57 protein-coding genes (2 of these 57 only partly in view) are annotated in these 55094 nt (G+C 63.9%); 19 read left to right on the top strand and 38 right to left on the bottom strand.

Annotated elements, in window-relative coordinates; translation table 11 throughout:
• Positions 1-496: the final stretch of a DNA polymerase IV gene (gene dinB / locus ABMA59_RS18835; RefSeq protein ID WP_349006921.1), read on the top strand. 752 nt of this gene lie to the left of the window's left edge; the window shows 496 of its 1248 coding nt (coding positions 753-1248); the start codon falls outside the window, past its left edge; its stop codon occupies positions 494-496.
• Positions 497-546: 50 nt separating this feature from the next.
• Here dinB and ABMA59_RS18840 read toward each other — a convergent pair whose 3' ends face one another.
• The 5 genes from ABMA59_RS18840 to ABMA59_RS18860 all read right to left on the bottom strand — a co-directional run bounded on the left by ABMA59_RS18840 (position 547) and on the right by ABMA59_RS18860 (position 5036).
• Positions 547-1281, bottom strand: a complete 735-nt coding sequence (locus ABMA59_RS18840) for a proteasome-type protease (protein ID WP_349006922.1) — start codon at positions 1279-1281, stop codon at positions 547-549.
• Between the two features lie 86 nt (positions 1282-1367).
• On the bottom strand, positions 1368-2162 hold the full coding sequence (locus ABMA59_RS18845; protein ID WP_349006923.1) for a transglutaminase family protein: 795 nt from the start codon (positions 2160-2162) through the stop codon (positions 1368-1370).
• Between the two features lie 32 nt (positions 2163-2194).
• Positions 2195-3136, bottom strand: coding sequence for an alpha-E domain-containing protein (locus tag ABMA59_RS18850; RefSeq protein WP_349006924.1), 942 nt, complete (start codon positions 3134-3136; stop codon positions 2195-2197).
• Positions 3137-3203: 67 nt separating this feature from the next.
• Positions 3204-3563 (bottom strand): four helix bundle protein, encoded by a 360-nt coding sequence (locus ABMA59_RS18855; protein ID WP_349007105.1) that lies wholly within the window; start codon positions 3561-3563, stop codon positions 3204-3206.
• Positions 3564-3623: 60 nt separating this feature from the next.
• Complete coding sequence (locus ABMA59_RS18860; protein ID WP_349006925.1) at positions 3624-5036, bottom strand: circularly permuted type 2 ATP-grasp protein; 1413 nt, start codon at positions 5034-5036, stop codon at positions 3624-3626.
• 266 nt (positions 5037-5302) lie between these two features.
• Between ABMA59_RS18860 and ABMA59_RS18865 the strand changes: the two genes are divergently transcribed.
• Positions 5303-5719 (top strand): DUF4864 domain-containing protein, encoded by a 417-nt coding sequence (locus tag ABMA59_RS18865; RefSeq protein WP_349006926.1) that lies wholly within the window; start codon positions 5303-5305, stop codon positions 5717-5719.
• 47 nt (positions 5720-5766) lie between these two features.
• Here the strand turns inward: ABMA59_RS18865 and ABMA59_RS18870 are convergent, their stop codons facing one another.
• Genes ABMA59_RS18870 through coaD form a run of 9 tightly spaced genes read right to left on the bottom strand, consistent with a single transcriptional unit; the run spans position 5767 to position 11286 of the window.
• Positions 5767-6204 carry an NUDIX hydrolase gene (locus ABMA59_RS18870; RefSeq protein ID WP_349006927.1) on the bottom strand — a complete coding sequence of 146 codons (438 nt, stop codon included), beginning with the start codon at positions 6202-6204 and terminating at the stop codon, positions 5767-5769.
• 1 nt (position 6205) lies between these two features.
• On the bottom strand, positions 6206-7336 hold the full coding sequence (gene tgt, locus ABMA59_RS18875; RefSeq protein ID WP_349006928.1) for a tRNA guanosine(34) transglycosylase Tgt: 1131 nt from the start codon (positions 7334-7336) through the stop codon (positions 6206-6208).
• Positions 7329-7598 carry a hypothetical protein gene (locus ABMA59_RS18880; protein WP_349006929.1) on the bottom strand — a complete coding sequence of 90 codons (270 nt, stop codon included), beginning with the start codon at positions 7596-7598 and terminating at the stop codon, positions 7329-7331. Before ABMA59_RS18880 ends, tgt begins: the two co-directional genes overlap by 8 nt.
• Before the next feature lie 2 nt (positions 7599-7600).
• Complete coding sequence (queA, locus tag ABMA59_RS18885) at positions 7601-8677, bottom strand: tRNA preQ1(34) S-adenosylmethionine ribosyltransferase-isomerase QueA (RefSeq protein ID WP_349006930.1); 1077 nt, start codon at positions 8675-8677, stop codon at positions 7601-7603.
• Positions 8674-9069, bottom strand: a complete 396-nt coding sequence (locus ABMA59_RS18890; protein ID WP_349006931.1) for a hypothetical protein — start codon at positions 9067-9069, stop codon at positions 8674-8676. Before ABMA59_RS18890 ends, queA begins: the two co-directional genes overlap by 4 nt.
• A gap of 41 nt (positions 9070-9110) precedes the next feature.
• Entirely contained in the window at positions 9111-9560 is a 450-nt protein-coding gene (locus ABMA59_RS18895) for a DMT family transporter (protein ID WP_349006932.1), read from the bottom strand.
• A 27-nt stretch (positions 9561-9587) separates the two neighbouring features.
• Positions 9588-10106: a peptidylprolyl isomerase gene (locus ABMA59_RS18900; protein ID WP_349006933.1), complete on the bottom strand. Its 519-nt coding sequence runs from the start codon at positions 10104-10106 to the stop codon at positions 9588-9590.
• A gap of 59 nt (positions 10107-10165) precedes the next feature.
• Positions 10166-10759 carry a peptidylprolyl isomerase gene (locus tag ABMA59_RS18905; RefSeq protein WP_425475946.1) on the bottom strand — a complete coding sequence of 198 codons (594 nt, stop codon included), beginning with the start codon at positions 10757-10759 and terminating at the stop codon, positions 10166-10168.
• 26 nt (positions 10760-10785) lie between these two features.
• Entirely contained in the window at positions 10786-11286 is a 501-nt protein-coding gene (gene coaD, locus ABMA59_RS18910; protein WP_349006934.1) for a pantetheine-phosphate adenylyltransferase, read from the bottom strand.
• A 268-nt stretch (positions 11287-11554) separates the two neighbouring features.
• Here coaD and ABMA59_RS18915 point away from each other — a divergent pair, with 268 nt between their 5' ends.
• Positions 11555-11698, top strand: coding sequence for a hypothetical protein (locus ABMA59_RS18915; protein WP_349006935.1), 144 nt, complete (start codon positions 11555-11557; stop codon positions 11696-11698).
• Positions 11699-11735: 37 nt separating this feature from the next.
• On the opposite strand, the gene ABMA59_RS18920 is transcribed toward ABMA59_RS18915, so the two are convergent.
• Together ABMA59_RS18920 and gyrA are read right to left on the bottom strand one after the other, a co-directional pair.
• Positions 11736-13076 (bottom strand): tetratricopeptide repeat protein, encoded by a 1341-nt coding sequence (locus ABMA59_RS18920; RefSeq protein WP_349006936.1) that lies wholly within the window; start codon positions 13074-13076, stop codon positions 11736-11738.
• Positions 13077-13298: 222 nt separating this feature from the next.
• Complete coding sequence (gyrA, locus tag ABMA59_RS18925; RefSeq protein ID WP_349006937.1) at positions 13299-16085, bottom strand: DNA gyrase subunit A; 2787 nt, start codon at positions 16083-16085, stop codon at positions 13299-13301.
• Positions 16086-16436: 351 nt separating this feature from the next.
• Here gyrA and ABMA59_RS18930 point away from each other — a divergent pair, with 351 nt between their 5' ends.
• A complete protein-coding gene (locus ABMA59_RS18930; protein ID WP_349006938.1) occupies positions 16437-17066 on the top strand; it encodes a MarC family protein in 630 nt (209 codons plus the stop codon).
• Positions 17067-17174: 108 nt separating this feature from the next.
• On the opposite strand, the gene ABMA59_RS18935 is transcribed toward ABMA59_RS18930, so the two are convergent.
• Both ABMA59_RS18935 and ssb read right to left on the bottom strand, forming a co-directional pair.
• The gene (locus ABMA59_RS18935; protein ID WP_349006939.1) at positions 17175-18053 is read right to left on the bottom strand and encodes a serine hydrolase domain-containing protein; all 879 of its coding nucleotides are present in this window, start codon (positions 18051-18053) and stop codon (positions 17175-17177) included.
• Positions 18054-18147: 94 nt separating this feature from the next.
• On the bottom strand, positions 18148-18660 hold the full coding sequence (gene ssb, locus ABMA59_RS18940; RefSeq protein WP_349006940.1) for a single-stranded DNA-binding protein: 513 nt from the start codon (positions 18658-18660) through the stop codon (positions 18148-18150).
• Between the two features lie 203 nt (positions 18661-18863).
• Here ssb and ABMA59_RS18945 point away from each other — a divergent pair, with 203 nt between their 5' ends.
• Complete coding sequence (locus ABMA59_RS18945) at positions 18864-19133, top strand: hypothetical protein (RefSeq protein ID WP_349006941.1); 270 nt, start codon at positions 18864-18866, stop codon at positions 19131-19133.
• Positions 19134-19278: 145 nt separating this feature from the next.
• On the opposite strand, the gene ABMA59_RS18950 is transcribed toward ABMA59_RS18945, so the two are convergent.
• The gene (locus tag ABMA59_RS18950) at positions 19279-20427 is read right to left on the bottom strand and encodes a DUF7986 domain-containing protein (protein WP_349006942.1); all 1149 of its coding nucleotides are present in this window, start codon (positions 20425-20427) and stop codon (positions 19279-19281) included.
• A 716-nt stretch (positions 20428-21143) separates the two neighbouring features.
• Here ABMA59_RS18950 and uvrA point away from each other — a divergent pair.
• Positions 21144-24071, top strand: a complete 2928-nt coding sequence (uvrA, locus tag ABMA59_RS18955) for an excinuclease ABC subunit UvrA (RefSeq protein ID WP_349006943.1) — start codon at positions 21144-21146, stop codon at positions 24069-24071.
• A 100-nt stretch (positions 24072-24171) separates the two neighbouring features.
• Here the strand turns inward: uvrA and ABMA59_RS18960 are convergent, their stop codons facing one another.
• Complete coding sequence (locus ABMA59_RS18960; RefSeq protein WP_349006944.1) at positions 24172-24534, bottom strand: YHS domain-containing (seleno)protein; 363 nt, start codon at positions 24532-24534, stop codon at positions 24172-24174.
• A gap of 240 nt (positions 24535-24774) precedes the next feature.
• On the opposite strand from ABMA59_RS18960, the gene ABMA59_RS18965 reads away from it, so the two are divergent.
• Complete coding sequence (locus tag ABMA59_RS18965) at positions 24775-26625, top strand: adenylate/guanylate cyclase domain-containing protein (protein ID WP_349006945.1); 1851 nt, start codon at positions 24775-24777, stop codon at positions 26623-26625.
• Positions 26626-26804: 179 nt separating this feature from the next.
• Here ABMA59_RS18965 and ABMA59_RS18970 read toward each other — a convergent pair whose 3' ends face one another.
• The gene (locus ABMA59_RS18970) at positions 26805-27023 is read right to left on the bottom strand and encodes a type II toxin-antitoxin system VapC family toxin (RefSeq protein ID WP_349006946.1); all 219 of its coding nucleotides are present in this window, start codon (positions 27021-27023) and stop codon (positions 26805-26807) included.
• A 164-nt stretch (positions 27024-27187) separates the two neighbouring features.
• Between ABMA59_RS18970 and ABMA59_RS18975 the strand changes: the two genes are divergently transcribed.
• The 3 genes from ABMA59_RS18975 to ABMA59_RS18985 all read left to right on the top strand — a co-directional run bounded on the left by ABMA59_RS18975 (position 27188) and on the right by ABMA59_RS18985 (position 29865).
• Entirely contained in the window at positions 27188-27649 is a 462-nt protein-coding gene (locus ABMA59_RS18975; RefSeq protein WP_349006947.1) for a hypothetical protein, read from the top strand.
• A 99-nt stretch (positions 27650-27748) separates the two neighbouring features.
• Positions 27749-28573, top strand: a complete 825-nt coding sequence (locus ABMA59_RS18980) for a DUF72 domain-containing protein (RefSeq protein WP_349006948.1) — start codon at positions 27749-27751, stop codon at positions 28571-28573.
• Positions 28574-28713: 140 nt separating this feature from the next.
• On the top strand, positions 28714-29865 hold the full coding sequence (locus tag ABMA59_RS18985; protein ID WP_349007107.1) for a GGDEF domain-containing protein: 1152 nt from the start codon (positions 28714-28716) through the stop codon (positions 29863-29865).
• 4 nt (positions 29866-29869) lie between these two features.
• Here the strand turns inward: ABMA59_RS18985 and ABMA59_RS18990 are convergent, their stop codons facing one another.
• The gene (locus tag ABMA59_RS18990) at positions 29870-31852 is read right to left on the bottom strand and encodes a hypothetical protein (protein ID WP_349006949.1); all 1983 of its coding nucleotides are present in this window, start codon (positions 31850-31852) and stop codon (positions 29870-29872) included.
• Between the two features lie 439 nt (positions 31853-32291).
• On the opposite strand from ABMA59_RS18990, the gene ABMA59_RS18995 reads away from it, so the two are divergent.
• Positions 32292-32672 carry a hypothetical protein gene (locus ABMA59_RS18995; RefSeq protein WP_349006950.1) on the top strand — a complete coding sequence of 127 codons (381 nt, stop codon included), beginning with the start codon at positions 32292-32294 and terminating at the stop codon, positions 32670-32672.
• A gap of 28 nt (positions 32673-32700) precedes the next feature.
• Here ABMA59_RS18995 and ABMA59_RS19000 read toward each other — a convergent pair whose 3' ends face one another.
• Positions 32701-34203: an NAD(P)H-hydrate dehydratase gene (locus ABMA59_RS19000; RefSeq protein WP_349006951.1), complete on the bottom strand. Its 1503-nt coding sequence runs from the start codon at positions 34201-34203 to the stop codon at positions 32701-32703.
• A 308-nt stretch (positions 34204-34511) separates the two neighbouring features.
• On the opposite strand from ABMA59_RS19000, the gene ABMA59_RS19005 reads away from it, so the two are divergent.
• Entirely contained in the window at positions 34512-34850 is a 339-nt protein-coding gene (locus ABMA59_RS19005) for a P-II family nitrogen regulator (protein WP_308057171.1), read from the top strand.
• A 53-nt stretch (positions 34851-34903) separates the two neighbouring features.
• The gene (glnA, locus tag ABMA59_RS19010) at positions 34904-36313 is read left to right on the top strand and encodes a type I glutamate--ammonia ligase (protein WP_349006952.1); all 1410 of its coding nucleotides are present in this window, start codon (positions 34904-34906) and stop codon (positions 36311-36313) included.
• An 85-nt stretch (positions 36314-36398) separates the two neighbouring features.
• Here glnA and ABMA59_RS19015 read toward each other — a convergent pair whose 3' ends face one another.
• The gene (locus ABMA59_RS19015; protein ID WP_349006953.1) at positions 36399-37277 is read right to left on the bottom strand and encodes an alpha/beta fold hydrolase; all 879 of its coding nucleotides are present in this window, start codon (positions 37275-37277) and stop codon (positions 36399-36401) included.
• 456 nt (positions 37278-37733) lie between these two features.
• Between ABMA59_RS19015 and minC the strand changes: the two genes are divergently transcribed.
• The 4 genes from minC to ABMA59_RS19035 all read left to right on the top strand — a co-directional run bounded on the left by minC (position 37734) and on the right by ABMA59_RS19035 (position 39833).
• Positions 37734-38483 carry a septum site-determining protein MinC gene (minC, locus tag ABMA59_RS19020; RefSeq protein ID WP_349007108.1) on the top strand — a complete coding sequence of 250 codons (750 nt, stop codon included), beginning with the start codon at positions 37734-37736 and terminating at the stop codon, positions 38481-38483.
• Between the two features lie 32 nt (positions 38484-38515).
• The gene (gene minD / locus ABMA59_RS19025) at positions 38516-39331 is read left to right on the top strand and encodes a septum site-determining protein MinD (RefSeq protein ID WP_349006954.1); all 816 of its coding nucleotides are present in this window, start codon (positions 38516-38518) and stop codon (positions 39329-39331) included.
• Complete coding sequence (gene minE, locus ABMA59_RS19030; RefSeq protein ID WP_349006955.1) at positions 39328-39591, top strand: cell division topological specificity factor MinE; 264 nt, start codon at positions 39328-39330, stop codon at positions 39589-39591. Before minD ends, minE begins: the two co-directional genes overlap by 4 nt.
• 62 nt (positions 39592-39653) lie before the next feature.
• Positions 39654-39833, top strand: coding sequence for a hypothetical protein (locus ABMA59_RS19035; protein WP_349006956.1), 180 nt, complete (start codon positions 39654-39656; stop codon positions 39831-39833).
• Between the two features lie 94 nt (positions 39834-39927).
• Here ABMA59_RS19035 and ABMA59_RS19040 read toward each other — a convergent pair whose 3' ends face one another.
• The 4 genes from ABMA59_RS19040 to ABMA59_RS19055 form a co-directional block, all read right to left on the bottom strand.
• A complete protein-coding gene (locus tag ABMA59_RS19040; RefSeq protein ID WP_349006957.1) occupies positions 39928-41367 on the bottom strand; it encodes a TRAP transporter large permease in 1440 nt (479 codons plus the stop codon).
• Positions 41364-41873 carry a TRAP transporter small permease gene (locus tag ABMA59_RS19045; protein ID WP_349006958.1) on the bottom strand — a complete coding sequence of 170 codons (510 nt, stop codon included), beginning with the start codon at positions 41871-41873 and terminating at the stop codon, positions 41364-41366. Before ABMA59_RS19045 ends, ABMA59_RS19040 begins: the two co-directional genes overlap by 4 nt.
• Before the next feature lie 53 nt (positions 41874-41926).
• Entirely contained in the window at positions 41927-42982 is a 1056-nt protein-coding gene (locus tag ABMA59_RS19050) for a TRAP transporter substrate-binding protein (RefSeq protein WP_349006959.1), read from the bottom strand.
• 322 nt (positions 42983-43304) lie between these two features.
• The gene (locus ABMA59_RS19055) at positions 43305-44345 is read right to left on the bottom strand and encodes a glutamine synthetase beta-grasp domain-containing protein (protein WP_349006960.1); all 1041 of its coding nucleotides are present in this window, start codon (positions 44343-44345) and stop codon (positions 43305-43307) included.
• Positions 44346-44756: 411 nt separating this feature from the next.
• Between ABMA59_RS19055 and ABMA59_RS19060 the strand changes: the two genes are divergently transcribed.
• Positions 44757-44951: a DUF2735 domain-containing protein gene (locus tag ABMA59_RS19060; RefSeq protein ID WP_349006961.1), complete on the top strand. Its 195-nt coding sequence runs from the start codon at positions 44757-44759 to the stop codon at positions 44949-44951.
• 122 nt (positions 44952-45073) lie between these two features.
• Here ABMA59_RS19060 and ABMA59_RS19065 read toward each other — a convergent pair whose 3' ends face one another.
• From ABMA59_RS19065 to ABMA59_RS19095, 7 genes are all read right to left on the bottom strand, one after another.
• The gene (locus tag ABMA59_RS19065) at positions 45074-45862 is read right to left on the bottom strand and encodes an ATP12 family chaperone protein (RefSeq protein WP_349006962.1); all 789 of its coding nucleotides are present in this window, start codon (positions 45860-45862) and stop codon (positions 45074-45076) included.
• 10 nt (positions 45863-45872) lie between these two features.
• Positions 45873-46529: an HAD-IA family hydrolase gene (locus ABMA59_RS19070; protein ID WP_349006963.1), complete on the bottom strand. Its 657-nt coding sequence runs from the start codon at positions 46527-46529 to the stop codon at positions 45873-45875.
• On the bottom strand, positions 46526-47434 hold the full coding sequence (locus ABMA59_RS19075) for a DMT family transporter (protein WP_349006964.1): 909 nt from the start codon (positions 47432-47434) through the stop codon (positions 46526-46528). The genes ABMA59_RS19070 and ABMA59_RS19075 overlap by 4 nt, the downstream gene beginning before the upstream one ends.
• Positions 47431-48414, bottom strand: coding sequence for an RluA family pseudouridine synthase (locus ABMA59_RS19080; protein WP_349006965.1), 984 nt, complete (start codon positions 48412-48414; stop codon positions 47431-47433). Before ABMA59_RS19080 ends, ABMA59_RS19075 begins: the two co-directional genes overlap by 4 nt.
• Before the next feature lie 33 nt (positions 48415-48447).
• Positions 48448-48822, bottom strand: coding sequence for a fluoride efflux transporter CrcB (crcB, locus tag ABMA59_RS19085; protein ID WP_349006966.1), 375 nt, complete (start codon positions 48820-48822; stop codon positions 48448-48450).
• A 67-nt stretch (positions 48823-48889) separates the two neighbouring features.
• The gene (locus ABMA59_RS19090) at positions 48890-49729 is read right to left on the bottom strand and encodes a protein-L-isoaspartate O-methyltransferase family protein (RefSeq protein ID WP_349006967.1); all 840 of its coding nucleotides are present in this window, start codon (positions 49727-49729) and stop codon (positions 48890-48892) included.
• Positions 49730-49804: 75 nt separating this feature from the next.
• On the bottom strand, positions 49805-51097 hold the full coding sequence (locus ABMA59_RS19095) for an NCS2 family permease (protein WP_349006968.1): 1293 nt from the start codon (positions 51095-51097) through the stop codon (positions 49805-49807).
• Between ABMA59_RS19095 and ABMA59_RS19100 the strand changes: the two genes are divergently transcribed.
• Positions 51069-51446, top strand: a complete 378-nt coding sequence (locus tag ABMA59_RS19100; RefSeq protein WP_349006969.1) for a hypothetical protein — start codon at positions 51069-51071, stop codon at positions 51444-51446. The two genes, ABMA59_RS19095 and ABMA59_RS19100, sit on opposite strands and share 29 nt — an antisense overlap.
• Before the next feature lie 18 nt (positions 51447-51464).
• On the opposite strand, the gene ABMA59_RS19105 is transcribed toward ABMA59_RS19100, so the two are convergent.
• From ABMA59_RS19105 to ABMA59_RS19115, 3 genes are all read right to left on the bottom strand, one after another.
• Complete coding sequence (locus ABMA59_RS19105; protein ID WP_349006970.1) at positions 51465-52781, bottom strand: replication-associated recombination protein A; 1317 nt, start codon at positions 52779-52781, stop codon at positions 51465-51467.
• Positions 52781-54274 (bottom strand): DegQ family serine endoprotease, encoded by a 1494-nt coding sequence (locus ABMA59_RS19110; protein WP_349006971.1) that lies wholly within the window; start codon positions 54272-54274, stop codon positions 52781-52783. Before ABMA59_RS19110 ends, ABMA59_RS19105 begins: the two co-directional genes overlap by 1 nt.
• A 100-nt stretch (positions 54275-54374) precedes the next feature.
• Positions 54375-55094 carry the 3' portion of a 2OG-Fe(II) oxygenase gene (locus ABMA59_RS19115; RefSeq protein WP_349006972.1) on the bottom strand. The gene runs 399 nt beyond the window's last position, so only the last 720 of its 1119 coding nucleotides appear in the window; its start codon lies beyond the right edge, outside the window; the stop codon is at positions 54375-54377.

Here is a 55094-nt window from a genome sequence, read left to right on the forward strand (position 1 = left end):
ATCAGCCGAGCCTTCGGTCTGGCGCCCGACGCTCCTGCATCTGGCCGACAGGGTGGCAACGCGGCTGCGCGCCAAGGAACGTTCTGGCCGCACGATCACCGCACGCGTGCGCTTCTCCGACCTGCGTTCCGTCACGCGTTCCATCACCCTCGACGCACCGGTTTCGGCGACGGTGACACTCGCCGAGATCGCCGAGGAACTGGTGCGCGGCGCGCTCGCAGATCATCCGGCTGAAAGAACGATCTCCCTGCTCGCCATTTCGGTCTCAGGCCTCGATGTGCGACCGCATCTGCAACTTGAATTCGATCTCGGCCTTGCCGACGAGAACCGCAGGCCCGGCACCAGACGGGGGGCGGCACGATGGTCGGCCGACCGGGCGATGGACACCATCCGCAAACGTTTCGGGTCGGATGCCGTTACCTACGGCGCCATGCTGGGCGGCGCCCACTCAGTGCCCGATGCATTCCGTGAACTGGCGGAAAAGGATCTTGGCTGACACGACCAGCCGCCGAACTGAGCCCGTTTCCGCCGCGGTTCCGGCTGCGCCTACGTCTCCGGAAAGTCCGGCAGGCTCTTGAAGGCGTTCTTCAACGCATTCGACCAACCATCGGAAACCGTTCGATAATACGGATCGTCCTGGCCGATGCGCTTCTGCATTCTGACCTGGAAGGCATCCTTCTCGTAGAACAGCAGATCCAGCGGCAGGCCGACCGACAGGTTGGACTTCAGCGTGGAATCGAACGAAACGATCAGCAGCTTCACGGCTTCCGCAAAACTCATCTCGCGGTCGTAGGTCCTGACGATGATCGGCTTGCCGTATTTGGTCTCGCCGACCTGGAAGAACGGCGTGTCGTCGGTCGACTCGATAAAATTGCCCTCGGGATAGATCATGAACAGGCGCGGCACCGAGCCGCGGATCTGGCCGCCCAGGATAAACGAGGCGTTGAAATAGCTGTCGGCTTTCTGGCCGGTCGGCGACGAATCGAGGATGACCTCCTTGACCGTATCGCCGATCAGGCGCGCCGTCTGGTACATGGACGGCGTCTCCAGCACCGCCGGCTTGCGCTCTTCCAGCGGCTTGGCGCGGCCGTTGAGCAGGCTGACGACGTTCTGGGTGGTGGCGAGATTGCCGGCCGACATCAATACCACGACGCGCTCGCCGGGCTTTTCCCAAACATGCATCTTGCGGAAGGTTGAGATCGAATCGATGCCGGCATTGGTGCGCGTGTCCGACATGAACACGAGCCCACGATCGATCTTGAGGCCGACGCAATAGGTCATCGAAGCATTCCGGCTCGGGCGTATCGATGTTCAAACTCGGCGGTCAGCCCGAATCCCGCGTCCCCTGCATTGCCGCAGGCAGCGGATTACTGCTCTACCGTGATCTGGACCGCAAGCGCTTCCGACGCCTGTCCCAGCCTAATGCCCGAAACTGGCGTGGCCTCGCGGTAGTCGCGGCCGACGGCGAGGCGGACATAACGTTCATCCGGCGAAATTTTGTTGGCGGCGTCGAACGCAACCCATCCGAGCGCGCTGACATGCGCCTCGGCCCAGGCATGGCTGGCAACCTGATTGACCGTGCCGTCCACCAACAGGTAACCGCTGACATATCGCGCCGGGAAGCCGAGGCAGCGCGCGGCGGCGACGAAAATCTGGGAATAGTCCTGGCAAACACCATCGCCGAGCTTCAACGCCTGTTCGGCCGTCGTGGCGGAATCGGTCGCGCCCGGAACGTAGTGCATACGGGCGGCCACCGCGTCCATCAGGTCGTGCAGCCGGTCCAGTTCGCTGGCGGCTGCGATGATCTCGGCAAGATGCAGGATTTCCTCGCCGGGCGCGGTCAGATCGGTCTGGCGCTGGAACAGCCAGAGGGGCGCGAACCCCTGATGCGGACCGGTGACGCCAGCCGTATCGAAGGTTTCGACGATGCCGCCGGCCTCGACCGCCACGACATGCGGATCGCCTTCGACGCTGACCAGGCGCGTATCGTTGCCGAACTGGTCGACGAAACGAAGCTCCTCGCGGGCGCCGTCAATCGCCAATGCCCAGGATACGATCGCCTGTGTCGGGCCGCTCAGCGGCGTGAGCCGCAGCCGCTGCAACCCGTACTGGACCGGGACATCGTAGCGATACTCGGTGCGGTGCGTGATCTTGAGGCGCATGGAAGGAATGAAACTCGGACGATCGTGAAACTTCAATAGAACCGATAGCTGCGAGCCACCTCGTCGCCAAGGCGGTTGTTGTCCTGAATGAAGCCCGTCAGGAATTCATGCAGGCCCGAATCGAAAATCTGCTTGATCGTCGCCCCCTTCAGTTTGGCCGTGGTCGCAGCCAGCGTCTCATGGCACTCGTGCCGCACGCCGTAGGCTTCCTCGAGAAATTTGAGGCTGTCGGCGAGGTTGCGATAGCAGAAGGCCAGCGAGCGCGGCATGCGGGCGTCGAGGATCAGATATTCGGCGATGTTGGTGGGCCTGTAGTCGGCCTCGTAGACCCATCGGTACGAACGGTGTGCCGACACCGAGCGCAGGATCGATTCCCACTGGTAGTTGTCGAGCGACGAGCCGACCCAGTGAATCGACGGAAGCAGCACGTAATATTTGACGTCGAGGATGCGCGCGGTGTTGTCGGCGCGCTCGATCAGGGTTCCGAGCTGAGAGAAATCGAAAATCTCGTTGCGCAGCATGGTGCCGTGGAACGTGCCGCGGATCTGAGCGGTCTCGCGCTTGATGGTGTCGAGCACGCTGGGCAGGTCGCGCTCGTCGACCGGACGCGCCAGCGCGCGCTTGATCGCCATCCACGCCTCGTTGATCGATTCCCACGTCTCTCGGGTCAGCGCGGTGCGCACCATGCGCGCGTTGCTGCGCGCCGTGTCGATCGACGAGAGCACGCTGGAAGCGTTCGTCGCGTCGCGCAGCAGGAAATCGGCCACCGCCGGCGCCGAGACCTGCGAATGCCTGTTACGGAAGGACAACTCGCAGCCGGCGCTGACCACGACGGAGTTCCACTCCTCGGCCGAACTTGCCGTGCGCGTCAGCGCCATGCGCAGCCCCGCATCGAGCAGCCGCGCCATGTTCTCCGCCCGCTCGATGTAGCGGTTCATCCAGTAGAGGCCGTTGGCGGTGCGACCCAGAAGCATCAGGGGACCCTGCGGGTAAGCGAATAGCGAATAGCAAATAGCGAATAGGGAGAAAAAGCGCGCGTTCTCATGACTTCCGCTGCAGACTCCTGACCATCGAGCGCAACATCCTTCCGATCTCGTCGGTTTGGGCGAGAAGCCGGGTGGTGTCGGCATCCGGCATCAAACCTACTCTTCCACAAATGACTAGATGCGTTTCCAATTCTTTGAGCGAGCCTTGCGCCACGCGGAGAAACTGAATGAACGAACCGGTATTTTCCCGCCCATGCCCCTCGGCGATATTTGCGGCAATCGATGCAGATGACCTTCGTATTTGTGATGTCATCCCGTAGACTTCGCTGTTTGGGAACGACTTCGTCACGGAATAACATGTCACAGCCAGTTCCACCGAAGCTTTCCAAACCACCAAATCCCTGTACGAATTTATTGTCGCCTTTGGGTCCACCCTTCTTCCCTATTCGCTACTCCCTATTCGCTATTCGCTCTCTCAATCATCCAACACCCAAGTATCTTTCGTCCCCCCACCCTGCGACGAATTCACCACCAGCGACCCTTCCTTGAGCGCCACGCGCGTCAGGCCGCCGGGCACGATCTGGACGCGGTCGGAGACCAGCACGTAGGGGCGCAGGTCGACGTGGCGGGGAGCCAGCCCTTTTTCGGTCAGGATCGGACAGGTCGACAGCGCCAATGTCGGCTGTGCAATATAGTTGGAGGGGCGTGCGGCCAGCTTCTTGCCGAATTCCTCACGCTCCTTCTTGGACGCGGTCGGACCGACCAGCATGCCGTAGCCGCCGGAGCCGTGAACCTCCTTGACCACCAGTTCGGCAAGATGCTCCTGGACATATTTTAGACTGCTCGGCTCGGAACAGCGCCAGGTCGGTATGTTGCCGAGGATGGCCTTGCGGCCGGTGTAGAACTCGACGATGTCCGGCATGTAGGAATAGATCGCCTTGTCGTCGGCAATGCCGGTGCCGGGTGCGTTGGCGATAGTTATGTTGCCGGCGCGGTAGACATCCATGATGCCCGGCACGCCGAGCGTCGACTCGGGATTGAACGTCAGCGGATCGAGGAAAGCGTCGTCGACGCGGCGGTAGAGCACGTCGATCTGCTTGAACCCCTCCGTGGTGCGCATCGCGACGTGGCCGTCGATGACCCGAAGGTCCTGGCCCTCGACCAACTCGACCCCCATCTGGTCGGCGAGGAACGCGTGTTCGAAATAGGCGGAATTGTAGAGGCCGGGCGTCAGCACCGCTATGGTCGGTGTGCCCTTCACGCCATCCGGACGGACCGCGGCGAGCGACTGGCGCAGCAGTTTCGGATAGTCCTCGACCGGCCGCACCTTCACCCGCTGGAACAGTTCGGGGAAGAGTTGCATCATCGTCTCGCGGTTCTCCAGCATGTAGGAGACGCCGGAGGGCGTGCGCGCATTGTCCTCGAGGACAAAAAACTCGTCCTCGCCGGTGCGCACGATGTCGACACCGATGATGTGCGTGTAGACGCCGCCCGGCGGGCGCACGCCGATCATCTCGGGCAGGAACGCCTCGTTGTTGGCAATGAGTTCCTTCGGCACGCGGCCGGCGCGCAGGATCTCCTGCCGGTGGTAGATGTCGTCAAGGAAGGCGTTGAGCGCCTGCACGCGCTGCTCGATGCCCTGCGTCAGACGGCGCCATTCCTGGCCGGAGATGATGCGCGGCACGATGTCGAACGGAATGAGGCGCTCGGCGGATTCCGCCTCGCCGTAGACGGCGAAAGTGATGCCGGTCTTGCGGAAAACGCGCTCGGCATCGCGCATCTTCTCCGTCAGCCGAAGCGTGTCCTGTTCCTTTAGCCAGCTGTCATAGCCGAAATACGGTCTGCGAATACCGGATTTTTCCGGCGACATTTCATCGAACGCAACCAAGCGCGCACTCCCCTATGGCTGCATTTCAAATGCGTTGATCCAGAAAAGCAAGCGCAATCGGATGGTTGCGCGACCGAAACAGGCAAATGGCCAAATTTGCCCAAGATGCGGGCAAACTGCGCAGCAGCTTTGCGGAAGGCTTGGGCAAATCGCGACCAAGAAATGCCGGGGCGGCTAGGCGTCCGGTGAAACCATGGCGGCCGAATCCTCGTATAGTACGAAGGGGACCAACCGTGATGGCCCCGCCGACACAAAGGGGACCAGCCATGCGCCGCATCCTTTTTGCCTTGTTCATGCTGCCCGTGCTGTATGTGAGCGCGCTCGCCGGCGATGCCGAGATCAAGGCTGCGCAAGACACGATCGGCGCGCAGATCGAAGCCTTCAAGCGCGGCGACGATGCCGCCGCGTATGGCTACGCGGCGCCAAGTATCAGGAATATCTTTCCGACACTGGAGATGTTCATGTCGATGGTGACCAGCGCCTACCAGCCCGTCTACAACCCGCGCAGCTACGCCTTCGGCAAGTCCGAGGAGGTGGGGCCTGCGTCCGTCGTCCAACAGGTGCTGATCGTAGGCCCGGACGGCAAGGACTATGAAGCGCTCTATACGCTGGAGCGGCAGCCAGACGGCAGTTACAAGATCACCGGCGTCAGCCTGAAGGCGTCGAATTCGGTGAGCACCTGACTGACGAAGCAGCCAGTTCTGTTAGCCCCGAAGGCGTTCCGGCACCTTTATGATCGCGGCTCGCGCTCGCAAGCCAGATAGTCCGCGAGCCGCTGCCGCAACTGCGCGACCGCGTCAGCCGCGGCGAGGAACCGGGCGACCGGCATCACCTCCCAGCGTTCGCCTTCGCCGCCGAACACGATGCCTGCGAGCGCGCCGGCAGGGAGTTCGGCAACGAGAAAGACGGTGGGGAGCCCGTCCGGCCTGTTCGATGGAAACCATCGCTCCCAGATGATCGTTGCCGGTTCGATGGCGAGGCCGAACTCTTCAAAAGCCTCGCGGATTGCGCATTCGGCCGGCGTTTCGTTGCCCTCGCGCCCGCCGCCGGGCAGATCCCACATGCCGGGAAAGGGGATGCCCGGCTTTTCGTCGCGTTTGTAGACAAGCAGTTCGCCTTCGCAGATCAGAGCGATCTTGGCCCCGGAGAAGGCGGAATGCCGCGGCATCTCAAAGCGCCGGGATGTCACCCCTCGCCCATTCCTGCGAAATCAGCGCCGCCCGTTCGACGAACGCACCCGCCTCGATGGCATCGCGAATCTGCCCCATCAGGCTCTGATAATAGGCAAGATTGTTCCAGGTGAGCAGCATCGCTCCCAGCGCCTCCTGCGAGCGGACGAGATGATGCAGATAGGCGCGCGAGTAGTCACGTGCGGCCGGGCAGTTGCTTTCCTCGTCTAGCGGGCGCGGGTCGTCGGCATGGCGGGCGTTGCGCAGATTGACCTTGCCGCGCCTGGTATAGGCGAGGCCGTGGCGGCCGGCGCGGGTCGGCATAACACAGTCGAACATGTCGATGCCGCGCGCCACCGATTTCAAGATGTCGTCGGGCGTGCCGACGCCCATCAGATAGCGCGGCTTGTCCGCCGGAAGTTCCGGGCAGGTCGCCTCCAGCATGTCGAGCATCACCGCCTGCGGCTCCCCGACCGCCAGCCCGCCGACAGCGTAGCCCTTGAGTTCCATCGCCTTCAGCGCCTGCGCCGACCGGACGCGCAGGTGCCGCTTGTCGCCGCCTTGCACGATACCGAACATCGCCCTGCCCGGCTGGTCGCCGAACGCCGTCTTGCAGCGTTCCGCCCAGCGCAGCGACAATTCCATAGCCCGCTCGATGTCCTTTTCCTCGCCGGGCAGCGCAACGCACTCGTCCAACTGCATCTGGATGTCGGAGCCGAGCAGCCCCTGGATCTCGATCGAGCGTTCCGGCGACATCTCGTAGGCCGCGCCGTCGATATGCGAGCGGAAGGTGACGCCGTTTTCGTTCAGCTTGCGCAGCTTCGCCAGCGACATGACCTGGAACCCACCGGAATCGGTCAGGATCGGATGTGGCCAGCGCGCGAACTCATGCAGGCCGCCAAGCCGCGCGACACGCTCGGCGCCGGGCCGCAGCATCAGATGATAGGTGTTGCCCAAAATGATGTCGGAGCCAAGCGCCCGAACCTGGTCCAGATACATGGCCTTGACCGTGCCGGCGGTGCCGACCGGCATGAAGGCCGGCGTCCGGATTGTTCCGCGCGGCATCGACACTTCGCCGCGCCGGGCCTTGCCGTCCGTCGCCAGCACTTTGAAGCCGAATTGTTCAGCCATCATATTCCTTGTCGTGAACGGGAGCGTCCCCCGCCTGCCGATCGAGCGAGGCGCGATAGCGGATGCAGCCGCGCATGAATTTCGGCCAGGGCGGCACCGCAATGGACGGTTTCGTCCGTTCCGGCAAGAGGTCCCACATGTCCGGGTGATGCCAACAGAGATCGTGGCCGGTGGCGTCGCGGTGCATGCGTATGGCGTTGCGCAGCTTTCGCACCTCGGCCGCCAGCGCGCCACGGTCCATCGCCTCCAGATCTTCGTCCATCGCTACGCCTCCTTGCGAAACAGCAGCCCCGCGTCGCCATAGGAGTAGAAACGATAGCTGCTTTCGATCGCATGCGCATAGGCGGCGCGCATGGTGTCGAGGCCGGAAAAAGCCGAGACCAGCATGAACAGGGTCGAGCGCGGCAGATGGAAATTGGTCATCAGCACGTCGACGGCGCGGAAGCGGTAGCCCGGCGTGATGAAGATCGACGTCGCGCCGGACCATTCTCGCACCACGCCGTCCTCGCCTGTCGCGCTTTCAAGCAGCCTGAGCGAGGTCGTGCCGACTGCGACGACGCGCCCTCCCCGCGCATGGACAGCATTCAGCGCTGCCGCCGTGCCTGCCGAAACCGTGCCGGTCTCCGCGTGCATCTTGTGGTCGGCCGTGTCATCGGCCTTGACCGGCAAGAACGTGCCGGCGCCGACATGCAGGGTCACGAAATGCCGTTCGATCCCTGCCTTGTCCAACGCGGCAAAAAGTTCGGGCGTGAAATGCAGCCCGGCGGTCGGAGCCGCCACAGCGCCCTCCTCGCGGGCATAGACGGTCTGGTAGTCCGTGAGGTCGCGGGCATCGTCGTCGCGTTTCGAGGCGATGTAGGGCGGCAGCGGGATATGGCCGACCGCGTGCAGCGCCTCGTCGAGAAAGGCGCCGGACAGGTCGAAGGCAAGCAGCGCCTCTCCGGCCTCGCGCTTCTCCACGACGGTAGCATCGAGCTTGCCCAGGAAGCAGGCGTTGCCGTCATGGCCGAAACTGATGCGGTCGCCTTCGGCTACGCGCTTGCCCGGCCGCAAAAAAGCCAGCCAGCGATCCGGCGCCACCCGCATGTGCAGCGTGGCGTCTACATGCGCGCTCGCTTCGCCGCGCCGGCGGATGCCCCGCAACTGCGCCGGGATAACTTTCGTGTCGTTGAAGACCAGCGCGTCGCCCGGACTCAGCAATCCCGGCAGGTCGCGCACCGACCTGTCGTCAAGCGCACCATCGGGCCGCACCACCAGCAACCGCGAAGAATCGCGCGGCTCGGCGGGGCGCAACGCAATCCGCTCATCAGGCAGGTCGAAATCGAAGAGGTCGACTTTCATTCCGGTTCGGAGCAATCGACGACGAAGGCGCCCTCGCCCTTCAGCGAAAAAACGCCGCCGGCGACGGTTGTCTCCCCCTCGCTCGCCTTGAAAACACGCAGCCGGCCGATGATTTCGGAAACCCCTTCGTCGGTGATGTCGAGCACCAACTGCCGGTCGTCCTCGAAGGCCTGGCCGACCGCGATCGGCGTTCCCGGCCAGCTTTCCGGCGTCGACGACCAGACCTTATCGCCGACCGTCACCACGACACGGGAGATGCTCAGCACGTCGACATGGCCGACCAGCAGGTCGACGCCGACGCCCTTGCCGTCACCGCAGGAAATCTCGCCGGTGGCCATCGCCGGAACGGCCGATGCCAACAGTCCCGCGGCAAGAAGCAAAACCCGTTTCATCGTCGATCCCGCGCCGGCCCTGAGCTAAAACGCAGCCGATCCTAGTACAAGCGTACCAGCAGCGCCCCGGCAAGCAGAAGCACGGCGCCGGCTATGCGGCCGAGCGAAATTTCGCGCACCGCCATGCCGAGAAAACCGATGCGGTCGAGCAGCATGCCGGCCAGCAATTGCCCGGCGACCAGGAACGCCATCAGCGCCGCCGCGCCGATGCGGGGGATGAGGATGGTCGAGAGGGTGACGTAGGACGCGCCCAAAATGCCGCCGACGACGAACAGCCACGGCGCCGGCGCCCGCCAGTCCAGCGAAATGTCGTTGTAGCGGGTGAAGGCGACTGAAACGATGCCCAGCACCACCGCGCCGGACAGGAACGAAAAGGCGGCGGCGGCCACGGGAAGGCCGAGGCCGCGCGCCAGTTGTGCGTTGATCGGCGCCTGAACGGCGATGAAGGCGCCCGACAATATGCCGAGCACCGACCAGACGAGCCCCATCATCGCGCGCGATCCTGTCTTGAGCGGCGGTCAGGCCGCCGCGACGTCCGCCGCGACCTTCATCGAGACGATCTTGTCGGGGTCCTGCACCGGCTCGCCGCGCTTGATCTTGTCGACATTCTCCATGCCTTCGATGACCTGGCCCCACACCGTGTACTGGCGGTTGAGGAAGCTCGCATCGCCGAAGCAGATGAAGAACTGCGAATTGGCCGAGTTCGGGTTCTGGGAGCGTGCCATCGAACACGTGCCGCGGCCATGGTTGACATTGGAGAACTCGGCCTTGAGGTCCGGCTTCTCCGAGCCGCCCATGCCGGCGCGCGACGGGTTGAACGAGGCGCCGTCCGACTTGCCGAACTTCACGTCGCCGGTCTGCGCCATGAAGCCGTCGATGACGCGGTGGAAGACCACGCCGTCATAGGCGCCCTCGCGGGCCAGTTCCTTGATGCGCGCGACATGGCCGGGCGCCAGATCCGGGAAAAGCTCGATGACGACCTTGCCCTTGGTGGTTTCAACAATGAGCGCCTGCTCGCGATCCTTGATCTCGGCCATATCTTTTTCCTTGGATTGACAATTGCCCCGGCTTCAGACGCGCGGGGATGGTTCGGACGTCACTTGTCCGAGGCGATGCGGACTTTCAACATGCGGTCGGGCTCGCTGACAACCCCGTTCTGGCTGGAATCGCCCTTTTTTATCTTGTCGACGAGTTCCATGCCGCTCTCGACCTCGCCGACCACCGTATACTGGCCGTTCAGGCCGGGATTTGGCGCCAGCATGATGAAGAATTGCGAATTTGCGGAATCCGGATCCTGGGCGCGCGCCATGCCGACGACGCCGCGCACATAGGGCTCGGCCGAAAACTCGGCCGGCAGATCCGGCTTGTCGGAGCCGCCGGTACCGGCGCGGTCTGCATTGTAGCCATCAGCCATGTCGCCGAACTGCACGTCGCCGGTCTGCGCCATGAAACCGTCGATGACGCGGTGGAAGGCGACATTGTCATAGGCGCCCTCGCGCACCAGCGCCTTGATCTGCTTGACATGCTTCGGCGCCAGATCGGGCCGCAGCGCGATGACGACGTCACCGTCCTTCAGCGTGATGATCATGGTGTTTTCCGGGTCGGCGGCTTGCGCCGGCGCAAGGAACGTCAACGAGCCAATGATGGCCAGCGAGGCGGCGAACTGCCGCCGGGAAATTTTGAACTGCATGGAAGGGACTCTCCCGATTCCTGGGTTTACGTCTCGAATTTCTTCTTCAGCGCACCGGCGACGACGGTCGGAACGAAAGGACGGATGTCGCCGCCCATCGACGCGATCTGCCGCACAAGTGTGGCGGTAATGGTGCGCACCGACGGGCTGGCCGGCAGGAAGACCGTCTGCAGGTCGGGCGCCATGGTCTCGTTCATGCCGGCCATCTGCATCTCATAGTCGAGATCGGTGCCGTCGCGCAGGCCGCGGATCATGATCGAAGCGCCGACCTTGTGGGCCGCGTCGACCAGCAGCCCATCGAAGGAAACGACCTTAATGCGGTCGGCGTTCTTGCCGAGTTCCGCCCTGGCGGTCGCCTGGATGAGATCGACCCGCTCCTCGAAGGAAAACAGCGGCTTCTTGCCGGGATGGATGCCAATCGCCGCATGGATCACGTCAGCCACCGCCAGCGACGCCTTCAGCACGTCGAGATGGCCGTTGGTCAGCGGGTCGAAGGAGCCGGCATAGATGGCGATGCGTTCCGTCATGGCCGGTGCTTCTAGCGGGCCGTCCGCGCAAAGGCAATTCGGCCAGCCCGTGATTGCCAGGTGAGCGACCGTTCAAATTCGAAACCGGCATAGGGCAACAAGAAAGAGCGGACGACAGCGCGGCAATAAACTGTTCACCAACCTGAAGCCGAAGCTCAGGCCGCCGGCGAAATGTTCACGAAAGCTTCATCAGCACCCGGCGAAGTCGATACCCATATATGAAACCAAAGGCCAAGAACCGCGTTACCGCAATCAGGAGAACGCCGTCATGATGATCACAATGCTCGCCGCCGCCATGACCCTCGCAATGCTGATCGCGACAGTCTTCGGACTTCATGACGAGGCCGAACGCATCAAAGTCGAGAATCGCGAAAAGCAGAATCGCGGCTTCGGGGCGCGGCATCTCCGGTAACGCAGTCCGAGGGCTCGCGACTGTCGGGCCGGTCCGGCTAGGCTGGTCTTCGAGCCGTTACGACCAACCCGATAACGGGCTCCGCGTTTTCACTTCGCAGCTTCTCCCTGCCAACGGAAACGACATCAAATCCAACATCTTCAAGACATTTCCGCACATAGTTCTCGCTGTGCGAATAGCGGCCGTTGACCGCCAGGCGGAACTCGTCCTCTGCATTGTCGAGCGCCTCGACGGTGAAGACGAGGGCGCCACCAGGCCTGAGCGATGACGCCGCGGCAGCGCAAAACTCTTCCAGCCGGCCGAAGTAACAAAGCGTGTCGGCCGAAGCGACGGCATCGTAGATTGCAGTGTTGGCCAGCAGGTATTCGGTCAGTTCGCCGCGTTCGAGATAGTCGTAAAGGCCGAGCTTGTTCGCGTTCTTCAGCATGCCGCCGGACAGATCGACGCCGACCAGTCGCGCGGCATGGGGCTTGAAATATTTGGCGCATTTTCCCGTGCCGCAACCCGCATCCAGGATGATGAGTCCCGTCGTATCCCTGCCCACGGCGACGCTGAGCGCGTCGCCCACCAATTCCGGGGCGCGGTATTCCAGGCTGTCCAGCTTGGCGTCGAATGAACTGGCAAACTGGTCGAAAAGTTTGCGCACATAGACGTCGGAAGCCCGGTCCGGAACGTTCTCGCCAGTCATCGAGGCGCGCATATGCTGGGCCTGGGGGTCGTTCGGGTTGGCGTCCGCCCATTTCTTCACAAAATCGATCGCCAGATCCTTCAAACCGGCAAACCAGTAGGCCAGCGCCAAAAAATGCGCCGGCACGCCCTTGTCCGGCAGGTGCACGGTCGCCTTCCAGAAATAGTCGATGGCCTCCCGCGCCCGGCCGGTGTCGAGCAGGATCGCGGCGAGGTTCTGATGGGCGACGCCGAACTCCGGATTGATGTCGATCGCCTTGCGCAGCAGCTTTTCGGCGAACCCGTCATTGCCGGCATATTTCACGATCGCCGCCAGGTTGGCATAGGGATCGGCGAGGTTGGGATCGAGTTCGATCGCCCGGTCATAGGCCGCGACGGCCGCATCCGTGTCGCCGAGTTCCACATAGGCATTGCCGAGATTGTTGCGGATGCCGGCATGGGCGGGCGCTATCTCGGCGGCGCGGTTCAAGATCTCGACGCTTTTTCGCGGCCCGTCGAGATGAAAGCGCACGACCCCCAGATAGTTCAGCGCGTCGGCGCGAGCCGGCTCGATTTCCAGAACGCTTTCAAGGATTTCGGCGGCACCCTTCAACTGTTTTTTGCGCATCAGCTCGACCGCCATCTCGACGGCGTCGTCGACCGTGAGTTCCACACCATCCTCGGTTTCGGCGACTGCCGTTGCTTCGGTCATGGGACGCTCCTTCCGCCAGCGGGCGCGCAACACGTCGCCGAAACTGGCCGGACCCAGTCGTAGGAGCCGACTGTAACGGGCAAAATGCGCGCCGGACAGGGAAAGTAACAGAGCAGCCGCTTCGGCCAAATCCGATTGGTCGCGAACACGGCGACCGTGGCGGATATCGGGAACGCCGGCAAAGGCGGCGGACAAACCAGCCGCCGCCTTTTTTGGAACCGGTTATTCTGGCGAAGGCTCGGCAGGCGGTTCGGACTGGCCGGCCTCGGCCTGCACAACCTCCTCCTCGTCCGACTGCGGCTCGGAAATGCGCTCGACCGACACGACCTTCTCGCCCTCGCCGGTGTTGAAGATGGTGACGCCCTTGGTGGCGCGGCTGGCGAAACGGATGTTGTGGACCGGGACGCGGATCACCGTGCCGCCGTCCGACACCAGCATGATCTGGTCGTCGTTCTCGATCGGAAACGCAGCGATCAGGCGTCCGATCTCGTCGACCTTCGACACGTCGGTGGCGCGGATGCCCTTGCCGCCGCGGCCGATGACACGGAAATCGTAGGACGAGGACCGCTTGCCGTAGCCGTATTCGGTGACGGTCAGCACGAACTGCTCATGTGCCTTGAGTCGTTCGTAGGTTGTGTCGGAAAGTTCTCCGCCTTCACCCACATCCTCGTTGGTCAGCGCCACATCCTCCTCGCCCTCGCCGCCCTCGGCGGAGGCCAGGCGCCGCTCGGCGACGCTGCGTTTCAGATAGGCCGCCCGCTCCCAAGCCTCTGCCTCGACGTGCTCCAGGATGGTCATCGAGATGGCGCGGTCGCCTTCGCCAAGCGCAATGCCGCGCACTCCCTGAGAGGATCGGCCGGCAAACACGCGGACATCGTCGACCCTGAAGCGGATGCACTGGCCACTATCGGCGGTCAAAAGCACGTCGTCATTGTCCGTGCAGGTCTCGACGGCGAGGATGGCGTCGCCCTCCTCGTCGAACTTCATGGCGATCTTACCGTTGCGCTTGACGTCGGCGAAGTCGCTGAGCTTGTTGCGCCGCACCGTGCCGCGCGTCGTCGCGAACATCACATCCAGCTTGCCCCACTCCGACTCGTCGGGAAGCGGCAGGATCGCCGTGATGCGGTCGCCGCTCTCGATCGGCAGCAGGTTGATGAGCGCCTTGCCGCGCGACTGCGGATTGCCGATCGGCAGCCGCCAGACCTTTTCCTTGTAGACGATGCCGCGCGACGAGAAGAACAGGATCGGCGTGTGCGTGTTGGCGACGAACAGCCGCGTGACGAAATCGGTCTCCTTCGTCGCCATGCCGGCGCGGCCCTTGCCGCCACGGTTCTGCGCCCGGAACAGCGACAGCGGCACCCGCTTGATGTAGCCCTCATGCGTGACGGTGACCACCATGTCCTCGCGCTGGATGAGGTCCTCGTCCTCCATGTCGGCGCCGCCGTCGACGATCTCGGTGCGGCGCGGCGTGCCGAACTCCTCGCGCACCACCGTCAGTTCGTCCTTGACGATCTGCATGATGCGCGCGCGAGACGACAATATGTCGAGGAAATCCTTGATCTCATCGCCGATCTTGTTCAACTCGTCGGCGATCTCGTCGCGGCCGAGCGCGGTGAGGCGCGACAGTTGCAGCGCAAGGATCGCGCGCGCCTGTTCTTCCGACAGATTGTAAGTGCCGTCCTCGTTGATGCGGTGGCGCGGGTCGTCGATCAACCGGATCAGCGCCTCGACGTCGGCCGCCGGCCAGCGCCGCGTCATCAACTGCTCGCGCGCCGTCGCCGGATCGGGCGCGTTGCGGATCAGCTTGATGACCTCGTCGATGTTGGCGACGGCAATCGCCAGGCCGACCAGGATATGGGCGCGCTCGCGCGCCTTGCGCAGCAGATATTTGGTGCGGCGGCTGATCACCTCCTCGCGGAAGGAGACGAACGCCTTCAGCATGTCGATCAGCGACAGCACTTCCGGCTTGCCGCCGTTCAGGGCCACCACATTGGCGCCGAACGAGGTCTGCAGCGGCGTGAAACGATAAAGCTGGTTGAGGATGACCTCTGCGTTTGCGTCGCGCTTCAGCTCGATGACGACACGATAACCCTGGCGGTCACTCTCGTCGCGGATGTCGGAGATGCCCTCGATGCGTTTCTCGCGCACCAGTTCGGCCATCTTCTCCTGCATCGTCGCCTTGTTCACCTGGAACGGGACTTCGGTGACGATGATCGCCTCGCGGTCGCCGCGGATTTCCTCGACATGCACCTTGCCGCGCATGATGATCGAGCCGCGGCCAGTGGCGTAGGCGTTGTAGATGCCGGAGCGGCCGAGGATGATGCCTCCCGTCGGAAAATCCGGCCCGGGAATGATCTCCATCAACTCCGGCAGGTCGATCGCCGGATTGTCGATCAGCGCGATGCAGGCGTCGACGACCTCGGCGAGATTGTGCGGCGGGATGTTGGTCGCCATGCCGACGGCGATGCCGCCGGACCCGTTGACCAGCAGGTTCGGGAAACGGGCCGGCAGAACCTTCGGCTCTTCCCCGGAAGCGTCGTAGGTATCCTGGAAATCGACGGTTTCCTTGTCGATATCCTCCAGCAACTCGTGCGCGACCTTCGTGAGCCGCGATTCCGTGTAGCGCATCGCCGCCGGCGGATCGCCGTCGATCGAGCCGAAATTGCCCTGGCCGTCGATGAGCGGCACGCGCATCGACCAGTCCTGGGCCATGCGCACCAGCGCGTCGTAGATCGAGGCGTCGCCATGCGGGTGGTATTTACCCATCACGTCGGCGACGGGGCGCGCCGATTTCACGTATTTGCGGTTCCAGTGATAGCCGCTCTCATGCGAGGCGAAGAGGATACGGCGGTGCACCGGCTTCAGCCCGTCGCGCACGTCGGGCAGCGCGCGGCTGACGATCACGCTCATGGCGTAATCGAGATAGGAACGCTGCATCTCCTCGATGATGGAGATCGGCTCGATGCCGGATGGATCTTCAGGGCCGCGCGGAGGGGTCTGGTCGGTCAAAATCGATCACTAGAACGTTTCGGGAATCATTTTCCGCTTATATAGGAACGGCGGCGTTTTCTCCAACGTTCGGGCCCGCCGCCGGCGACTTTGCACGGCTTTTTATCCGACCGTTTTCCCAAGCGATTTCATCACGATAGGAGAAGGCGCCGAAACTTCGCCGCAAGAGACAGCGCATAGACCGGGAAATTACGGCAGCAAAGTGTCGCATCCGTCACGCGCTTGACCATCGCGACGTGCGCCTTGTCGACGCCGCCGACGAGAAACCTTCGGGTTGCGACCGAAAAAGGTCGCTCTGGCAAGTTCCGCGCCCACGCGCTACGACTTGCAAAATCGCGCGCGGAGGGGAACGTGCCGAGCCATGACAGCATCCTGAACGCTTTCCTGACGATCCTCGTGACGATCGATCCGCCGGGACTGGCACCGCTGTTTCTCGCCTTGACGCGCGGCATGACCCGCGAGCAACGGACCCAGGTTTCGGTGCGGGCCACGATCATCGCGTCCGCCATCCTGATCCTGTTCGCGATCGTCGGCGCGGTCGTGCTGAGCGGCCTCGGCATAACGCTGCCGGCATTCCGCGTCGCCGGCGGCCTGCTGCTTTTCTACATTGCCTTCGAGATGGTGTTCGAGCGGCGCCAGGACCGGAAGGAAAAAAGCGCCGACATGGCGATCACCAAGGACCAGATCCAGGACATCGCCGCCTTCCCCCTCGCCATCCCGCTGATTGCCGGGCCGGGCGCGATCTCGGCCACGGTGCTGCTTTCCAGCAGTTTTCAGGGGATTGCCGCGAAATCGGCATTGGTCGGCATCATCCTGGTCTGCATGGGGCTTACCTATCTCGTCTTCGTGCTCGCCGAACGTGTCGACCGCTTTCTCGGCCAGACCGGCCGCACCATCCTGACCCGCCTGCTCGGCGTCATTCTCGCAGCGCTGGCGGTCCAGTTCGTCGCCGACGGCATCAAGGCGCTGATGGCGGCGTGAGAGCTCTCTTCGTCCTCTCCATAGCGGTACAAAAAATGGGCCGAAAAGGCCGAGGCCGATAACGCGCAGGCGGAAACGCCCGCGCGCCGGAAACAGCCAGACGCGATTTCACTTCATCGTCCCAACCGCAAGGCGCAGCAGTTCGCCCATGCGCTCGTGGCTGATGCCGTGGTCGACGCGGGCGGCGCGGTGGACGACGACGAGGTCCATTTCCGGCACGACGATGACGTACTGTCCACCGAAGCCGCTGGCATAGAACACCGGCGCATGAAGGCTGAGCCTGTCGCCCGGCGCGTCGGCCTCGGCCGTCCACCACAGATAGCCGTAGCCTCGCCCGCCCCCGAGATCGGTATGCGCGCGCGTGCTGTCCCGCACCCAATCTGCCGGGACGATCTGCCTTCCCTGCCAACGCCCTGCCTCGAGATACAGCACGCCGACCCGAGCCAGGTCGCGAGCCGAAAGGCGCAGCTTGTAGACAGGATGGACCGATTCCGGCCCGTGCTGGTGATAGCAGTCGGCGGCCGAAAAGTCCTGCATGCCAAGCGGCACCGCCAGCCTCGAATAGAGGACGTCGAACACTGACTGTCCGGACCGCTGCTCGAGGATCGAGCCGAGCACGTTGAAGTCCCAATTGTTGTAGAACCAGGCCGCACCGGGCAGAGAGGAGCCGCGCTCCGGCCGGCCGTGTGCCGTGTCGTAGACCGAAGGATGATAGACTCCGGAACGCGCCGCGAGCAGGTGCCGTACGGTTGCCCGCCGCTCTCCGCGGGTCAGGCCGCCGACATCGTCGATGCCGAAATCCTCGAGCGTCGCATCGAGATTGAGCGTGCCTTCCCCCGCGAGGATTCCGTAGAGCGCACTGATCAAACTCTTGCGGACGGACGCGACGCTCGTGTTCAGGTCGACGCGGCCCCACTCGAACACCGTGCGGCCACGACGCACGACCATCATCGCCGTCGATCCACCCCGCACCAGTTCGGCGGGCAAGATTGCCTGCAGATCGGACGATACGCGGGACACCGGCCTTACGCGCCCTTTATCGTTTTCTCCTCAAAGGAGAAGATGCTGGAAGGACCGCGCCTCAGAACGGTATCTCGTCGTCCAAATCGCGGGACGAACCGCCGCCGCCGCCGCGCGAACCACCGCCGCCGCGCCCGCCGCCATAGTCATCCCCAGGGGCGGACTGACCGAAATCCGAGCGCCCGCCGCCACCGCCATATCCGACCTGGTCTCCCCCTTGGCCTCGCGTGTCCAGCATCTGCAGTTCGCCCCGGAATTTCTGCAGGACGACCTCGGTCGTGTAGCGGTCCTGGCCGCTTTGGTCCTGCCATTTGCGGGTCTGCAACTGACCCTCGACATAGACCTTCATGCCCTTCTTCAGATACTGCTCCGCCACCTTCGCCAGATTGTCGTTGAAGACGACGATGTTATGCCACTCGGTCTTTTCCTTGCGCTCGCCGGAATTCTTGTCGCGCCAGGTCTCCGAGGTGGCGATGCGGAAGCTGACGACCGGATCGCCCGAGTTCAGCCGGCGAATCTCAGGGTCGGCGCCGAGATTGCCCACCAGAATGACCTTGTTCACGCTACCCGCCATCACACTTCTCCGCGCTTGTCCTAAGTTTGGCTGTCCGTAAGCTCGTCCGCATCCTAGCCCATCGACGCGCACGGCGCGGCGCTCGACGGAAATTCAGGCGGCCTGTCCACAATTTGTTTTGTACTTGTTTTGTTCGCAGGAGGCCAGCGAAAAATGTCAGGAGGCTCACCCGCTCGCGTTTTGCTTTCGCCGGCATCGCTCCTATGATCGGCAAGATGATCCTCGCTCGTCTCCCTGTGGCCGCCCTGCTCGTGACCTCATCCGCCGCGCCGGCGTTCGCCGACCAGCAGCCCCGGACGACACTCCCCGGCGTCGAGCGGCCTGAGCCGATCGTCAAGCCGCTCGCCGAGCCGCTGGAACCGGCGTCCAAGAACGGTGACGGCTTCGTGCGAATGGGCAAGTGGGACGTAAAGATTTCCGGCTATGTCAGGGTCGACATACGCGCCGGCACGCTGCCGGCACAGTCGCGCTGACGTTGCTGCCGGGGACACGTTGAACCCGAGCCGCCGCACGCTTCTCCCGCTGTTGGGGGTTCGCAGTTCTCCGGCCCAATTCACGCAGGCGCATGACTGCTTCCCTGAAGGTCAAGTTGTGAAAGAAGGCGTCAGCCCGAAACGCTTACCGATCATCCTCCTGCGCAGCGGCGAGTTCCTCCGGGCTGTGAACCTCGGTGTGGGGCTGCCCGATTTGCCCCTTGAGAACCGATTTCAGCATGAGCTTGGCGCGGTCCGCCCTCTGCTTGGAATTGGCGGACAGAACCAGCATATCCGGCGTCAGTTCGACCGTGGCGAAAACCGGCGTGCCATCCTCGAGCTCGATATGCAGCCGTTCATCCTGAACCCGGGCGTACTTATCCGACGGTCCAGCGGGCACCGAAACACTCTCCGCCGGTTCCGTCCAGTTCCACAGGCCCTCTTCCTGCGCCAGCAGTTCGGGGATTTGCTCCAGGCGCCGGGCTATCGCGTCGGCCGTGGCTCCGGGCGTAAGTGGATAGGAGATCGTATGGAATGAAAGCTCCTCGCCGTCGCTGTTGAAGCGCGGCGGCGGCACCTTGTCGATCCTGCCGTTCAGCATGTCCTCCAGCCAGATCGCGGTGAACGCCGGCGCCGAGCCATGCAGGAAGATCGTTTCGGCGAGCTCGGGAAAATCGATGCCCGCCATATCGTCCTCCGTCGGCACTTCCTGCTTCGACACCTCCTCGCCGATCCTCTTCATCGGATCCGAGATTGCCTTGACCACTTCGGCATAGGCCGCCTCGCTGAACGTTGTCAGTCCGCCGGCCAGACGGTGCTTTCCGGCCACTTCGACGACCCTGCAGCCGAGCCGGTCGAGATCGCGCAAGCCGCGCGTCGCCGAATGCTCGGTAACGCGCACCGGCTCGCCGCCACGGATCATGTCGCGCAGCAGCATGGACTGTCCGGGGACGATCTCGCTGACCTCGTAGACGCTGAAGAGGGAATCCCGGAGCGCCTCCATGTAGCGGCGGGCCGAGGGCGATTCCTTCCAGCCGCGCCGCTTGAGATAGTCGTCGACGATGGTGCGCTCGTCCTCCTCGGAAGCTGGCCTTGTAACGAAATCCTCAAAGGCGCAGCCCCAGAGATTGGTCATCTCCCGTTCGCCGATCAATTTTTCCAGTTGCTCGAAATCGATGCCGTAATCCTCGAAAGCCGGGCCGAAATGCTCGTCGAAGACATCGTCGAACAGATCCTGCCACTCGTCCCTGTTGGACCATTTGATAAGACCGGCAAGTTCGTGGCTTTTCGACATGGGATTCCTGCCGGCTTGGCGAATGGACGGACGTGGCCATCTTAGCGGCAAGGTGGATGTAACACGATGACAATGGATGGTTTTGTCGGGTCATCCACAAGACGAAACCCTGCCGCTCGTCCGAGCAGGCAGGGCTTCTGGATCTTACCCTTGCCGGGAATGTTTTACCGGCTTTGATTTCGGGTGCTTCGCGGCGTCAGCCGACGACCCGACCAATAGTCTCTGATTGTAGGGGAAACGGCCAGTCCTGCCCGCCGGTTATCATCCCGGCCATTCGCTAGCCGCCGGCTCCTGCTCAGGCGCGGAGCCCTGTGGAACTGTCCGGTGGAGTCATGCCTCGCTCCCGTGTTCGTTCAACACATGCCAGCCGGGAAATCGACCTGCGGCGTCTCGCAGATCCGGGCTTTTCCGCCGTCTGACCGGCAATGCCGATCTCTCCCAGGCGACGATGCGAGTCTGCCAAGCCCAGCCGCCCGCGTCAACCCCAGACCGCAGCCGGCAAAGAAATGTGATCGGAAATGAGTGTACGCCGGCCCTGTGCTTTGTCAGGAGGATGTTCAACTTTTGTTCTTTTCGCTTGCCCAACGCGGACAAAGGCGGGTAAATCCGCCTTTGGCGGAGACCACCTCGACATGGCGATCTCCATACCTACATAGGCACGGGCGGCCTGTTGCGGGCTGAACCGATTTCACATGAGCGACAGGCGGCGGAGCGGCATGGCCGACCATAAATACATTTCGGTGCGCGGCGCGCGCGAGCACAATCTCAAGAATGTCGATCTCGACCTGCCCCGCGACAGCCTCGTCGTGATGACCGGCCTGTCGGGCAGCGGAAAGTCCTCGCTCGCCTTCGACACCATCTATGCCGAGGGCCAGCGCCGTTATGTCGAGAGCCTGTCGGCCTATGCGCGGCAGTTTCTGGAGATGATGCAGAAGCCGGACGTCGACCAGATCGACGGCTTGTCGCCCGCCATCTCGATCGAGCAGAAAACCACCTCGCGCAACCCGCGCTCGACCGTCGGCACGGTCACCGAGATCTACGACTACATGCGCCTGCTCTATGCGCGCGTCGGCATTCCCTATTCGCCGGCCACCGGCCTGCCGATCGAGAGCCAGACGGTCAGCCAGATGGTGGACCGCGTCATGGCGCTGGAGGAAGGCACGCGCCTCTACCTGCTGGCGCCGATCGTCAGGGGCCGCAAGGGCGAATACAAGAAGGAACTGCTGGAACTCCAGAAGAAGGGTTTTCAGCGCGTCAAGGTCGACGGCGCCTTCTACGAGATCGCCGAGGCGCCGGCGCTCGACAAGAAATACAAGCACGACATCGACGTCGTCGTCGACCGCATCGTGGTGCGCGGCGACCTCGCGGCGCGGCTGGCGGATTCCATCGAGACGGCGCTGAAGCTGGCGGAAGGGCTCTGCGTCGCCGAATTCGCCGACAAGCCGCTGCCGGTCGAGGAGACGGCGGAGGGCGACAGCGCCTTCAAGTCGAAGAACGAAACCCACGAACGCATTCTTTTCTCGGAAAAATTCGCCTGCCCGGTCTCCGGCTTCACCATTCCGGAGATCGAGCCGCGGCTGTTCTCCTTCAACAACCCGTTCGGCGCCTGCCCGACCTGCGACGGCCTCGGCAGCCAGCGCGCCATCGACGAGAACCTGATCGTTCCCGACGACAACGTCACGCTGCGCGACGGCGCAGTCAGCCCGTGGGCGAAATCGACCTCGCCCTATTACGCGCAGACGCTGGAAGCGCTGGGAAAGGCCTATGGCTTCAAGCTCGGCGACAAGTTTTCCAGCCTGTCCGACGCGGCCAAACACGCCGTGCTGCGCGGCACCGGCGAGCGCGAGATCACTTTCAACTATGACGACGGCCTGCGCTCCTACAAGACGACCAAGACGTTCGAGGGCGTCATCCCCAACCTCGAACGCCGCTGGAAGGAGACGGAATCGGCCTGGATGCGCGAGGAGATCGAGCGCTTCATGTCGGCCACGCCCTGCCCCGCCTGCAACGGTTTCCGCCTCAAGCCGGAATCGCTGGCGGTGAAGATCGCCGGCCTGCATATCGGCGAGGTCTCCAACATGTCGATCCGCAAGGCCGACCATTGGTTCACCGACCTGCCGCAAAAACTCAACGCCAAGCAGAACGAAATCGCGGTGCGCATCCTCAAGGAAATCCGCGAGCGCCTGCGCTTCCTCAACGATGTCGGCCTCGACTACCTCACCATGGCGCGCAATTCCGGCACGCTGTCGGGCGGCGAGAGCCAGCGCATCCGCCTCGCGTCGCAGATCGGCTCGGGCCTCACCGGCGTGCTCTACGTGCTCGACGAGCCCTCCATCGGCCTTCACCAGCGCGACAACGCCCGCCTGCTCGACACGCTGAAGCATCTTCGCGACCTCGGCAACACGGTGATCGTCGTCGAGCACGACGAGGACGCCATCCTGACGGCCGACTATGTCGTCGACATCGGCCCGGCCGCCGGCATCCATGGCGGCCGCGTTATCGCGCAGGGATCGCCGGCCGAGATCATGGCCAACCCCAACTCCATCACCGGCAAATATCTGACCGGCGAGTTGGAAATCGCGCTGCCCGACGAGCGCCGCAAGATGAAGAAGGGCCGGCGCATAAAGGTCGTCGGCGCGCGCGGCAACAATCTGAAGGACGTCACCGCCGAAATCCCGCTCGGCACATTTACCGCCGTCACCGGTGTCTCCGGCGGCGGCAAATCCACCTTCCTGATCGAGACGCTGTTCAAGGCCGCCTCGCGCCGCATCATGGGCAGCAGAGAGCACCCGGCCGAGCACGACCGCATCGAGGGCCTGGAATTCCTGGACAAGGTCATCGACATCGACCAGAGCCCGATCGGCCGCACGCCGCGCTCCAATCCCGCCACCTACACCGGCGCCTTCACGCCGATCCGCGACTGGTTCGCCGGCCTGCCGGAGGCGAAAGCGCGCGGCTACCAGCCCGGCCGCTTCTCCTTCAACGTCAAGGGCGGCCGCTGCGAGGCCTGCCAGGGCGACGGCGTCATCAAGATCGAGATGCATTTTCTGCCCGACGTCTACGTCACCTGCGACGTCTGCCACGGCAAGCGCTACAACCGCGAGACGCTGGACGTCACTTTTAAAGGCAAGTCGATCGCCGACGTGCTCGACATGACCGTCGAGGAAGGCGTCGAGTTCTTCGCCGCCGTGCCCGGCGTGCGCGACAAGCTCGACACGCTGAAACAGGTCGGCCTCGGCTACATCCATATCGGCCAGCAGGCCACCACCCTCTCCGGCGGCGAGGCGCAGCGCATCAAACTCGCCAAGGAACTGTCGCGCAAAGCCACCGGCAAGACGCTCTACATCCTCGACGAGCCGACCACCGGCCTGCATTTCCACGACGTGGCCAAACTTCTGGAAGTGCTGCACGAACTGGTCGACCAGGGCAACACGGTGGTCGTCATCGAGCACAATCTGGAAGTGATCAAGACCGCCGACTGGATTCTCGACCTAGGCCCCGAAGGCGGCGACGGCGGCGGCGAACTGGTGGCGCAGGGCACGCCGGAAGAGGTCGTCGAGGAAAAGCGGAGTTATACGGGGCAGTTCTTGAAGGAGCTGCTGGAGAGAAGGCCGAAGGCGGGAAAGCGGGAAGCGGCGGAGTGATATCGCGCAGCTAGCCGGCCGCCTAGCGGCCGACATCCAGCGCTGCCGCGTTTCCCTGCTTACGCGGAATTTACTGTTGCAGAATGCCGCAAGCGGCCGTCTAGTTGCCTCTTACCTTCCAGGCAGCTTCCGCCTTCTGGATGTTCCCGGCCAGGTCCTTGTTGAGATCGTCGATGTCTTGCTTGTAACTACCGAGGTAGAGCTTGCCATCGACAATGGTCCAAGCCTCCGGATCAGGCTTCGCGCTAAGGCCGATGGTCATTCCCATCACGCAGAAGCCCCCAAAGCGCGGCGCGTAGGACTCGGGCTTCGCGGAAAACATGTCCCGATGCTCCGCATTGGCAAACCGCCAACGAGCGCCCTGCCAGACTGCCTCAAACTCGGGGCTGCCTTTGACTGGCTTCCCTGCGGTGAAATAGGCGACGGTGTCATAACCTTGAATCGCCACCTTGTCGGCGTCCACGCTGACGGCCTGACCGGCAACAAGCGCTCCTACCGAGGTCATCAGGCCTACGAGAGCCCAGATGGCCACAAACAAGTACCTTAGTCTGGAAATGAACATAGCAACCTCACCACCGTTGGCACAAAACCTCCAGCGACCTTGAAGGCGCTAAGTCTACTCCAAATGGCCGAGAGGCGCTATTGTGCTCACCGGCGCTCTCGGCAGTTCAGCCTTAGGGCACCGGCCTGACGGAAATGCGGTATGGACGAACGCTCCCCGCCAAGAAAACTCGCCGCGATCCTGATCGCCGATGCAGTCGGCTTTTCGCGGCAGATGGGCGAGGACGAGGAACGAACCCTGCGTACGTTCGGAGAACGGCGGGACTTGATTATTGCTGCGATTGCAAATCGTCGGGGCCGCACCTTTGGCGGAGCCGGCGACAGCGTCGTCGCCGAGTTTCCGAGCGCAGTCGATGCGCTCAAAGCCAGCGTCGAGATTCAGGCGGCGATCAGGCTGCTCAATGAGGCAGCGCCCGAAGCGGAGCGGATGCTGTTCCGCATCGGCGTCAATCTGGGCGACGTGATCATCAAAAAGCGCAACCTGTTCGGAGACGGGGTCAATATCGCCGAACGCCTTCAGGCACTCGCCAATCCGGGCGGCATCTGTGTTTCGGGCAGTGTGCACGAGCAGGTTAGTGACAAGGTGCCGGTCGAGTTCGTCGATCTTGGCGACAACCAGCTAAAGAACATAGCACATCCTGTGAAAGTGTTCCTCGTGCGCCGGGCTGACGACTTCTCGATGCCAGCGCCAAACCGACGGGCAACGCAGCGCTCGCGGCGCTGGCTGGCTGTGGCGGGGGCGACGCTCACCATCGCGTTGGCGCTCGGCATCGGCGCATTTCAGTTGTGGCCCTGGCTCACTGGGTCAGCACACGTCGAGGCATCCGGCCCGCCGACCGTCGCCGTGCTGCCCTTCGCCAACCTGAGCGGCGACCCAGGCCAGGACTATTTCAGCGACGGCGTCACCCGGGATATAATCGCATCGCTCGGACGTTTCGCCGATCTCGCCGTGCTCTCCAACAACGCAACGGCCAAATTCAAGGGCAGCCCTGCAGACTCGGCCGAATTGCACCAAAAACTCGGCGCGCGATATGTCGTCGCCGGCAGCGTGCGTCGAAGCGGTGATCTACTGAGGGTGTCAGTGGACCTGACCGATACTGACAGGGGCCTGCAACTCTGGTCCAACCAGTTCGAGCGAAAACTGACCGACATCTTCGCGGTCCAGGACGAAATCACGCGCGACATCACCGGCGCGCTCGCCATCAAGCTGACGCGCATCGAATTCAGTCGCGCGCTCGCCAAGGAGACCCTGCACCTCGATGCGTATGATTATTACCTTCGTGGGCTCCATCTTTTGTCGATGGGCGACCGGTCCGATATGCTCAATGCACGCGCGATGTTCGACAAGGCGATCTCGCTGGATCCACGCTACGCCGCAGCCATTTCCGCGCTTGGTTGGACTTATCACTTTGACGCTACATCAGGGTGGACGGAGTTTGCCGGAGACTCGCTGGAGCTTGCCGAGACATATGCCCGCCAGGCACTCAGCCTCTCGCCCGAACTGGGCGACGCCCATCAACTTCTGGGCTTCGTCTTCCTGTCTCGGGGCGAATACGACCGCGCCCTGGTCGAGATCCGCCGCGCCATCGAGATCAATCCCAGCGATGCATATAGCTATGCGTCACTAGGGACAGCACTGAATTTTTCCGGCGACGCTTCAGGCGCGATCACCGCTTTCGAGCGAGCCAGGGTGTTCGATCCCACCCTCCAACCCAACCTTTCCAGTCTCGGCTTCGCCTACTACCTGGCTGGGCGATATGAAGAAGCCATTGCAACACTCGAACCGCTTGCCGGAAACTCCGACCTTTTTGCTTACATCGGCTTGGCTGCGGCCTATGCCGAACTGGAGCGCATGTCAGACGCCGAACGCGCGGCTGGTGAAGTGAAGCGCCTTTCACCGTTTTTCGAGGTTGACCAGTTCGTGGGACAGTGGAAGGACGAGCAATCTCGCCAGAACTTCGCACGCGGCCTCAGAAAGGCGGGATTGAAGTAGCGGTCCAGAGCTTCGAATGCCAGGTCGATGAGGACGCGACCAGCGCGGTGTCGTTCGCTTCCGCGTCGGGGAACCGATTTCGCGCGAGGAGCCGGCGCGGCGCGGGCTGCCTTCGCAATAGCGAGCAGTCGCGCTGCGGAGCAGCGATTGCGAGTAGCGGCATCACAACTACTCCCACATCACCTCCGCTCCCAGTCCCTGAGCCACCTATCCTTCGACACCAGCGTCAGCCCCTCCACCACCGCCTGCGCCGCCAGCATCCGGTCGAACGGATCGCGATGCTCGGGGCCATATGACCCCGCCCGAATGGCATGCACGGCGGATAGCGGCAGAACGTCGAACCCCTCCGCCGTCACGACCGCATCGAATGCGCCGACCAGAGGCTCCAGCTCCGGCAAGCACCGCACTCCGTTCAACACCCCTCATCCGACCTCGCTTCGCTCGGCCACCTTCTCCCACAAGGGGAGAAGGCAGGATAACGCGCTTCCTCGTCGATAAAGGAATATTTTCCTTTACATTATTCCAAACATGTGCCTAATCTCCGCCAACAGGAGGACGGCAGGTGAACTGGAACGGGGAAATCAAGGCGGAGGCACTGAAGCGCATCATCGCGGTGTTCTTCTCGCTCGCCCGCCTGGCAGACCTCGCCGCGGGCCGTTGCCACCCCGTTCGCTGTGTCGTCCTGTGGATCCTGCGCCGCGCCGAGCCCGTTGCATGGGATTGCATCGCGAACGCGGACGGCGCACAGCCGTTTTGTGTCGACCCGCCTCCCCTGTCTCCGGTCCTGCAGCGCAACAGCCGCGCCGACGCCAAACACCTTGCGCTGATCTTCAGGACAGCGGCACGCGCGCTTCAAAGCGAGTTGCGGACCATGAGCAGTCTCTCGGTGCGCGACCGGGCCCAGAACGCCAAAGACGACGAACCCGCCCGGTTCGCACCCCGCGCGCGGTTCGCGCGGCAGTTGCTTGCCCCGCGCCCGCAAGGCGCCACCGGTTCGGCCATCCCCTGCCTCGACACATCCTGAGCACCCGGCAAAACGCCATTGTCAGCATCGATCTGCTTGCGGGTGGACAAAGCGTTCCGGCCCGCGCAAACCTGTGCCCGCGATCCAGGAGGGCATTCGATGACACAGTCGGGAACGATCCGCGCGGGCCAAATCCGGGCGGGAATGGGCGGCTGGACGTTCGAGCCCTGGGAAGGCACGTTCTATCCCGAAAAACTCGCGAAGAAAAAACAGCTCGAATTCGCCTCGCGGCAGGTGCCGACCATCGAGGTCAACGGCACCTATTATTCCGGCTTCACACCGGCCACCTATTCAAAATGGAACGCCGAGACGCCCGAAAATTTCGTGTTCTCGATCAAGGGCAACCGTTTTGTCACCAACCGAAAAGTGCTGGCCGAGGCGGGCGAGTCGATGGCGAAATTCTTTGCGCAAGGGCTGGAGGAACTCGGCGAAAAACTCGGGCCGCTGGTCTGGCAGTTCGCCCCGACCAAAAAATTCGAGCCGGACGACTTTGAGGGTTTTCTGAAACTGCTGCCCGAAAAGCATCATGGCCGGCCGCTGCGGCATGTGCTGGAAGTCCGCCACGGCTCCTTCGCCGTGCCCGACTTCGTGGCGCTGGCCAGAAAATACAAGGCGGCGATCTGCTACGCCCACCACCATGACTATCCGGAATTCGCCGACGTGACGGCGGATTTCGTCTATGCCCGCCTGCAGAAGGGCGAGGATTCCGTGCCGACCGCCTACAAACCGAAGGACCTCGACCGCTGGGTGGAGCGCGCGAAACAATGGGCTGCCGGCGGCCAGCCGGACGACCTGCCGCTCGCCGATCCGGACAACAAACCCGAGAAGAAACCGCGCGACGTGTTCGCCTATATCATCCACGAAGGCAAGCTGCGCGCCCCGCAGGGCGCCATGGCTTTCATGGAGCGGGTCGGCAAGGGCTGAGCGGGCGGACAATCGTTCGGACAGGCTACCGCCCTGCGGCAAAAGGGCATTTTACGGTCCAACGTAACCAAGTGTACACTTGGCCTGTCCTAATGACATTTCTCTTGGACGGCGGGTCGCCTTCGGGCATGGGCGAGAGCATGACGCTCGACTACAATTCTCTTTTGCTTGCTCTGGGCTTTTCCGGGGCATGCCTGGCGGTCACGCTCATCATGAGCTGGGCCGTCGCGCGCACCGAGATGTTCCTGCTGACCTGGGCGGTCGGCGTTTTCCTCATCGTCGTCTATGTCGTGCTCTACGCCTTCTACGTCGAGCGTCCGGGTCCGCTGCTCGGCGCCGTCTGCTATCTGACGCTGCTCACCGGCCTCTCGGCGCTGCTCGGCGCGGCTCGCCAGTTTCGTACCGGCCGCTCGCCATTGAGGCCGGCGCTGGTCGCCAACGGCATGCTCATCGCCGTCGCCGTGCCGCCGATCCTCATGGGCTACGACGGGCTGGGTTTCATCGCGGAAAACATCGCGGCGGCGATCCTGATCTCGGCGACCGCCCGCGAATACTGGCTCGGCCGGGCCGAAGCGCCGGGGCCCATCCTCGGGCTTTGCTTGCTCTATGCCTCCCTCGCCTTCGGATTCCTGCTTTGCGCGGGCGTGCTCATCTGGGACGGCAAGCTCGTTCTCGGCGCGGCGCCGCAGAACTGGGCTGAAGACGTTTCGCTGGCGATCAGCATTGCCGGCATGACCGGCATCGGCGCGCTGTCGCTGGCGCTCAACCACTGGCGGGCCGCCGCACGGCACCGCGCCGAGGCGCGGTCGGACGTGCTGACCGGCCTGCTCAACCGCCGCGCCGTCTTCGACCTCTGCAGCCCGACGCCGATGCGCCAGTTTTCCGCCGTGATCGCCTTCGACCTCGACGATTTCAAAGCGGTCAACGACAGCTACGGCCATGCGGTCGGCGACCGGGTCATCCGCGCCTTCGCGGACGAGCTTGCGGCCGTGGCCGGGCGCGGCGACCAGGCCGCGCGGCTCGGCGGCGAGGAGTTCGTGCTGGTGCTGGGCAGAACGCTGCCCGAGCGCGCCGAACAACTGGCCGAACGCATCCGGGCAAGTTTCGCGGCGAAGCACATTCTGACGGAACAGGGCATGCTCACCTGCACGGTCAGCGCCGGCATCGCTTTCGGCACCGAGGCCGGCACAAGCTTCGAGAGCGTGCTGCGGCTTGCCGACAAGGCGCTCTATGCGGCGAAGCGTCAGGGCCGCAACCAGGTCGCGACGCGCCACGTCCGGCTCGTCAAATAGGCGCCTATTCGCCCTCGTCCGACCGGTATGCGGCCCGCGCCTGCTTGCCCCACGGCGTGGTGTGGTTGTCGATGCGCATCTGGAAGACGAAGTAAGTGGGCGAACAGAAGCCGACGCCCTTGACCTTCCTCAGACCCGGCGTGTCCCACGGAAACTCCTGGCACATATAGTCTTCCCGGCAAAAACTGTCGGCGGAGCAACTCGGCCGGTTGCCGCGCACGACGGCGCCGCCAAGGCACTGGTCGAAATTATTGGTGGCGACGCAGAGGTCGAATTTCTTGCCGCCGGCAAGCCCGCAGATCTCGCGCGGCATCGGCCGACCCGGCTTGAAATCGGCGAAGCCGCGGTCCCTCTCGTCGCAGCCGCGGTAGGCAAGGCCGCCCGGCACGCCGATCTTCGGCGGGCGGCAGGTATAGCCCGTGCGCGAAATATCTTTGTCGAAGGCCGCGAACTGGCCGGTGAGCTTCATGCGGTCGTTGAAGGGCTGGCTCTGGTTGTCATCGATCTCGCCCGACAGGCAAGGGTGGCCGGAAAACATCTCTCTCGATTTCGGCGGCAGCAGGCATTGCGCCAGCGTGAAGCGGCCGTTCGAGGCTCCGGCGACCGGCGTGCAGACCGTGCCGGCACCGCAGGTCCAGGTCTCACCGAAATGCGCCGCCTCGTCGGGCATCATGCAGGGCATGGCGGCGCCGGCCGGCTGGTAGGCCACGGCGGCGCCTTCGGCCGGCCAGTTGGCGGGTGGCGCGGAAGAAAGCGGGCGGAACCGGTCGGGCTCACGGCCCTCCGTTACCGCCATGACATAGGCCTCGCGTCGTGGCAATTCGGCATGCAGATGCGGCGAGACGCCGACCTTGATGCGGTTCAGCGGCGAGGTCGCGCCGTCGTCGAGGCCGATGACGTGAAACCCGGCGGTCGAGCCGGACTGGTGACATCCCTGGCAGGCGCCATTGTCAAGCCGCTCCAGCAGCGCCTCGGGCGAGCGCAGCAGCCTGCCAGCCGAAAAATCGAGACCGGCGAAGTCGGCCGCCTCGAACAAGCCGGAAAACGGATGGTTGACGGCGCGGGCACTGCCGAAAGTCGAATAGGAAATGACTTTGCGGGCAAGAAAATTCTCCGGGATTTCGTAGACGCCGGTGTCGATGGCCGCGAAATTGTCGCGGACGTAGGCGGCGAGTTCGGCCTTCAAGGCCTCGTCGGTCGCCACCCTGGTAACGTCAACGGTGTTTTCCAGCGGCATTTCGGACGCGGCGTCGCCCTCAAGCTTGAAAATGCGCATGAGATAGGCCGCCTGCCCGCCGAACTCGGTCTCGAGGCCGGAGGGAAACCGCGCCACCTGGGCGTTCAACTCGAGCTGGCGGAAGCTGAGCGCCGAACGCTCGAGCGGTCCGCCGGTCAGCCAGCCGGCATCGGCGGCCTCGTCGATGCCGGGAGTCCAGCGCCCCGCGACGCCCTGGCACGACCCGTCGGCATCCGGCGCGACGTCGAAGACGGCGTTGAAATTGAACGGCAGGCGCGAGGCCAGCACCTTGCCCTTGCCGTCCTTGCGGAAAGCGTAACCCAGCCGGTAGACGAAACGCACCTCGCCGCAGCCCGCGCTGCCCTTCAGCGCCAGGAAGTCACGGCGGTCGAGGCGGTTGACGACGCCGACCAGCCTGAAGGACGCCGCGGTGGTCTTCAGCCAGCGCATGTCGATAACGCGCCCGACATTGCCGTTCGTCTCCTCAAAAAGGGTTCGTCCGCCGGCCCTCATCTCGGCGCGCAGCGCGGCGACGTCCGTCCCGATCGTATCGACGATCGACCGGTAGGCGGGCGCGTCCTGATACAGGGTTTCGAGATCGGCGGCGCCTTTTCGACCGAACAGATCGCCGAAACCGTAACCCCTGTCCTCGAGCCGGGTCAGCAGCGCCCGGTCTTCGAGATAGAGCACCGGGGATTTGGCGATAGCCGGAAGGGCGGCGGATAGGAGCAGGAAAAGGCCGGCCAGCAATCGTGAGATCATTTACGGGGAGCACTTTTCAGGTTCGTGCAGGTCTTTGAACCGATGTAGTAGGGTGGCCTATCCTTGCCGAACCAAGGATGCAGCGGGTCGTCCGCGAGCGCCGGACTGGCGGGAGATCTGCGACCGGGCGCTATCGCCAAAGCGGGGGCCGACGAAGGCACTCACGCCGCACCGGAAGTTCGCAGCCCACGGTCGCAATGTCATGGTCGTGGCCTCGCTATTGTGGAGGGCCGATCGGCTGCGACAGGTGCATGCTGACTTCGTCGATCTGCTCTGGCGAAATCTGCCGCATTGCAAGCCGCCGGGCAAGCGACAATGGCAGGATTTCGACCGGTGATTTCAAGTATCGAACAGACCGGCGCGGCCGGTATTCGCAAACCTGCTTTGGGCTGATAATATTCCGCGTCCGAAACTGGATCAGACGACTATGGACTGGTTCAAGCAGTTGCGGCAGGCACTTGCCGCCTACTACCCTGCGTCGATGGACGAGAGCATCGTCGGCTACCTGCAAGGGTCGGACGACCCTTCCGTATGGCGGCAGATGGAAGTCACACGCAGCCGCAGCCAGATGCTGGTGCTCGGAAACCAGCAGCCGACCCAGCAGGAATGGATGAATGCCGGCGTCGCCCACCGCGGGGACGTCAAGACGATCCGCATCAACGCGCTGGCCGGCTGGATCGTGTTGCTCGAAGGCTATGTGCCGCGGCAGCGCCCGTGGGGAAAACTCGTTACGATCGACGATGACGCGCTGAAGATCGGATTTCCGGGAGCGCTGCGGAGCTGGCAGCGGATGGCCAGCCGAGGCTGACGGTTGGCCAACAAGCGCGGTGGCGCCATCAATCGGCCGGATCGAACAAATCCCTCAATACCGACGGCAGTTGCGCCGGAATGTCCTCGGCGATCAGGCCGGGGCCGAACCGCCGTGCCGCCTCGGCGTGGATCCAGACGCCGGCGCAGGCGCCCTCGAACGCTGGCATTCCTTGCGCCAACAGGCCGGCGAGGATGCCGGAGAGCACGTCGCCGGAGCCTGCCGTCGCCAGCAGCGGCGTGCCGTTGGTGTTGATGGCGGCGCGGCCGTCCGGCGCGGCGATCACCGTGTCCGGCCCCTTGTAGACGACCACGCCGTCGATCCCGCGGGCGGCCAGCCGCGCACGCTCCAGCTTCGACGGAATTTTTTCTTTCGACAGATCAGGGAACAGCCGCGAAAACTCGCCTTCATGCGGCGTGATCACCAATCCGCCGGCTCGGTCGCCGGGCGGTGCGGCGAGCAGGTCCGGCTGACCGGCAAGCGATGTCAGCGCGCTGGCGTCGACCACCGCCGGCGCAGGCTCCCGCCAGCGGCCGAGCAGGCGCATCAGCAACCGTCCCGTCTCCGCATCGGGCGACAGGCCGGGTCCGTAGACGATTGCGGCGGGCTGCCTCTCCTCCAGGAACGCCAGCATCGCTTCGAGCGTGTCGGCCCTGCGCAGCATGACCGAGGTCAGATGCGCGGCATTGGCGGCAAGCGCCTCGGACGGCGACAGCAGCGTGACCGCCCCTGCCCCGATGCGCGCCGCCGCCATGGCCGAGAGGCGCGCGGCCCCGGTCGCGCTTGCGCCGCCTGAAAACACCGCGACATGGCCCCGCGAATATTTGTGGGCGTCGACGCTCGGACTGGGGAGATGGCCCCGCCAGACGTCGCGCCGATTTTCAACACAGGTCGAGGCCAGCGACGCGACGACCGTATCGGGAATGCCTATGTCGGCAACGACAAGGTCACCGCATAACAGCCTGCCGGGCAGCAGCAGATGTCCGGGCTTCGGGCGGACGAAGGTTACGGTCAGCACGGCGCGGAAGGCAGCGCCCAGAACCCGGCCGGTTTCGCCGGAAACGCCGCTCGGCAGATCGACGGCGGCCACCGGAACGCCCGCCGCGTTCACAAGCCCGACGACGCGCCGCATGGAACCGTCGAGTTCACGCGCCAGGCCCGCACCGAACAGCGCATCGACGACGATACCGTCCGGCCTCGGCGCGAAGGCGGCGAGCGGCTGCGGCGGGACCGAACAGGCGGCTGCGGCCAGCGCGGCGTCGCTCTTCGCGCGCGGCGGACGATCGGCGAAGACGGAAACGCTCACGCCGGAGCGACGCAGCAATTCGGCAACGACATAACCGTCGCCGCCATTGTTGCCCGGGCCGCAGAGCACGTCGACATGAGCGGCCGCGGAAAACCGCTCGAGGACGAGGGCCGCAACCGCCGCTCCTGCCCTTTTCATCAAGGCAAACCCGTCAAAAGGGCCCGCCGCGATGGCGCGACGATCGCATTCCCCCATTTCTTCAGGCGTCAGCACTTCAAACGGCATTGACGGCTCCTGCCGGTTCGGTGTCGGATAGCATAGGAGGAGAGCCAAACGAAACGCTGCCCGATCTGCCTATTTTCTAGGCAGAAAATCTAAGAATTAAGCTGATTAAAATTTAGTCAGCGCGCGTGGTTGTCCTCAAAGGCGGCAAGTCGCTCGACCGCTTATGGCAAGTCCATGCGGTTTGTGCGACTAGCCCGCGAGCGGAGCGTAGGCGCGATTCTGCCGGGAACTGGCATGGAACGTGCTTTGGTGTGTCGGGTAAGCGGGCCGCAGAGCCCGTTATCTTTTGACTGGAGGCCTAAATCAGCATGAAGAAGATCGAAGCGATCATCAAACCGTTCAAGCTCGACGAAGTCAAAGAGGCGCTTCAGGAAGCAGGACTGCAAGGCATCACCGTGACCGAGGCAAAAGGCTTCGGACGGCAGAAGGGCCACACCGAACTTTATCGCGGCGCCGAATATGTCGTCGATTTTCTGCCCAAGGTGAAGATCGAAGTGGTGCTGGGCGACGACGCTGTCGAGGGCGCCATCGAGGCGATCCGCAAGGCGGCGCAGACCGGACGCATCGGCGACGGAAAAATCTTCGTCTCCAACATCGAGGAAGTCATCCGCATCCGCACCGGCGAGACCGGTATCGACGCGATCTGAACGGGCGCAACAGACCCCCACTTTCAAAACGTCATCACACAGGGAAACAGGAAATGACGACAGCCAAAGACATCATGAAGCAGATCAAGGAAAACGAAGTGAAATTCGTCGACCTGCGCTTCACCGATCCGAAGGGCAAGCTTCAGCACGTGACGATGGATGTCGCCGAGGTAGACGAGGACATGTTCGCCGACGGCGTCATGTTCGACGGCTCCTCGATCGCTGGCTGGAAGGCCATCAACGAGTCCGACATGGTACTGATGCCGGACACCGATACGGTCCACATGGATCCGTTCTTCGCGCAGTCGACCATGGTCATCCTGTGCGACATCCTCGACCCCGTTTCCGGCGAGGCCTATAACCGCGACCCGCGCGGCACCGCCAAGAAGGCCGAAGCCTACATGAAGGCCGAAGGCATCGGCGACACCATCTTCGTCGGCCCTGAAGCCGAGTTCTTCGTGTTCGACGACGTCAAATACAAGGCGGATCCCTACAACACCGGCTTCAAGCTCGATTCGACCGAGTTGCCGTCGAACGACGACACCGACTACGAGACCGGCAACCTCGGCCACCGGCCGCGCGTCAAGGGCGGTTATTTCCCGGTCCCGCCGATCGATTCCTGCCAGGACATGCGCTCGGAAATGCTGACGGTGCTGGCCCAGATGGGCGTGCGCGTCGAGAAGCACCACCACGAGGTGGCGGCCGCCCAGCATGAGCTCGGCGTCAAGTTCGACGCGCTGGTGCGCAACGCCGACAAGATGCTGCTCTACAAATACGTCGTGCACCAGGTCGCGAACGCCTACGGCAAGACCGCCACCTTCATGCCGAAGCCGATCTTCGGCGACAACGGTTCGGGCATGCATGTGCACATGTCGATCTGGAAGGACGGCAAGCCGACCTTCGCCGGCAACGAATATGCCGGCCTCTCCGAGAACTGCCTGTTCTACATCGGCGGCATCATCAAGCACGCCAAGGCGATCAACGCCTTCACCAACCCGCTGACCAATTCCTACAAGCGGCTGGTTCCCGGTTATGAAGCCCCGGTGCTGCTCGCCTATTCGGCGCGCAACCGCTCGGCCTCCTGCCGCATCCCGTTCGGCTCGTCGCCGAAGGCCAAGCGCGTCGAGATCCGCTTCCCCGATCCGGGCGCGAACCCCTATCTCGGCTTCGCGGCGCTGCTGATGGCCGGCCTCGACGGCATCAAGAACAAAATCCACCCCGGCCAGCCGATGGACAAGGATCTCTACGACCTGCCGCCGAAGGAATTGAAGAAGATCCCGACCGTCTGCGGCTCGCTGCGCGAGGCCTTGCAGAGCCTCGACAAGGACCGCGGCTTCCTGAAGGCCGGCGGCGTCTTCGACGACGACCAGATCGACGCCTATATCGAGCTGAAGATGGCCGAGGTCATGCGTTTCGAGATGACCCCGCACCCGGTCGAATACGACATGTATTATTCGGTGTGAGGCGCCCGCCATTCACCGGATCGATCAGCCAATACAGTGGACCCCGGCCGAAACGCCGGGGTTTTCCGTTGCGGTTGACTTCCGATCAATAGCGGCCTGCGCCCATCGCAGGCCCCGCCACGGACATTGTTGACGCCGACAGGTCCGGGCGCTGCAACCGATTTTGCGCGCGCGTGACATTGCAAGCGATCAGGCTCGCGACCTGTGCGGGGTGGGTCGAGATCATGAAATGCGCCGCGCCGCCGATCGTCTTGAACGTAGCGCCCTCGATCGACACGCCGACAAGGCCGTTGGCGCGGCAGATCGCTGGGTGGCTGCTGCCGCCGACGATCACGGAGACGGGAACATCGATCGCCGCAAGCGTTTCCGGCTCCAGCGGATGACTATAGGCACACGCCCAGTCGAGCATGTTGACCGGCGTCGTCGCGACGGCATAGGCACGGACTTTCTCAGGCCACGACGCATAGGTCCCCTCGCCGCCATAAAAGTCGATCATCATCCGGATCGCCTCCGGGTCGCCGCCGCGATAGGCCGCGAAATAGGCGTCGGTCATGTCGCGGAACGCGCGATAATGCGCGTGCTCCCGAAAATGGCGCAACAGAGACGGCAGCGGCGCCTCCAGCACGGTCAGGCTGGCGATCTCCACGCGCTTGCGCATGGCCACGATCAGCGCCACCGCGCCGCCGAAGGAGTGGCCGACAAGATGCACTTGCCCGCCTGCCCTGTCGACGACAGCTTCCAGCATTTCCGCCTCGCGCAGCACGGAAGGATCGTTTTCGCTCCGCCGCTCTTCGGTCACCCCATAACCCAGCAGGCTCGTCGTCACGAAACGGAAGTTCCCGTCAAGCACTTTCATCACCGGGCGCCAGGCCGCGCCGGTGCTGCAAGATCCCGGCACCAAAACCAGCGTCGGACCCGATCCGCGCTCTTCATATTCGATACGTCCGCGCTCTTCGTCGATCATATTCGTGCTCCACGGGACAACCTTTGCCCGCACGGACACGGCTTCTAGGCGCTGGCTGTTTCGGGACGACGCTGCAACGGTAGCCTACCGGAAACGGCCCTGTTACAGCGCGACCCAGACCGTGGCACGCACCGGCCGACCGTGTTGTCCGCATCGCTATGGCAAGCGGCGCCCGCAGGCAGCCCGGCCTCGTCCCGTCCGCCGGGTGCGACGACGGCCATCGGGAAACGTCCTCTGTTCCCTTAACGCCACATGCCAAACGCCGCGACTCAGCTATCCTGCCCGCTACCCAAACCGCGCGAAGCCGGACGCGGCGACCTGACAAAAGCGTCACGCAAGCCTCCATGGATAGACCTTCGTGAAGGAATTTTCGCTTCTCGCGCATGCCAGCACCGGCGTTAACCATTGGTTAACCATCATGACCCTACGGATTGAAGCAACGGAAAATTAACCATGATGAATCAGCCGCTAACCGACACGCGACCGATCCGCCTCAAGGGCCGCTCCTTCCTGGCGCTGACGCTTTCGCCGGAACTGCCGTTCGACGGCTGGCTTGCCCGGCTCGACGACCTCGCGGCGCGCTCCACCGGGTTCTTCCTCGGGCGGCCCGTGGTGCTCGACGTCGACAACCTCGACATCAACCGGTCGCAATTGACCGAGCTGATCGGCGCGCTCGCCAAGCGCAATGTCTGGCTCATGGGTATCGAAGGCGCGCGACCGTCGCTGCTCGGCCCGGGCATGCCTCCTTCCCTTCGCGGCGGCCGCGCGGCGCCAGACTTCGAAGCGCCCCCCGCTGAAGCGGCTGCCGCCGCGCGCCCCGTCGACGCGGACAAGCCTGCCGAGCCGCAGCCTGTCGAGATGCCGCCGATCCGGCCGGCTCAATCGATCATCATCCGCGAACCGGTGCGTTCCGGACAATCTGTGATCTTCCCCGAAGGCGACGTCACCGTCGTCGGCTCGGTCGCATCGGGCGCGGAAATCGTCGCCGGCGGCTCGATCCATGTCTACGGGACGCTCCGGGGTCGCGCCCTGGCCGGCTCGGTCGGCAATTCCGCCGCGCGCATCTTCTGCCGCAAGCTGGAAGCCGAGTTGCTGGCGATCGACGGGCTCTACAAGACCGCCGAGGACATGGACGGCAAGCTGCGCGGACAGGCCGTCCAGTTCTGGCTGGAAGGCGATGCGATCGTGGCGGAAGCACTGAATTGAGCCGGCAACAGACCGGGGGACAGGAGAGCGAAATGGCAAAAGTAATCGTGGTTACATCGGGCAAGGGAGGCGTCGGCAAGACGACATCGACCGCCGCCCTGGGGGCCGCGCTGGCGCAGCGCAACGAAAAGGCGGTCGTCGTGGACTTCGACGTCGGCCTGCGCAATCTCGACCTCGTCATGGGTGCCGAGCGCCGGGTCGTCTACGACCTCGTCAACGTCATCCAGGGCGACGCCAAGCTTCCCCAGGCGCTGATCCGCGACAAGCGGCTGGACACGCTCTTCCTGCTGCCGGCCTCGCAGACCCGCGACAAGGACTGCCTGACGGCGGAAGGCGTCGAGCGAGTGATGGACGACCTCAAGCGCCATTTCGACTGGATCATCTGCGACAGCCCCGCCGGCATCGAGCGCGGCGCAACGCTCGCCATGCGCCATGCCGACACCGCTGTCATCGTCACCAATCCGGAAGTCTCGTCTGTCCGCGATTCCGACCGCATCATCGGCCTGCTCGATTCCAAGACTGCCAAGGCGGAGCGCGGCGAACGGGTCGAAAAGCACCTGCTGCTGACCCGCTACGACGCCACCCGCGCCGAACGCGGCGACATGCTGAAAGTCGACGACGTGCTGGAGATCCTGTCGATCCCGCTGCTCGGCATCATTCCGGAGAGCATGGACGTGCTGCGCGCCTCCAATGTCGGCGCGCCGGTGACGCTCGCCGACAACCGCAGCGCGCCGGCCATCGCCTATCTGGAGGCTGCCCGCCGGCTCGCGGGCGAGACGCTGCCGGTCAGCATTCCGGGCGAAAAGCGGGGGCTGTTCAGCAAGTTCTTCGGAAGGAGGGCGGCATGAGCCTTTTCAACTTCTTCAACAAGAAAAGCTCGGCGCCGACGGCGCGCGAACGCTTGCAGGTGCTGCTCGCGCACGAGCGCGCGACGGTCGGCCACTCGGACCTCGTGGCCAAGCTCAGGGAGGAAATCCTGGCCGTCATCGCCAAGCATGTGCAGATCGACCAGGACAAGGTCAACGTGAAGATGGACCGCGGCGAAAAAGTTTCGACGCTGGAAGTCGACATCGAGATCCCGCTGAACGCGGGTGCGCGGGCGGCCTGAGGCCGTCCGCTTCGGCGGCAGGCGTGTTGTCTGTCGCCCACGAAACGAAAGGAGAGACGAGCATGACCCGACTGGCACTTCTGCAGCGCCTCCAGGAACTCCAGCAGACGCCTAAATTCCAGAACCGCGACATCTGCGCGATCAGCGCGATGCTCTCCAAGGAGGCGTTGGCCAAGCACGTGGAAGTTTGCGAGGCCGCCGTTGCCGCGTCCGGCCGGACGCCGGCTGCCACCTTGCAATGAGGCAATCCACGGTGGGGCACGCGGGTCGTGCCCCTCGAATCATGGCCGGCCCGTCATTGGCTTTGCCGCCTGTCGTCTGAGCTTTTCGGACGCATCAATTCAGCGCCTTGACCAGCCAGAGCGAGACGATCGGAAAGGCTGTCAGGATGGCAAGCCGGATGAGGTCGGCAATCACGAATGGGATGACCCCGCGATAGGTGCTGACGATCGGCACATCGCCGGCGATCTTGTTGATGACGAAGACGTTGAGGCCGATCGGTGGCGCGGCAAGCCCGATGCCGACGACGACCAGCACCAGGATGCCAAACCAGATCGCCACATCCTCGTGGCTCATGCCGAAATCCAGGGTCAGCACGATCGGCATGAATACCGGCAGAGTGAGCAGGATCATCGCCAACTCGTCCATCACCGCGCCAAGCACGATGTAGATCGCCAGCATGCCGCAGATGACCGCGTAAGGTGCCAGCCCGGATTGACCGACAGTTTCCGCCAAAACCATCGGCATCCGCGTCAGCGCCAGGAAGGCGCCGAAAACCTCCGCCCCGAGCAGGATCAGGAAGATCATGCCGGTGGTCTCTGCCGTTTGCAGCAAGGCGCGTTTGATCCGGTCACGGTCGAGCGTGCGTTGCAGCAGCCCCAGGGCCAGCATGACCGCTGCGCCGACGGCTGCTCCTTCGGTCGGCGTGAATATACCGCCATAGATGCCGCCTACCACGATGACGGCGACGCCGGCGGCTGGAATGACTGCAAAGTCCGCGCCGATCAACAGCAGACCGACAATCGCCAGCAGGATTGCCCCGACATTGCCGGCGGCGCCGAAAAACCAAAGCGCGGCGGCGGTGACCAGCATTCCGCCCACCGGTCGCGCCCAGACCGGGCGCGGCGTTGTGGATGGAGGCGCCATCTCCAGCGGCGGCGCAAGCTGCGGGTTGCGCCGCACCACGGCGGCAATGGCGATGCAGTAGAAAATCGCAGCCAGCAGGCCGGGAAGGAGCGCCGCCTGGAACAGCTTTGCGATGTTTTGTTCCGCAGTGATCGCATAGATGACCAGGACGACCGACGGCGGGATCAAGATGCCCAGCGTGCCGCCGGCGGCAATCGTTCCGGTGCCGAAACCGGGCGCAACCTTTGCCCGTCGCAGTTCTGGCAGCGCCGCCCGGCCGAAGGTCGCAGTGGTCGCCACCGACGAGCCGCAGATCGCGCCGAAGCCGGTGCAGGCGGCGATCACTGCCATCGGCATGCCGCCGCGGATGCGGCCGAGCCGCCGCTCCGCCACCTTGAACAGCGTCGCCGCGATGCCCGACTGCTCGGCCAGCGCGCCCATCAGGATGAACAGCGGAATGACCGAGAGCGTGTAGCTGGCGAACTGGCTGTAGGTGTTGGTGCGCAGATAATAGATCAGCGCATGCGAGCCGTTCAGCTCCGCATAGCCGACGCAGCCGACCACCAGCATGGCGAGCGCGATGGGCATGCGCATGGCGATCAGCAGGAGCATCGCGGCAAAGCCGAGACAGGCGACGGCAAATCCGCTCATGGCCGCCTACCGGCAATCTTGACGGCGGCCAATACGAAGGCGATCACGCTTGCCAGGCCGGCCAGCAGCGCGCAGGCCATGTAGACCGGCCAAACGGGCCACGGCAGTTGGACAAGTGTCATGCCGAAGGAGCGCGCCTCCAGCCCGCCTGAAAACAGGCCCCAGGCGAAGAAGGCCAGGAAGCAGCCCAACAGCAAGTCCCAAACGCCGTCGATGCGGGCGTTCAGGCGCGCCGGCAAGCTGGCGGTGAAAGTGTCCACCATGATGTGGCCGCTGCGCGCCTGCGTGTAGCCAAGGAAGGCGAAGACCGCGACGCCGACCGCGATCTCCACCAGTTCGTAGTCTGCGGGCATCGGGCTGTTGAACAGCCACCGCCCGACGACGCTCACGGTCACCAGGCACGCAGCGAGGCAGGTGAGGATGCCGCCAATGACGGCAAGTACCGCCGCGAGCTTTTGCAGCGCCTGGGGCAATTGTCCGTCGACCTGGTTCGCCGGCACATCCATGGGCTACTCCGGAAAAGCTGAGGACTCGCGGCGAAACAGCGCCGGGACGGCACTCACGCCTTGGAGTATTTGGCGATCAGCTCCTGCGCCGACGCGATCAGCGCCTCACCATCCAAACCCTTGGCCTTGACGTCCTCGATCCATTTGGCGTGGACCGGTTTCGTCACCTCCACCCAGCGGGCCTTCTCCTCGTCGGAGATGACGCTGACCGTGCCCTTGCCCTCTGCCTCGACCTTGGCCCGCACTTGGGCGCCCACCGTGTCCCACATCGTGCCGGCGAGATTGGCGAAGGTCATGCCGCTGTTCTCGTCCAGCACCGCCCGCAGATCGTCCGGCAGTCTCTCGTAGCTTGCCTTGTTCATGGCGAGGAAGAAGGTTGCCGTATAGAGCGTCGGCGAGCCGGGAATCTCGGTGTGGAATTTTGTCAGCTCGTCGACCTTGATCGAGGGCACCACTTCCCAGGGGATGACGCAGCCGTCGATCGCCCGCTGCGCCAGCGCTTCCGGAACCTGCGGCACCGGCATACCGACAGAAGTGGCGCCAAGCGCCGTCAGCGCCTCACCGGCCAGTCGTGTCGGGTTGCGCAGCTTCAGCCCGGCGAGGTCCTCCATCTTGGCGATCGGCTTGTTGGTGTGGATCAACCCCTGATCGTGCGCCCAGAAGCACAGGATCTTTGTATCGGCCGTCTCCTTGGCCAGGTGGGACTCACCATACTCCTGGGCGGCCGGTGCATTCGCCGTCGCTTTCTGGGCTGCGATGAAGGGCAGTTCGAACACTTCCGTTGAGGAAAATCGCCCCGGCGTGTAGCCGGGCAAGGTCCAGACGATGTCGACGACGCCGTTGGCCGCCTGATCATAAAGCTGCGGCGGCTTGCCGCCGAGTTGCATAGCCGGAAAAATCTCGATTTTCAGCCTGCCCCGGCTTTGCTCTTCGATTGTCTTCGTCCACGGCATCAGCAGCTTGGCATGGACGTTGGACACAGGCGAGAGGAAATGGTGCAGCTTGAGCGTCACCGTCTCCTGGGCAAGGGCCGGGCGCGACCTGAGCAGTGCCGGCGCGGCCAGCGCCGCTCCCGTGGATGCCATGAATGCGCGTCGTGAAAGTCCCATCGTCTCCTCCCTGAACTGGCGTCACCCTGGGTGACGGATATCTGGATTGCAAGACCTTGCCGCAATCGGCGCGCCTCGTGCCTACAACAACCGGGCGTCGTGCCTCCTTCCGCAGCCTCCCTTTGATCTCCCGCCCGGACCGGCTCGCCGGCCAATCCAAAGTCCGTCAAAACACCTCCGTTTACAACGGCATTCTCCGGCTCAACGCGTTCGTTCTCGCCGGGATCGAGCGCGGACGACCGGAAGATCAATCCGGATCGTGTGCGCAAAAAGCCCGGCGGATCGCTCCGCCGGGCTTTTTCTTAGCAGCGATCGCTAAAACTTACGCGGCAGCCTTTTTGGCCACGTCGAGCGGTACTTCCGAGATCGTCTTCAGCACCTGGCTGGCGATCTGGTAGGGGTCGCCCTGCGAGTTCGGGCGGCGATCCTCGAGATAGCCCTTGTAGCCGTTGTTGACGAAGGAATGCGGCACGCGGATGGAGGCGCCGCGGTCGGCCACGCCGTAGGAGAACTTGTTCCACGGCGCGGTCTCGTGCTTGCCGGTCAGGCGCTTGTCGTTGTCCGGGCCATAGACGGCAATGTGATCCATCAGGTTCTTGTCGAAGGCCGCCATCAGCGCCTCGAAATAGGCCTTGCCGCCCACTTCACGCATATATTTGGTCGAGAAGTTGCAATGCATGCCCGAGCCGTTCCAGTCGGTGTCGCCAAGCGGCTTGCAGTGGAACTCGATGTCGATGCCGTACTTCTCGCACAGACGCAGCAGCAGGTAGCGCGCCATCCAGATCTGGTCGGCGGCCTTCTTGGAGCCCTTGCCGAAAATCTGGAACTCCCACTGGCCTTTCGCCACCTCGGCATTGATGCCTTCGTGGTTGATTCCGGCGGCCAGGCAGAGGTCGAGATGCTCCTCGACGAGCTGGCGGGCGATGTCGCCGACGTTGCTGTAGCCGACGCCGGTGTAATACGGGCCCTGCGGCGCCGGATAGCCGGTGGTCGGGAAGCCGAGTGGGCGGCCGTCCTTGTAGAAGAAATACTCCTGCTCGAAGCCGAACCAGGCGTCCTCGTCGTCGAGGATGGTGGCGCGCTTGTTGGACGAATGCGGGGTGACGCCGTCCGGCATCATCACTTCGCACATGACCAGCGCGCCATTGGTGCGGGCCGGGTCGGGGTAGATGGCGACGGGCTTCAGCACGCAATCCGAGCTGTGGCCTTCGGCCTGCATGGTCGACGAGCCGTCAAAACCCCACAGCGGCAGTTGCTCGAGCGTCGGGAATTCGGCGAATTCCTTGATCTGCGTCTTGCCGCGCAGGCTGGGCGTCGGCACGTAGCCGTCGAGCCAAATATATTCGAGTTTGTATTTCGTCATTCGGGCCTCTCTGAACCGATGCGCCAGCCTGGGCGGCGCAGCCAAAGGCGTCCGGCCAGATGGACCGGATCCCGCGTGATTAAAAAGCAATTAATGTGCCAGTCGCCCGGACAGCCCACGAAATCGGAAAAAGCGCGGCGTAGCGCCGCGGCGGCGCTCGGTTTCGAAAGACGAGAGGCAGGCTGCCGCGCGACGACAGCCGGGAACTTCGCCGTCTCAGGAACGTTGCGCTGAATGACGCGACGCCTCGACTGAGGCGATATCTGGCAACAAGATGAGCAGAAGTAGATAAAGTTCAAAAAATAGGCAATCCGCGAACTGTATAAATGCATATTGCCTAATTCGTTTGCAGAGCCTATATAGTCTCACACGCAATATGTCTAGACGGGGAAGAACGCAGGAAATACCGCCATGACGACGACCAGCCCGCGCGAAACTGCCAAGATCTTTACCTTTCCCACGAAGGGTGGCCGAGCGGTAGCAAGTCCGAAAGCCTCGCAGCCGAATTCGGCTCGAGTCGTCATCATGCCGCGTGCTGTCAGCCTCGCCTTCGACGCCTGGTATCATCAGGCCGCCGTCCAGGAAGAGCGGGACGCCAAGCGGTAAGGCTCGACCTGCCGGCAGTTACCTGCCGCAAGCTTGCCCCCCATCGTTTGTCTGCGTTCAGCCGACGTCGTGAAAATCCGACGCGTGGCAGCTATATCGACAAAGTTGCTTGAGGGCTTCGGTCAGTCGAGCGCTTTGATCAGCCGCGCTGCAGCAAACATGTCGCGGCGGCGGGCGGCGCGGCGGGCCATCGCTTCCGAATCCTGGCCCCAATGTTCGGTCTGCCAGTCCTCGTCGACATGGGCGGCGGCCCATGCGGTCTCCGCGTCGAGTTCGCCCGCATCCACCGCCAGCGCCAGCAGCGCCGATCCGGTCAACGACGTCATGAGATGCAGGGCTGCCAGGCGGAACGGATCGGCGCGGCCGCGCAGGTGCAGGCCGATGGCGGCGATTGCCTCGCGCGGCTGCTCGACATGGATGACCCCTTCCGCCAGGTTGAGCCGCGCGCCCAGTGCCGAGCGCGCCCAGTCGAGCACGCCGTCCCAGGCTTCGTTCTGGCGCTGCACCAGCCCCTCGGGCGCGTCGGCCCGGTAGCAGAGCAGGTCGGAGGAGGCAAAACGCAGAATGTCCTCCAGTACGGCGTCGGCCTCGCGCGCGACCCCGTCTATCGAGGTGTTGGCAAGCCGCATCACCGGCATCGTGACAGGGTCCATGACTTCCCGCTGCGCGTCGAATTCTTCCGCCACGAGCCGCGCCGCGGCTTCGGTCGGCAGTTCGATCGGCGCCCGCGCCGGCGTGCGCGCGATCTTGCCGTCAAGTTTGACCACCTGCCCTACCGAACCCGGCTCGATCGTCACGGCCTGATAAAACCGCTTCGGCAGCGGCGTCTTCATCTGGATCTGGGCACGCCGCACCGGATCAGGGTCGGACAGATGACGGGTGGCGTCGAGGTCGTTCAGAATATCGCGCATCGAAGATCCTTCAGGCCAGCAGCAGAGGAATCAGTTCGGCGGGATCGCGCAGGACACGTTCCGCGCCGGACGACATCAGCGCCTCGGCATCGTGGTAACCCCAGCCGACGCCGATGGCGCGGGCACCCGCCGATCTCGCCATCTGCATGTCATAGATGGCGTCGCCGACCACGAACGTCGAGGCCGGATCGACACCTGCGAAGGCGCAGCATTCCAGCACCATGGCCGGATGCGGCTTCGACGGGCAATCCTCGGCGGTGCGCACCACCAGAAACGTCTCGCCGAAGCCGTGCGTGGAAAACACCGCCTGCACGCCGCGCCGCGATTTTCCCGTCACCATGCCGACAAGGATGTCGTCGCGCTTCGCGAGCCCAGCGATAAGTCCGGCTATGCCCGGAAAAAGCGGCTCCGAAAAATCAGCCTCGCCGCGCATGGCGTGGAAATGATGCTTGTAGCGCTCGGCCAGCGTATCGATGGCCGGGTCGACCTCGCGGCCCAGCATCTGCGCGATTGCGAGGTTCAACGTCAGGCCGATGACGCTCTTGGTCGCCGCGAGATCGGGCAGCGCCAGACCGGCTTCGGCGAAGGCGCGCTCCATGCAGGCGTGAATGACGGCGGCGCTGTCGACCAGCGTGCCGTCGCAGTCGAATAGGACGAGATGGGTCACGCTCGGCTCCTCGCCGGCCGGTTGACGAGCACCAGACCCACGCCGATGAGGCCGAGCGCCAGGAAAATGCGGATCGACAGCGGCTCGCCGAGCAGGATGCCGCCCATCAGCACCGCGAAGGCCGGCGTCAGGAAGGTAAAACTCGTCAGGCCGGACGCCGGGTAGCGCCGCATCAGCCAGAACCAGACGACATAGGTGAAGGCGACCACGAAAATCGCCTGGAACAGCAAAGCGGCGGTCGGCAGGACAGTGACGTCGCGCAGCATCGGCCCGGCAAAGGGCAGAAGCGGCAGGATGACGATTGCCGAGACCGCAAGCTGGTACATCAAGAGCTTTTCGGCGCTGGCGCGCACCAGCCGCGTGCCCTTGATCACCAGCGTCGTCGCCGCCCAGCATATGCCCGCGGCGAGGCTCATCAGGTCGCCCCAGATGGCATCCGGGCCGGGCAGACTGAGCTTGTCGGAGAACACCAGAGCAACCCCGCCGAAAGCCAGCAGGAGGCCTGCCAGCTTGCGCATCGACATGCGCTCGCCCAACAGGAAATGCGCGCCGAGCAGCACCCAGAACGGCATGGCGTTGACCATCAGCGTGTTGCGCGCCAGCGTGGTGTAGTCGAGACCGACGAAGATCAGCAGGAACTCGGCACCGAAAAGCATGCCGGCGGCGATGCCAGGCCATAGCGTGCCGTCGCGCTCGAACAGCGGGATGCGGCGCCACCAACACCAGCCGAAGACGAGCGCCGCGGCGATTGCCGAGCGCAGGACGGTCAACAGCACCGGATTGTAGCCGGCATTCGACAGTTTCGCGGCGACGCCGTTCAGGCCCCAGCAAAAAGTCAGGCCGAGCATGATGACCACCGCCGCCGTGTCGATGGCATCGCGGCGGTCCAGCGTGGCGGCGGTCACGCCTCTTCCTCGGCGCTCGCCTCGTCGAAGCCGAGCAGCGCCCAGCTCTGGCGCATGTGCGGCGGCAGCGGCGCGGTCACGTCGATCTTTCCGCCGCCGGGATGCGGTATCACGATCCGCCGGGCATGCAGATGCAGCCGGTTCTGGATGCCGCCGGGAAACTCCCAATTGGTATCGGCCTCGAAATATTTCGGATCGCCGATGATCGGGCAGCCGATATAGGCGGCGTGCACGCGCAGCTGGTGGGTGCGGCCCGTATGCGGCTCCATCTCCAGCCAGGACAGATTCTGGCCGGCTTGCTCGACCACGCGGTAGTAGGACACCGCATGATCGGCCCCCTCCTCGCCATGCTCAGCGACCCGCATGCGGTCGCCGTCGAGCGAAGGTTCCTTGACCAGCCAGGTGGAAATCTTGTCCTCGCGCTTCCTCGGCACGCCTTTGACCAGCGCCCAGTACGTCTTCTTGGCATCGCGGCCGCGAAACGCTTCCGCCAGCTTCATCGCCGCCAGCCGCGTGCGCGCCACCACCAGCACGCCCGACGTGTCGCGGTCCAGCCTGTGCACCAGCCTCGGTTTCTCGCCCTTCTTGTTGCGAAACGCCTCCAGCATGGAATCGACGCTGCGCGTCACGCCCGAACCGCCCTGCACGGCAAGGCCGGAGGGCTTGTCGAACACCAGAACCTTATCGTCCTCGAACAGGATCATGCGCGACAGCGCTTCGGCGTCGTCCACCCCGCGAAGAGTCTTCTGCGTCAGAGGCGCACCCTTCTTGTCCACCTCCAGCGGCGGGACGCGAACGGTCTGCCCAGGTTCGACGCGCGTGTCGGATTTCGCGCGCGCGCCATCGACGCGCACCTGACCGGAGCGCAGCAGTTTTTGCAGATGGCCGAAGCCGAGACCGGGATAGTGCGCCTTGAACCAGCGGTCGAGCCGCATGCCCGCCTCGCCGTCCTCGACCTTGATCTGTTCAACACCTGCCATTGCGCGCGTTCCTTTGGGACCGGCGCAATAGCATCATGCGAAGCTTCTTGCGAGCCAAAGACCCAGAAAGACGGCAACAAGAGTGCCAAGCAGGCTGGCCGCGGCATAGAAGGCGGCCGATCCCATCGCTCCGCGCTCCCAAAGCAGGGCGAAATCCAGCGAAAATGCCGAAAACGTGGTGAAGCCGCCAAGAATGCCGGTGGCGAAGAAGAGGCGGAGTTCGTTAGAAGCGTTGAAGCGCCTTGCCAGCACCTCGATGAAGACGCCCATGATGAAGCAGCCGACGATGTTGATGGCGAGCGTGCCCCATGGAAACGAGGTTCCGAGCCGCATGGCCCCCATGTTGACCAGATGACGCAACGCGGCGCCGATGCCGCCGCCGACTGCGACGAGGAGAACATTCTGCATCCCGCTCTCCTAGCCGAATCCGGCGGCGTCATCCAGCGTAGCTGCCGCGTGAATCCGCCTCGCCAGCTCAGGTCAAATTCGCACTCGAAAACCAGAGATCGGGATAGACCGCCACCGCGGTCTCATCGGGCGGGCGTTCTTGGGCCAAAAAAATCGACTTGATGTGCCTCGCCTCCGCAGGCGTCGGCTGCCGGCGGGTGACGTGATAGTCGGAGGCGCCGGCGCAAGGGATGAACCACGCCGAACTGAGGACGCGGGCGGAAAAACCCCGCTTCGCCCGCCTGGCGAGCACCGCCACGCCGATATTCTCAGCCGGTCGCCAAGGGAAGACGATGCGCCCGCCAGGCTTCAACGCTTTTAGCCAGTGCAGCGGTGGCGCGACGACGCCGGCATTAACGTAGATGATGTCCGAGGGCGAGAAGGCGGACGTCACCGCGTCCACCGCGATGATGGTCGCATTGTCGAACGGTTTCAGGTTTGCCGCCGCATCGGCCGCCAGGTCGGCGTCGATCTCGAAGCCCGTCACCGTTCCGTCCGGCAGGACCAGTACGGCAAGCACGGCCGTGTAATAGCCGCCGCCCGCGCCGATCTGCGTGACGGTTTCGCCGGGCTGCGGCGCGACGGCGCCGATCCAGGCGGCGTGCAGGAACGGCTCGCCATTGTTGATGCCCTTGTCCCGGTCGATCGCGACCAGCACGTTCTGGTAGAGGAAGGCCGGGTCGGCGGTCGGCGTCGGGATGCGTTGGTTGTTCACCACCACCTGCCAGGGCCCGGGAGGCAGAAAGGCTTCGCGCGGGACCAGATCGAAAGCCCGCTCGATGCGCGGATCGCGTGACCCGCTCATCGCCGCCATCTGCCTGGCGTAATGGGTACGGACGTCATCGAGCCTGGTTTGCCGTTTGGACATATCCCGATCATGGCGCAGGCCGGCGGACCTTTCCAGCGCCGGCCCACAGTCATGTTGCGAACGAATGCCTCCCGGTCACTCGGAGAAGAAGGCGAAGCGGATGATGAAAAGCACCGCGACCAGCCAGGTCGCCGGATGCACCATGCGCGCCTTGCCGGTCACCGCCTTCAACACGACGTAGCTGATGAAACCGAAGGCAAGGCCGTTGGCGATCGAGTAGGTGAACGGCATGGCGAGCGCCGTCAGCGCGGCCGGCGTCGATTCGGTCACGTCGCTCCAGTCGATGTCGACCAGCTCGTGCATCATCAGCCCGGCGACGTAGAGCAATGCCGGCGCGGTCGCATAGGCCGGCACTGATCCGGCCAGCGGCGAGATGAACAGCGCGGCGAGGAACAGCAGGGCGATAACCACCGCGGTCAGGCCCGTGCGGCCACCGGCCTGCACGCCCGACGCGCTCTCGACATAGGCGGTGGTGCTGGACGTGCCGAGCATCGAGCCGGCGACGATCGCGGTGGAATCGGCGAACAGCGCCTTGCCGAGATTGCTGGGCCTTCCCGGCTCGATCAGCCCTGCCCGCTTGGCGACGCCGATCAGCGTACCGGTGGCGTCGAACACCTCGACCAGCACGAACACCAGGACCACCTGCACGATGCCGACATGCAGGGCCCCCATCAGGTCGAGTTGCAGAAAGGTCGGCGCAAGGCTCGGCGGCGCCGAGACGATGCCCTGGAACGGGCTCAGGCCGAACAGGATCGACAATATCGTGACGACGAGAATGCCGATCAGGATCGAGCCGCGCACCTTGAGCGCGTCCAGACCCGCGATGACGAAGAAGCCGAGGATGGCCAGCAGCACGCCCGGCTCGTGCAGGTTGCCCAGCCCGACCAGCGTCGCCGGATTGTCGACGACGATGCCGGCGTTCTTCAGCGCGATGATGCCGAGGAAGAGGCCGATGCCCGCCGCGATCGCCGCCCGCAGAGATTGCGGTATGCCGGCGATCAGCCAGGAGCGCACGCCGGTGATGGTGAGGATGAAAAAGATCACGCCGGAGATGAACACCGCGCCCAGCGCCTGCTGCCAGGTGAAGCCCATGACGGCCACCACCGTAAAGGCGAAGAAGGCATTGAGCCCCATGCCCGGCGCCATGCCGATCGGCCAGTTGGCAACCAGTCCCATCACCAGAGACCCCAGCGCGGCGGCGAGACATGTCGCCACGAACACCGCGTTGCGGTCCATGCCGGTCGACGACAGGATGTCGGGGTTGACGAAGATGATGTAGGACATTGTCAGGAATGTCGTCAGTCCGGCAATCACCTCGGTGCGGACCGTGGTGTCGTGCTTGCCGAGCTTGAAAAGCCTTTCCAGCATTTTTCCATTCCCCTTCTCCGCGCGGGCGGCCGCGACGGCGGTGCGATTTCAGATCGACGGGGACGAGTTGACGCGCTTCAACGAGCGGACGGCCAAGGGCCACCCACCTGAAATCGGTACTGATGTTGGTCAACGCGCAGACCGCGTGTCGCCGTCACAGGCGCATCGCGTGGTCCAGAACATCCGGTGGCTCGCGCCGGCGGCGGATGTCTCAACTCCTCCCTATCGCCATCATGATCGGGGTTGCGACCCTAAAGTGCAAGACGCTAAACCGGCCGGAAAATTTAAAGCAGTTTCAAACCGGCCGCCGACAATGAGCTTCCGGCTGCGCCCGATCAGGCGGATATGAGGTGTTCAAGGCTGGCGTTCAGCCGCCGGCCGACCGTTCCGCCCTGAGCTTCGCCCAATAGTCCAGCCGCTTGCGGATCTCCCGCTCGAAACCGCGATCCGGCGGATCGTAGAATTGCTGCCGGCCTATCTTCTCGGGGAAATAATCCTGGCCGGAAAACGCATCCGGCTCGTCATGGTCGTAGCGATAGCCGGCGCCGTAGCTCTCTTCCTTCATAAGCTTGGTCGGCGCGTTGAGGATCGTCTTGGGCGGCAGCAGCGAGCCGAATTCCTTGGCGGCGCGGGTCGCGGCTTTGAACGCGGTATAGGTGGCGTTGGATTTCGGCGCGGTCGCCATGTAGATCGCGGCCTGCGCCAGCGCCAGTTCCCCCTCCGGCGAACCGAGATAGTCGTAAGCGTCCTTCGCAGCATTGGCGATCACCAGCGCCTGCGGGTCGGCCATGCCGATGTCCTCGACCGCCATCCGCACCAGTCGCCTGCCGAGATAAAGCGGGTCCTCGCCGGCATCGAACATGCGCGCCAGATAATAGAGCGCGGCGTCGGGATCGGAGCCGCGCACGGATTTGTGCAAGGCGGAGATCAAATTGTAGTGGCCGTCCTGGCTCTTGTCGTAGACCGGCGCGCGCCGCTGCACGACGCGCTGAATCCCCTCGGCATCGAAGACTTCCTGCGGCCGCGCGGCCCGCCAGACCTCTTCGGCAAGCGTCAGGGCGGCGCGGCCGTCGCCGTCGGCCAAACGCAGAAGCACCGCCCTCGCCTCTTCGTCGAGCGGCAGTTTTTTACTTTCTGTCTCCTCCGCGCGTTGCAACAGCAGTTCGATGCTGCCTTCGTCCAGCGTATGAAACACAAGGACGCGGGCGCGGGACAAAAGCGCCGCGTTGAGTTCAAAGGACGGATTTTCGGTCGTGGCGCCGACGAGGATGACGGTGCCATCCTCCATGACCGGCAGGAAGGAATCCTGTTGGGCCCGGTTGAAGCGATGGATCTCATCGACGAACAGCAGCGTCTGGCGCCCGTTGGTACGGCGCAGGCGCGCCGTCTCGAATACCTTCTTCAGGTCCGCGACGCCGGAAAAGATCGCCGAAATCTGTTCGAAGGCCAGGTTCGTCTCGCCGGCGAGCAGGCGAGCCACGGTGGTCTTGCCCGTGCCCGGCGGCCCCCAGAAGATCATCGAGCCGAGCGAGCCCGAGCGGATCATGCGCGTCAACGCGCCGTCCGGGCCGGTAAGATGATCCTGGCCGACGACTTCGCTCAGGCTCTTCGGACGCAGCCGATCCGCCAGCGGCCGGCCTTTTTCCGGCCGCTGCGGCTTGTCCTGAGCGAAGAGGTCGCTCATCAGTATCGAAGAACCTGGCGCAGCAGTTTACCGTCGCGCTCGACGGTGAAGCGCCACCACCGGGTATTCTGGCCCGCGATCTCGGCAAGCTGCGCGGCACTGGTGATGTCCTCGCCATTGACCTCGCGGACGATGTCGCCGGGGCGGAAGCCGAATCCCGCGGCGGGCGAATTACGGCCGATATCGGTGACGATGATGCCGCTAACGTCGGTGCGCATCCCGAGACGCTGCGCCAGCCGGGGCGAAAGAGCGGTCACCTCGGCCCCGGCGAAGGGGCTGCGGCCGTCGATCTTCACCGTTTCGTTGGAAGCGCCCTCGGGTGCGCGCTCCAGGCTGATCTCGATGGTCTTTTCCTCGCCCTTGCTGAGGATCTTGAGAGTGGCCTTGCCGCCGATCGGCTGTGTGGCCAGCCGGTAACCCAGCGCGTCGACATGCTCGATGGCGATGTCGTTCATGGCGAGCACCACGTCGCCCGGCTTCAGGCCGGCTTTGGCTGCCGGGCCGCCCTCGGCCACGTCGGAAACCAGCGCGCCGGTCGGCAGCTTCATGCCGAGCGATTCGGCGATCTGGGCGGTGACCGGCTCGAAGGTCGCGCCGATGAAGGGACGTTCGAAGAAGTCCTGCCCGTTCTTGGCGGCGTTCACCACGGCGCGCACGATGTTCGACGGGATGGCGAAGCCGATGCCGATCGATCCACCGGAGCGGCTGAAGATCGCCGTGTTGATGCCGACTAGTTGGCCGCTCATGTTAATCAGCGCGCCGCCCGAATTGCCGGGATTGATCGCGGCGTCGGTCTGGATGAAAAAGCCGAAATCCGAGACGCCGATATGCGAGCGGGCGAGCGCCGAGACGATGCCGCTGGTGGTCGTCTGGCCGACGCCGAAAGGGTTGCCGATGGCAAGCACCAGGTCGCCGATCTCCAGCGCGTCGGAATCGCCGATCGGAATCAGCGGAAAGTCCGCGTCACCCTCGATCTTGAGCACCGCAAGGTCGATGGATTCGTCCTTGAGCAGCACCTTGCTTTCGAACTCGCGGCCGTCGGAGGTGGCGACCTTGACCTCGTCCGCGTCGCGGATGACGTGATAGTTGGTCACCACGATACCGCTCTTGTCGACGAGCACGCCGGAACCCAGGGCCGCCTGCGCGCGCGGCGGGCCACCACCACCGAAGAAACGCTCGAAGAAGGGGTCGCCCTCGAAAGGCGAACGCGCCCTCGCCTGCTTGGAGGCATAGACATTGACCACCGCCGGCGCGGTTTCCTTCACCAGCGGCGCGAAGGAAAGCTGGATCTCCGCCCGGCCAAAAGGCAAGCGGCGGCCGGGAGGCGCGGGAGGTGGAGGAGGCTCCTCCATGCTTTCGAGAAGATCGGTCAGGATGTCCTTCAGGCCGGGCTCTGCCGGCTTGTCGGGCGCGGGCTTGTCCTGCGCCCAGGCAGACGTGGCAAGCAGAAGCAAAGCGGAAGCCAGAATGGCCATCCAGCCTTTCGGAACCATGCGAATCCTCCAGAGGAACGGCCTGACATAGACCCGAAGATTGTGTAAATTGAAAGGCATGTCTATGCGGCGGGCAGCAATGTCGGCCGCCCGCCGGTCCTCAGACTTTCACATAATTGCCGACGCTCTCGTCGAGATATTTGTTGTTGGCCTCACGGACCGCCGCGGCCGCGTCGTCGTAGAGGAACGGAAGGAACGCATAGCGTTTTCCGCGCGTGACCGGCGAGACGGCGTGAAGCAGCGAACAGGAGAAGACCACCGCGCCACCGGGCGGCGGCTTGAACGAGCGCGGTCCGTATTCGGGAAAACTCACCTCGCCGCCGTCGAAATCCGAATTGAGGTTGATCGACACCGCGAAACGGCGGTGCGCGGTGCCCTTCGTGGTGTTGTCGCGATGCGCGCGAAAATGCCCGCCATTGGCGCTGTCGTAGCAGGCGACGATATAGCGCTCCATGCGCGTCACCGTGTACTGGTGCACCTTCTGGATCTCGGGAACGATGCGGCGGATGATTTTCTGCCGCAATGTAAGCTTCAGCTTCTCATCCTCGATCGTGTAGTCGGCGCGGCGCTTGTGGCGCGCGTCGACGACCTCCACGGTCTTGCCGTTGACCTCGCGCATGAAGCCGGAATCCGTTCCGCCTGCCGCCTCGTAGAGGTCGATCAACTGCTGACAGAAAACCGGCTCGAACACGTTGGGTAAAACGATGATCGGCGCTTGCACGGAGAAACCGGGGAAGGATTCGACCGGCGGCAAGGCATCCAGATAGGCGCCAAGCTGGGCGCGTTCGGCGCCGTCGGCAAGCGCCGGCAAGATGGCGCG

Origin of the sequence: Mesorhizobium yinganensis (assembly GCF_040081985.1) — a bacterium.
Lineage (GTDB): Bacteria > Pseudomonadota > Alphaproteobacteria > Rhizobiales > Rhizobiaceae > Kumtagia > Kumtagia yinganensis.

Excerpts from the sequence above, each read along its gene's own strand:
- ABMA59_RS18840 (WP_349006922.1), bottom strand. The coding sequence starts at position 1,281 with ATGACCTATTGCGTCGGCCTCAAGATCGATCGTGGGCTCGTGTTCATG.
- ABMA59_RS18845 (WP_349006923.1), bottom strand. The coding sequence starts at position 2,162 with ATGCGCCTCAAGATCACGCACCGCACCGAGTATCGCTACGATGTCCCG.
- ABMA59_RS18850 (WP_349006924.1), bottom strand. The coding sequence starts at position 3,136 with ATGCTTCTGGGTCGCACCGCCAACGGCCTCTACTGGATGAACCGCTAC.
- ABMA59_RS18865 (WP_349006926.1), top strand. The coding sequence starts at position 5,303 with ATGCGCCGCATCCTTTTTGCCTTGTTCATGCTGCCCGTGCTGTATGTG.
- ABMA59_RS18870 (WP_349006927.1), bottom strand. The coding sequence starts at position 6,204 with ATGCCGCGGCATTCCGCCTTCTCCGGGGCCAAGATCGCTCTGATCTGC.
- tgt (WP_349006928.1), bottom strand. The coding sequence starts at position 7,336 with ATGGCTGAACAATTCGGCTTCAAAGTGCTGGCGACGGACGGCAAGGCC.
- ABMA59_RS18880 (WP_349006929.1), bottom strand. The coding sequence starts at position 7,598 with ATGGACGAAGATCTGGAGGCGATGGACCGTGGCGCGCTGGCGGCCGAG.
- queA (WP_349006930.1), bottom strand. The coding sequence starts at position 8,677 with ATGAAAGTCGACCTCTTCGATTTCGACCTGCCTGATGAGCGGATTGCG.
- ABMA59_RS18890 (WP_349006931.1), bottom strand. The coding sequence starts at position 9,069 with ATGAAACGGGTTTTGCTTCTTGCCGCGGGACTGTTGGCATCGGCCGTT.
- ABMA59_RS18895 (WP_349006932.1), bottom strand. The coding sequence starts at position 9,560 with ATGATGGGGCTCGTCTGGTCGGTGCTCGGCATATTGTCGGGCGCCTTC.
- ABMA59_RS18900 (WP_349006933.1), bottom strand. The coding sequence starts at position 10,106 with ATGGCCGAGATCAAGGATCGCGAGCAGGCGCTCATTGTTGAAACCACC.
- ABMA59_RS18905 (WP_425475946.1), bottom strand. The coding sequence starts at position 10,759 with ATGCAGTTCAAAATTTCCCGGCGGCAGTTCGCCGCCTCGCTGGCCATC.
- coaD (WP_349006934.1), bottom strand. The coding sequence starts at position 11,286 with ATGACGGAACGCATCGCCATCTATGCCGGCTCCTTCGACCCGCTGACC.
- ABMA59_RS18915 (WP_349006935.1), top strand. The coding sequence starts at position 11,555 with ATGATGATCACAATGCTCGCCGCCGCCATGACCCTCGCAATGCTGATC.
- ABMA59_RS18920 (WP_349006936.1), bottom strand. The coding sequence starts at position 13,076 with ATGACCGAAGCAACGGCAGTCGCCGAAACCGAGGATGGTGTGGAACTC.
- ssb (WP_349006940.1), bottom strand. The coding sequence starts at position 18,660 with ATGGCGGGTAGCGTGAACAAGGTCATTCTGGTGGGCAATCTCGGCGCC.
- ABMA59_RS18945 (WP_349006941.1), top strand. The coding sequence starts at position 18,864 with ATGATCGGCAAGATGATCCTCGCTCGTCTCCCTGTGGCCGCCCTGCTC.
- ABMA59_RS18950 (WP_349006942.1), bottom strand. The coding sequence starts at position 20,427 with ATGTCGAAAAGCCACGAACTTGCCGGTCTTATCAAATGGTCCAACAGG.
- uvrA (WP_349006943.1), top strand. The coding sequence starts at position 21,144 with ATGGCCGACCATAAATACATTTCGGTGCGCGGCGCGCGCGAGCACAAT.
- ABMA59_RS18965 (WP_349006945.1), top strand. The coding sequence starts at position 24,775 with ATGGACGAACGCTCCCCGCCAAGAAAACTCGCCGCGATCCTGATCGCC.
- ABMA59_RS18980 (WP_349006948.1), top strand. The coding sequence starts at position 27,749 with ATGACACAGTCGGGAACGATCCGCGCGGGCCAAATCCGGGCGGGAATG.
- ABMA59_RS18985 (WP_349007107.1), top strand. The coding sequence starts at position 28,714 with ATGACGCTCGACTACAATTCTCTTTTGCTTGCTCTGGGCTTTTCCGGG.
- ABMA59_RS18995 (WP_349006950.1), top strand. The coding sequence starts at position 32,292 with ATGGACTGGTTCAAGCAGTTGCGGCAGGCACTTGCCGCCTACTACCCT.
- ABMA59_RS19000 (WP_349006951.1), bottom strand. The coding sequence starts at position 34,203 with ATGCCGTTTGAAGTGCTGACGCCTGAAGAAATGGGGGAATGCGATCGT.
- ABMA59_RS19005 (WP_308057171.1), top strand. The coding sequence starts at position 34,512 with ATGAAGAAGATCGAAGCGATCATCAAACCGTTCAAGCTCGACGAAGTC.
- glnA (WP_349006952.1), top strand. The coding sequence starts at position 34,904 with ATGACGACAGCCAAAGACATCATGAAGCAGATCAAGGAAAACGAAGTG.
- ABMA59_RS19015 (WP_349006953.1), bottom strand. The coding sequence starts at position 37,277 with ATGATCGACGAAGAGCGCGGACGTATCGAATATGAAGAGCGCGGATCG.
- minC (WP_349007108.1), top strand. The coding sequence starts at position 37,734 with ATGAATCAGCCGCTAACCGACACGCGACCGATCCGCCTCAAGGGCCGC.
- minD (WP_349006954.1), top strand. The coding sequence starts at position 38,516 with ATGGCAAAAGTAATCGTGGTTACATCGGGCAAGGGAGGCGTCGGCAAG.
- minE (WP_349006955.1), top strand. The coding sequence starts at position 39,328 with ATGAGCCTTTTCAACTTCTTCAACAAGAAAAGCTCGGCGCCGACGGCG.
- ABMA59_RS19035 (WP_349006956.1), top strand. The coding sequence starts at position 39,654 with ATGACCCGACTGGCACTTCTGCAGCGCCTCCAGGAACTCCAGCAGACG.
- ABMA59_RS19040 (WP_349006957.1), bottom strand. The coding sequence starts at position 41,367 with ATGAGCGGATTTGCCGTCGCCTGTCTCGGCTTTGCCGCGATGCTCCTG.
- ABMA59_RS19045 (WP_349006958.1), bottom strand. The coding sequence starts at position 41,873 with ATGGATGTGCCGGCGAACCAGGTCGACGGACAATTGCCCCAGGCGCTG.
- ABMA59_RS19050 (WP_349006959.1), bottom strand. The coding sequence starts at position 42,982 with ATGGGACTTTCACGACGCGCATTCATGGCATCCACGGGAGCGGCGCTG.
- ABMA59_RS19055 (WP_349006960.1), bottom strand. The coding sequence starts at position 44,345 with ATGACGAAATACAAACTCGAATATATTTGGCTCGACGGCTACGTGCCG.
- ABMA59_RS19060 (WP_349006961.1), top strand. The coding sequence starts at position 44,757 with ATGACGACGACCAGCCCGCGCGAAACTGCCAAGATCTTTACCTTTCCC.
- ABMA59_RS19065 (WP_349006962.1), bottom strand. The coding sequence starts at position 45,862 with ATGCGCGATATTCTGAACGACCTCGACGCCACCCGTCATCTGTCCGAC.
- ABMA59_RS19080 (WP_349006965.1), bottom strand. The coding sequence starts at position 48,414 with ATGGCAGGTGTTGAACAGATCAAGGTCGAGGACGGCGAGGCGGGCATG.
- crcB (WP_349006966.1), bottom strand. The coding sequence starts at position 48,822 with ATGCAGAATGTTCTCCTCGTCGCAGTCGGCGGCGGCATCGGCGCCGCG.
- ABMA59_RS19090 (WP_349006967.1), bottom strand. The coding sequence starts at position 49,729 with ATGTCCAAACGGCAAACCAGGCTCGATGACGTCCGTACCCATTACGCC.
- ABMA59_RS19095 (WP_349006968.1), bottom strand. The coding sequence starts at position 51,097 with ATGCTGGAAAGGCTTTTCAAGCTCGGCAAGCACGACACCACGGTCCGC.
- ABMA59_RS19105 (WP_349006970.1), bottom strand. The coding sequence starts at position 52,781 with ATGAGCGACCTCTTCGCTCAGGACAAGCCGCAGCGGCCGGAAAAAGGC.
- ABMA59_RS19110 (WP_349006971.1), bottom strand. The coding sequence starts at position 54,274 with ATGGTTCCGAAAGGCTGGATGGCCATTCTGGCTTCCGCTTTGCTTCTG.